The sequence below is a fragment of the Flavobacterium sp. ALD4 genome, assembly GCF_002836475.1.
Taxonomy (GTDB): domain Bacteria; phylum Bacteroidota; class Bacteroidia; order Flavobacteriales; family Flavobacteriaceae; genus Flavobacterium.
The window spans coordinates 230,685-276,039 of the sequence record NZ_PJBJ01000028.1; the positions used below are offsets into that span (position 1 = coordinate 230,685).

At 35.1% G+C, this 45,355-nt stretch carries 43 protein-coding genes and 1 tRNA gene; 12 read left to right on the forward strand and 32 right to left on the reverse strand.

The window, feature by feature from the left end:
• Nucleotides 1–584: 584 nt before the first annotated feature.
• On the reverse strand, nucleotides 585–713 hold the full coding sequence (locus CXF59_RS15560) for a hypothetical protein (protein WP_255416304.1): 129 nt from the start codon (nucleotides 711–713) through the stop codon (nucleotides 585–587).
• Nucleotides 714–1,026: 313 nt separating this feature from the next.
• Here CXF59_RS15560 and CXF59_RS14935 point away from each other — a divergent pair, with 313 nt between their 5' ends.
• The gene (locus CXF59_RS14935) at nucleotides 1,027–1,170 is read left to right on the forward strand and encodes a hypothetical protein (RefSeq protein WP_157824547.1); all 144 of its coding nucleotides are present in this window, start codon (nucleotides 1,027–1,029) and stop codon (nucleotides 1,168–1,170) included.
• Between the two features lie 168 nt (nucleotides 1,171–1,338).
• Here the strand turns inward: CXF59_RS14935 and rluF are convergent, their stop codons facing one another.
• The 4 genes from rluF to CXF59_RS07525 form a co-directional block, all read right to left on the reverse strand.
• Entirely contained in the window at nucleotides 1,339–2,151 is an 813-nt protein-coding gene (rluF, locus tag CXF59_RS07510; protein ID WP_101137198.1) for a 23S rRNA pseudouridine(2604) synthase RluF, read from the reverse strand.
• A gap of 125 nt (nucleotides 2,152–2,276) precedes the next feature.
• The gene (locus CXF59_RS07515) at nucleotides 2,277–3,119 is read right to left on the reverse strand and encodes an alpha/beta hydrolase (protein ID WP_101137199.1); all 843 of its coding nucleotides are present in this window, start codon (nucleotides 3,117–3,119) and stop codon (nucleotides 2,277–2,279) included.
• A 40-nt stretch (nucleotides 3,120–3,159) separates the two neighbouring features.
• On the reverse strand, nucleotides 3,160–3,939 hold the full coding sequence (locus CXF59_RS07520; protein ID WP_101137200.1) for a zinc ribbon domain-containing protein: 780 nt from the start codon (nucleotides 3,937–3,939) through the stop codon (nucleotides 3,160–3,162).
• Between the two features lie 3 nt (nucleotides 3,940–3,942).
• Nucleotides 3,943–5,037 (reverse strand): Nif3-like dinuclear metal center hexameric protein, encoded by a 1,095-nt coding sequence (locus tag CXF59_RS07525; RefSeq protein ID WP_101137201.1) that lies wholly within the window; start codon nucleotides 5,035–5,037, stop codon nucleotides 3,943–3,945.
• 104 nt (nucleotides 5,038–5,141) lie between these two features.
• Here CXF59_RS07525 and lpxK point away from each other — a divergent pair, with 104 nt between their 5' ends.
• Nucleotides 5,142–6,176, forward strand: coding sequence for a tetraacyldisaccharide 4'-kinase (gene lpxK / locus CXF59_RS07530; RefSeq protein ID WP_101137202.1), 1,035 nt, complete (start codon nucleotides 5,142–5,144; stop codon nucleotides 6,174–6,176).
• The gene (locus CXF59_RS07535) at nucleotides 6,139–6,951 is read left to right on the forward strand and encodes a purine-nucleoside phosphorylase (RefSeq protein WP_101137252.1); all 813 of its coding nucleotides are present in this window, start codon (nucleotides 6,139–6,141) and stop codon (nucleotides 6,949–6,951) included. The genes lpxK and CXF59_RS07535 overlap by 38 nt, the downstream gene beginning before the upstream one ends.
• Here CXF59_RS07535 and CXF59_RS07540 read toward each other — a convergent pair.
• The 14 genes from CXF59_RS07540 to CXF59_RS07600 form a co-directional block, all read right to left on the reverse strand.
• The gene (locus CXF59_RS07540; RefSeq protein WP_101137203.1) at nucleotides 6,926–9,121 is read right to left on the reverse strand and encodes an ATP-binding protein; all 2,196 of its coding nucleotides are present in this window, start codon (nucleotides 9,119–9,121) and stop codon (nucleotides 6,926–6,928) included. The two genes, CXF59_RS07535 and CXF59_RS07540, sit on opposite strands and share 26 nt — an antisense overlap.
• 25 nt (nucleotides 9,122–9,146) lie before the next feature.
• Nucleotides 9,147–10,142: a type I glyceraldehyde-3-phosphate dehydrogenase gene (gap, locus tag CXF59_RS07545; RefSeq protein ID WP_101137204.1), complete on the reverse strand. Its 996-nt coding sequence runs from the start codon at nucleotides 10,140–10,142 to the stop codon at nucleotides 9,147–9,149.
• A 68-nt stretch (nucleotides 10,143–10,210) separates the two neighbouring features.
• On the reverse strand, nucleotides 10,211–11,080 hold the full coding sequence (gene lipA, locus CXF59_RS07550; protein WP_101137205.1) for a lipoyl synthase: 870 nt from the start codon (nucleotides 11,078–11,080) through the stop codon (nucleotides 10,211–10,213).
• A 343-nt stretch (nucleotides 11,081–11,423) separates the two neighbouring features.
• On the reverse strand, nucleotides 11,424–12,251 hold the full coding sequence (locus tag CXF59_RS07555) for an energy transducer TonB (protein WP_101137206.1): 828 nt from the start codon (nucleotides 12,249–12,251) through the stop codon (nucleotides 11,424–11,426).
• A gap of 184 nt (nucleotides 12,252–12,435) precedes the next feature.
• On the reverse strand, nucleotides 12,436–12,987 hold the full coding sequence (locus tag CXF59_RS07560) for an RNA polymerase sigma factor (RefSeq protein ID WP_101137207.1): 552 nt from the start codon (nucleotides 12,985–12,987) through the stop codon (nucleotides 12,436–12,438).
• Entirely contained in the window at nucleotides 12,978–14,084 is a 1,107-nt protein-coding gene (locus CXF59_RS07565) for a glycosyltransferase (protein WP_101137208.1), read from the reverse strand. Before CXF59_RS07565 ends, CXF59_RS07560 begins: the two co-directional genes overlap by 10 nt.
• Nucleotides 14,085–14,169: 85 nt before the next feature.
• The gene (locus CXF59_RS15320; protein WP_232758738.1) at nucleotides 14,170–14,373 is read right to left on the reverse strand and encodes a hypothetical protein; all 204 of its coding nucleotides are present in this window, start codon (nucleotides 14,371–14,373) and stop codon (nucleotides 14,170–14,172) included.
• Nucleotides 14,374–14,435: 62 nt separating this feature from the next.
• Complete coding sequence (locus CXF59_RS15325; RefSeq protein WP_232758740.1) at nucleotides 14,436–14,783, reverse strand: FMN-binding negative transcriptional regulator; 348 nt, start codon at nucleotides 14,781–14,783, stop codon at nucleotides 14,436–14,438.
• 204 nt (nucleotides 14,784–14,987) lie between these two features.
• A complete protein-coding gene (murB, locus tag CXF59_RS07575) occupies nucleotides 14,988–16,001 on the reverse strand; it encodes a UDP-N-acetylmuramate dehydrogenase (protein ID WP_101137209.1) in 1,014 nt (337 codons plus the stop codon).
• 47 nt (nucleotides 16,002–16,048) lie between these two features.
• Nucleotides 16,049–17,896, reverse strand: a complete 1,848-nt coding sequence (gene asnB, locus CXF59_RS07580) for an asparagine synthase (glutamine-hydrolyzing) (protein ID WP_101137210.1) — start codon at nucleotides 17,894–17,896, stop codon at nucleotides 16,049–16,051.
• Between the two features lie 2 nt (nucleotides 17,897–17,898).
• Complete coding sequence (locus tag CXF59_RS07585) at nucleotides 17,899–18,966, reverse strand: glycosyltransferase (RefSeq protein ID WP_101137211.1); 1,068 nt, start codon at nucleotides 18,964–18,966, stop codon at nucleotides 17,899–17,901.
• A gap of 9 nt (nucleotides 18,967–18,975) precedes the next feature.
• Entirely contained in the window at nucleotides 18,976–19,653 is a 678-nt protein-coding gene (locus CXF59_RS07590) for a DUF2461 domain-containing protein (RefSeq protein WP_101137212.1), read from the reverse strand.
• 310 nt (nucleotides 19,654–19,963) lie between these two features.
• Nucleotides 19,964–20,278, reverse strand: a complete 315-nt coding sequence (locus tag CXF59_RS07595) for a rhodanese-like domain-containing protein (RefSeq protein WP_232758742.1) — start codon at nucleotides 20,276–20,278, stop codon at nucleotides 19,964–19,966.
• 163 nt (nucleotides 20,279–20,441) lie between these two features.
• On the reverse strand, nucleotides 20,442–21,521 hold the full coding sequence (locus CXF59_RS07600; RefSeq protein WP_101137214.1) for a DNA replication/repair protein RecF: 1,080 nt from the start codon (nucleotides 21,519–21,521) through the stop codon (nucleotides 20,442–20,444).
• Between the two features lie 244 nt (nucleotides 21,522–21,765).
• Here CXF59_RS07600 and CXF59_RS07605 point away from each other — a divergent pair, with 244 nt between their 5' ends.
• The 6 genes from CXF59_RS07605 (at nucleotide 21,766) to CXF59_RS07630 (ending at nucleotide 28,024) form a co-directional block, all read left to right on the forward strand.
• Nucleotides 21,766–22,539 (forward strand): tetratricopeptide repeat protein, encoded by a 774-nt coding sequence (locus CXF59_RS07605; RefSeq protein WP_101137215.1) that lies wholly within the window; start codon nucleotides 21,766–21,768, stop codon nucleotides 22,537–22,539.
• 103 nt (nucleotides 22,540–22,642) lie between these two features.
• Nucleotides 22,643–23,218: a 6,7-dimethyl-8-ribityllumazine synthase gene (ribH, locus tag CXF59_RS07610; protein ID WP_101137216.1), complete on the forward strand. Its 576-nt coding sequence runs from the start codon at nucleotides 22,643–22,645 to the stop codon at nucleotides 23,216–23,218.
• 161 nt (nucleotides 23,219–23,379) lie between these two features.
• On the forward strand, nucleotides 23,380–25,236 hold the full coding sequence (mutL, locus tag CXF59_RS07615) for a DNA mismatch repair endonuclease MutL (protein WP_101137217.1): 1,857 nt from the start codon (nucleotides 23,380–23,382) through the stop codon (nucleotides 25,234–25,236).
• Nucleotides 25,233–25,979, forward strand: coding sequence for a rhomboid family intramembrane serine protease (locus CXF59_RS07620; protein WP_101137218.1), 747 nt, complete (start codon nucleotides 25,233–25,235; stop codon nucleotides 25,977–25,979). The genes mutL and CXF59_RS07620 overlap by 4 nt, the downstream gene beginning before the upstream one ends.
• Before the next feature lie 51 nt (nucleotides 25,980–26,030).
• Entirely contained in the window at nucleotides 26,031–26,894 is an 864-nt protein-coding gene (locus CXF59_RS07625; RefSeq protein WP_101137219.1) for a rhomboid family intramembrane serine protease, read from the forward strand.
• A gap of 83 nt (nucleotides 26,895–26,977) precedes the next feature.
• Complete coding sequence (locus tag CXF59_RS07630; RefSeq protein ID WP_101137220.1) at nucleotides 26,978–28,024, forward strand: endonuclease/exonuclease/phosphatase family protein; 1,047 nt, start codon at nucleotides 26,978–26,980, stop codon at nucleotides 28,022–28,024.
• 14 nt (nucleotides 28,025–28,038) lie between these two features.
• On the opposite strand, the gene CXF59_RS07635 is transcribed toward CXF59_RS07630, so the two are convergent.
• The 6 genes from CXF59_RS07635 to CXF59_RS07660 all read right to left on the reverse strand — a co-directional run bounded on the left by CXF59_RS07635 (nucleotide 28,039) and on the right by CXF59_RS07660 (nucleotide 33,360).
• Entirely contained in the window at nucleotides 28,039–28,665 is a 627-nt protein-coding gene (locus CXF59_RS07635) for a WbqC family protein (RefSeq protein WP_101137221.1), read from the reverse strand.
• A 61-nt stretch (nucleotides 28,666–28,726) separates the two neighbouring features.
• Complete coding sequence (gene lepB, locus CXF59_RS07640; RefSeq protein ID WP_101137222.1) at nucleotides 28,727–30,301, reverse strand: signal peptidase I; 1,575 nt, start codon at nucleotides 30,299–30,301, stop codon at nucleotides 28,727–28,729.
• A gap of 64 nt (nucleotides 30,302–30,365) precedes the next feature.
• A complete protein-coding gene (gene dapB / locus CXF59_RS07645; RefSeq protein WP_101137223.1) occupies nucleotides 30,366–31,067 on the reverse strand; it encodes a 4-hydroxy-tetrahydrodipicolinate reductase in 702 nt (233 codons plus the stop codon).
• Nucleotides 31,068–31,125: 58 nt separating this feature from the next.
• On the reverse strand, nucleotides 31,126–31,686 hold the full coding sequence (locus tag CXF59_RS07650) for a DUF5683 domain-containing protein (protein ID WP_232758753.1): 561 nt from the start codon (nucleotides 31,684–31,686) through the stop codon (nucleotides 31,126–31,128).
• Complete coding sequence (locus CXF59_RS07655) at nucleotides 31,686–32,588, reverse strand: ParB/RepB/Spo0J family partition protein (protein ID WP_101137225.1); 903 nt, start codon at nucleotides 32,586–32,588, stop codon at nucleotides 31,686–31,688. The genes CXF59_RS07650 and CXF59_RS07655 overlap by 1 nt, the downstream gene beginning before the upstream one ends.
• A gap of 4 nt (nucleotides 32,589–32,592) precedes the next feature.
• Nucleotides 32,593–33,360, reverse strand: a complete 768-nt coding sequence (locus CXF59_RS07660) for a ParA family protein (protein ID WP_101137226.1) — start codon at nucleotides 33,358–33,360, stop codon at nucleotides 32,593–32,595.
• A 443-nt stretch (nucleotides 33,361–33,803) separates the two neighbouring features.
• On the opposite strand from CXF59_RS07660, the gene CXF59_RS07665 reads away from it, so the two are divergent.
• Both CXF59_RS07665 and trxB read left to right on the forward strand, forming a co-directional pair.
• Nucleotides 33,804–33,878: transfer RNA gene (locus CXF59_RS07665), tRNA-Pro, on the forward strand.
• 131 nt (nucleotides 33,879–34,009) lie between these two features.
• Nucleotides 34,010–34,957 (forward strand): thioredoxin-disulfide reductase, encoded by a 948-nt coding sequence (gene trxB, locus CXF59_RS07670; protein WP_101137227.1) that lies wholly within the window; start codon nucleotides 34,010–34,012, stop codon nucleotides 34,955–34,957.
• Between the two features lie 76 nt (nucleotides 34,958–35,033).
• On the opposite strand, the gene CXF59_RS07675 is transcribed toward trxB, so the two are convergent.
• The 5 genes from CXF59_RS07675 to CXF59_RS07695 form a co-directional block, all read right to left on the reverse strand.
• Nucleotides 35,034–35,867, reverse strand: a complete 834-nt coding sequence (locus CXF59_RS07675; protein WP_232758755.1) for a GIN domain-containing protein — start codon at nucleotides 35,865–35,867, stop codon at nucleotides 35,034–35,036.
• Between the two features lie 85 nt (nucleotides 35,868–35,952).
• Nucleotides 35,953–36,693, reverse strand: a complete 741-nt coding sequence (locus CXF59_RS07680) for a head GIN domain-containing protein (protein WP_101137229.1) — start codon at nucleotides 36,691–36,693, stop codon at nucleotides 35,953–35,955.
• Nucleotides 36,694–36,695: 2 nt separating this feature from the next.
• Nucleotides 36,696–38,345, reverse strand: a complete 1,650-nt coding sequence (locus tag CXF59_RS07685) for a PspC domain-containing protein (RefSeq protein WP_101137230.1) — start codon at nucleotides 38,343–38,345, stop codon at nucleotides 36,696–36,698.
• Nucleotides 38,346–38,350: 5 nt separating this feature from the next.
• Nucleotides 38,351–38,680: a PadR family transcriptional regulator gene (locus CXF59_RS07690; protein ID WP_101137231.1), complete on the reverse strand. Its 330-nt coding sequence runs from the start codon at nucleotides 38,678–38,680 to the stop codon at nucleotides 38,351–38,353.
• 207 nt (nucleotides 38,681–38,887) lie between these two features.
• Nucleotides 38,888–39,343 (reverse strand): DUF4870 domain-containing protein, encoded by a 456-nt coding sequence (locus tag CXF59_RS07695; RefSeq protein WP_198554651.1) that lies wholly within the window; start codon nucleotides 39,341–39,343, stop codon nucleotides 38,888–38,890.
• Nucleotides 39,344–39,539: 196 nt separating this feature from the next.
• On the opposite strand from CXF59_RS07695, the gene CXF59_RS07700 reads away from it, so the two are divergent.
• Nucleotides 39,540–39,995: a DUF4442 domain-containing protein gene (locus tag CXF59_RS07700; protein ID WP_101137233.1), complete on the forward strand. Its 456-nt coding sequence runs from the start codon at nucleotides 39,540–39,542 to the stop codon at nucleotides 39,993–39,995.
• 84 nt (nucleotides 39,996–40,079) lie between these two features.
• On the opposite strand, the gene CXF59_RS07705 is transcribed toward CXF59_RS07700, so the two are convergent.
• A complete protein-coding gene (locus CXF59_RS07705; RefSeq protein WP_101137234.1) occupies nucleotides 40,080–40,316 on the reverse strand; it encodes a hypothetical protein in 237 nt (78 codons plus the stop codon).
• A 112-nt stretch (nucleotides 40,317–40,428) separates the two neighbouring features.
• Nucleotides 40,429–45,355: LamG-like jellyroll fold domain-containing protein (locus CXF59_RS07710; RefSeq protein WP_157824548.1), on the reverse strand; the 4,927-nt coding region annotated here is incomplete at its 5' end.

Below are 45,355 nucleotides of genomic sequence, written 5' to 3' on the forward strand. Positions count from 1 at the left end.
TTGCAGTACTTATTTATTCTTCCAATTTTCCTGTTTAAATAATCTGTTAAATTGATCAAACGAATGACGTTGGGTTATCAAATACTTTAGATTGACTATCTGCAATTTCTCTTTAAGATATTTTTTTAAAAATAAGTTAATACCGTAAATAGCTTATCTCATGACTAAGAATCGGTCGCTTGTGTCATTATATATTTCATAGTTTTTATAATAAGTTAGTTTTGGGATATATTACAAATATAGATTTCCGTAAACTTTAATATGGGAGAATGAAATAGAGTTTTGAAAGATAAAAAGTATGATTGATTGAATGTTACTAACTAGTTCAAATGTCGGTCTGTCTAATCTTTTCTACTAACATATTATCAGATATAAAGAGGACTCGACCCGAAGGCAATAAACGAAGTAGGGCTTTAATTTTTTTTATTTAAATACTTATTGGAGTAACAGAAGTCTATAAAAATAACTAATAATATGAAAAATAATAGACTACCCTTAATTTTAGTCGCCATTTGCAGCATTTTTGTTTTTCTTTGCTTTTCATGTAAACAAGATAGGTATATTAATTCTGTACAAATCACTCCTCAGGCATTTCCAAGTCCAGCAACAACAGGAAGGCAATTTCGAAAACGCACCAAAGGAGTAAAGATCCCTATTCCTGTAGATTCTTCGATAGAGGAAGACACCACAATAATAAGTAATGGCATCGACAATCTTAGCGGGTTTACTGATTTTAAGGTTTACTGACTCTGCTATGGTTAATTATCTTAGTACATAGTAAGGGAGTGGTGTCGCCTAGTTGGTTGATACAGCTGTTTTTAAAAGGGTTATATTTGGTAGTGAAAGTGATGTGTTATTAAAGTTGTAAAAGCAGTTTGATAATTAAACATTGGCTCCGTTGTTTTGTTAAAAAAGACTGTAAAAACAGAAAAAGTACTTTTATGACATGTTTTTAGCGTCCTATGACATGTTTTTTATCAGAGTGATTATTCCAATGTAATTTTAAAATATTAAAATCACTTTGAAATGAAAAAATTAACCATGAGTTGGAATATCATCTATAAATCATTAGGAGAAATTAGTGTTTTCAGAAAGTTTGGTGTTTTAAGTCTTGTTATTTTACTTCTAACTTATTTTATTTTATCGATTCAGTTTATCTTTTTTTATTAAAATTTAAATTCACTGTTTTTCAGTATAAAATATCCAAGACATAAGTCAGTTTAATGAAATTAAAAGATAAAATATTGTTGATTGATATAAAAAAAAACACTATATCTTATTGACTAAGAGGTTGTTGTTGGTTTTTTTTTAAAACCAAAGAAAGGAGAGTTTTGTGTTTTAATACTCCCCTTTTTTCTTAAATCGCGGATCATCTTTTTTGATGAATTCCGTTCTTCTTTTAGGAGTTTCTGTTCTTGGCAAGCTCGCTTCTTCCGTTTTACTGGAAGGCTCGATTAATTCGTTCAATTCTTTGATTTCGGCATCAGTCAAATCACGGTATCTTCCCATAGGGATATCAAGTGAAATGTTGATAATTCGAATTCGTTTTAAAGCAATAACGTCGTACCCTAAATACTCGCACATTCTACGAATTTGACGATTCAAACCTTGTGTCAGGACAATTTTAAAGATGTCTTTACTTATTTGCTCTACTTTACATTTTCTAGTCACAGTATCCAAAATAGGAATTCCATTTCCCATTCTTTCAATGAAACGATCTGTAATTGGTTTGTTGACCGTTACCGTATATTCTTTTTCGTGATTGTTTCTGGCGCGCAATATTTTATTGACGATGTCACCGTCATTAGTCATGAATATTAGGCCTTCGCTGGCTTTATCCAGTCTTCCAATTGGGAAAATACGTTTAGGGTAATTGATGTAATCTATGATGTTATTGCGAACATCTAAGTTAGTGGTACATTCAATTCCTACTGGCTTATAAAAAGCGAGGTAAACAGGCTTCTCATTTTTTTCACGGATCAATTGACCGTCAATACGCACTTCATCATCTGGCGAAACCTTTGTCCCTAACTCTGGAACCACTCCATTCAGTGTCACGCGTCCTTCATCGATTAGTTTATCAGCTTCTCGACGGGAGCAATACCCAGTTTCTCCTATGAATTTATTGAGGCGTTTTAGATTTTCTTCCATACTGCAAAAGTAATCAATTTGGTAATTAGATTATGTGAAAATTAGATAATTTGGCAATTAGAAAATTAGGACGTTATAAAATTTGAAAAGAAGTTAGTGAGGAGCTATTTAAAAATTGATATAAATTAATCAAATAAAAATTGGAAGATTTTCTTGTATAGTTCGTCACTGTGCATGCTATGACCCAGGCCGCTAGTTTCTATGAAAATGGCGTCTTTCCAGGTACTTGCGATTTTTTTTCCTTCTTCAAATAAAACAATAGTGTCGTCTCTATCGTGAGCGATTAATCCTTTTGTCTGAATAGCTGCGGCAAATAGTTGCCCTGAAAAATTTTCTAATTTTATGTTAAAATTCTTTAGGTAGTGGGCTTCTAAACCTCCTGAAATTATTGAATTTAAACTAAGCATTTCAATATAATTATTAAGGATAATCTTGAAATCGCTCGGAGAGCCTAATACGACCGTTTTTTCAATGCTGTTATCCAGATAGGTAGATTGATAGTACAAACATGTTTTAGCTCCTAAAGAATGTCCTATAAGGTACTGCGGTTTGAATTTTTGAACGATAACGTCAATAAATTCAGCATATTGTGGAATGTTGAATTCCTTGCCGCCCGAAAGGCCATGAGCAGGGGCGTCAATAGCTATAATGGTGCTTCCAGACTTTCTTAAATAAGGTAAGATGTTTTTCCAACGCGAGGCGTTACTCTCCCAACCATGTGCTAAAAGAATAATAGTATCATTTCCTTTCCAAGTGTACGTTTGAAAATGTGAGTCCTTGTGATGGTATGTTTCCTTCTCTGTTTCCTGTAGGACTGCAGGAAGCTTTTCTTTATATAGCTTGCCATCTCTGGGCTCACTAAATAAGGTGTACGCAAGTTGCGTGGCTTTTTCAGGGACTAAAAAACTCAGAAAATTTATGTATAATCCGACAGATTTGGTAAAGAGGAAATAAATTGTTTTTTTCATAAAAAAAAAAGTCCCGATGTGTATCGGGACTTCAATAGATTTAAAATTTAGCAAATAATTTTTCCATTTTTTCTTTTTCTTCTTCAGCCAGAACGCTGTCAACTAATATTCTTCCTGAATGTTCGTCGATTATAATTTTCTTTCTGGAAGCAATCTCAACCTGCGTTTGAGGAGGAATTGTGAAGAATGATCCTGCTGAGGCACCTCTTTCGATAGAAACAACAGCTAAACCATTACGAACGCTTGTTCTGATTCTGGTATAAGCAGCCATTAACCTAGTGTCAATTTGAGTTTGGTATTCAGCAGATTTTTCTGTTAAAAATTCCTCTTCCTTAGCAGTTTCAGACATAATTGCGTCCAATTCTGATTTTTTATGTTTCAAGTGATTCGATTTCACTTCTAATCTTTCTTTTGATTGAGAAATGACATCTTTCTTATGCTCAATAGAAGCTTTCATTTCTTTCATTTGCTTCTCAGCTAATTGAATTTCAAGCTCTTGAAACTCAACTTCTTTAGTTAAAGAGTTGAATTCTCTATTGTTACGAACAGTTTCCTGTTGTTTTGTATACTTTTTGATAGCCTCTTTGTGCTCGTCAATTGCATTCTTTTTTCCTTTGATAAGGTCTTCGATAACTTCGAGTTCACTTTTCAATTTCTCAGAACGTGTGCTTAGACCTGCAACTTCATCCTCTAGATCTTCCACTTCAAGAGGAAGTTCACCTCTTACATTTCTGATTTCGTCAATCCTAGAGTCAATAAGTTGTAAATCGTAAATCGCTCTTAACTTGTCCTCAACACTTAATTCTTTCGTATTCGCCATATTCTATAAGTACTTAACTGGATTTGTATTTTCTTCTGATAAAATGATTGCAAAATTAAGGATTTTTTTCCGAAGATAATCAACAATATAATTTTTTGTATGGCGTTCGCTTTCAAAATGTCCGATATCGGCCAAAAGCAGCATATTTTCGGCCTCATAAAACTGATGATATTTCAAATCAGCGGTTAAAAAGGCATCGGCTCCAGCCAAAAGCGCATTTTTTATGGCATAACTACCAGACCCACCCAAAACGGCCACCTTTTTTATCGGTTTTCCCAGAAATGCCGAATGGCGAATTCCATCAGATTGCATTTTTTCTTTTACAAGCAATAAAAAATCTTTTTCTTCCATAGGAGTTTTAAATTCTCCAATCATTCCTAATCCTATATTTTGATGCGTGTTTTGCAATTCATAAATTTCGTAGGCCACCTCTTCATAGGCGTGATGACTGAAAAGAGTTTTGAGTATATTAGATTCTAAATGCTTTTCGAATGTCACTTCGATTTTTATTTCAGTAGTTTCCACAAATTCAAATCGCTCGCCTAATTGTGGATCGCTGTTTTCGTTACCCATATAAGTACCAATACCCTTAGAGTTAAAACTGCAATCTTCATAATTACCGATATTTCCTGCCCCGGCGTCAAATAATGCGTTTCGCACTTTTTCGGCATTTTCGGGTATAGTATAGGTAACCAGTTTTCGAATGAAATTTTGTTTTGGTATTAAAATAGAAGTATTGACCAGGCCAAGTGAGTCACAAAATATTTTATTGACTCCGTCGCGATGGTTGTCCAGTGCCGTATGAACGGCGTAAATCGCAATATCATTTTTTATGGCTTTGATTAGGGAGCGTTCTACATAGTTTTTGCCTGTTATTTTCTTTATGCCTGAGAATAAAATGGGGTGGAAGCAAACGATTAGGTTGCATTTTTTTGTAATCGCCTCATCAATTACATTTTCTAATGCATCATGACATACCAGAACGCCTGTAGCTTCCTTATTCTGGTCTCCAACCAGTAATCCTACATTATCAAAATCTTCCGCGTAAGCAAGCGGTGCCATTTCTTCTAGTACTGAAAGTATTTCTTTTATTTTCATGATCTTGGATTATTTAGCGGCTTGATTTTAGAATTAAGGAATGTCCAAGCTAACAAATACACTTTTGATTTCAATTCAAAGATAATTTATTATACTTTCGTATAATGATTTTACTGCGAAAAATACTCTTCCCGTTTGCTGTTTTATATGGTTTGATAACGGATATTCGGAATTTTCTGTTTGATCGCGGAATTTTAAAATCCTATACTTTTGAGTTGCCTATTATTGCTGTGGGGAACCTTAGTGTTGGCGGTACCGGTAAAACGCCACAAATTGAATATTTAATTCGGCTGCTGTCTGAGAACTATAATGTGGCTACATTAAGTCGGGGATATAAGCGGAAGTCTGAAGGTTTTCTATTGGCTGATGCTACTTCAAATGCTGAAGTGCTGGGGGACGAACCGTTTCAATTTTATACGAAATTCAAGAACATTCAGGTGGCTGTTGACGCTAAGCGGAAGAACGGGATTGAAGAATTGCTTTCGCAAAAGCAAAAGCCGGAGGTTATCTTACTGGATGATGCGTACCAACATCGGAAAGTAAAAGCGGGTTTTTATGTTTTACTTACTTCATATGGAGAATTGTATTGTGATGATTTTATGCTGCCTAGAGGGAACTTAAGAGAAAGTAGAAGCGGCGCAAAAAGAGCCAATGTTGTTATCGTAACAAAATGCCCGTCAAACCTACCATTGGCGGAACAAAATAGTATAAAAAACAGATTGAGAATTGCTGGAAATCAAGAGTTGTATTTTACAAATATTGATTATGATGAATTTATTTATTCGGAAAAAGAAGCAAGGAAAGTAAAGGATATTGGAAGTACTGATAAATTACTTTTAGCGGGTATAGCAAAACCAGCATCTTTTTTCGCATATTTACAGGCTGCAAATGATGTATGTATGGAGTTTCCGGACCATCATCATTTTAGTGAAAAAGATATTTTAGACATTAAAAATAAATCTCTAAACAAAATCATTATTACCACTGAGAAGGATTATGTACGATTGTTGGGAAGAATACCTGCCGATCAGCTTTTTTATTTACCAATAAAAAGTCAGTTTCTCATAGGAGATGAGCAATTTAGAAAAACAATTATCAATTATGTGGGAACAAGTACAAGAGACGGTAAATTACATTAATAAAGTAAATAATTTTAATCCTGAATATGGGGTGATTTTAGGTTCAGGACTGGGTAGTTTTACTGAAGATATTAAAATAGAATTGACGCTGCCGTATAACGAAATACCTAATTTTCCTGTTTCTACGGTTCAGGGTCATAAAGGGGCTTTGGTTTTTGGTACTATTGGTGATAAAAAGGTAGTGGCCATGCAAGGACGATTTCATTTCTATGAAGGGTATTCCATGAAAGAAGTGACTTTTCCGGTAAGGGTGATGAAGTATTTAGGAATTACTAAACTAATTGTTTCTAATGCTTCGGGAGGAGTGAACCCAAATTACAAAATAGGAGAGATTGTCATTATAAAGGATCACATTAACTTCACGCCTGAGCATCCGTTGCGTGGTTTGAATGACGAGCGTTTTGGTCCGCGATTTGTAAATATGAGCGAGCCTTACTCTAGAAAAATGATTGCTAAAGCTAAATTATTAGCAACAGAGTTAAAAATTGAAGTGAAAGACGGAATATATTTAGGACTTCAAGGACCTAGTTTTGAAACTTTAGCAGAATATAAAATGGTAAAAATTCTAGGTGCTGATTGTGTAGGCATGTCTACTGTGCCGGAAGTTATTGTTGCGCGTCACATGGATTTAGAAACTTTTGGAATTTCTGTAATCACGGACATAGGAGACGAAGATAATATTGATACAATCTCTCATGATGAAGTCTTGGAAGCAGCCCAAAAAGCGGAGCCGAATGTTAGGAGTTTAATTAAAGAGTTGATTTTGAAGTATTAGTGTTCTGGAGATTTTGGGCGATAATAGCATAAAAATCTTCAGGAGCAAACGGTTTTGTTATGACATCATTCATCCCAAAGGATAGCAACAAGTCTCTGTTTTCATCTAATGAAATGGCTGTCAGTGCTATGATAGGAGTATTGATGTCAAACTCTCTTATTTGTTGTGTGGCAATTGTTCCGTTTATTCCGGGTAAATGAACATCCATTAGGATTAAGTCGAAACTTTGATTTTTAGCAATTTCAATTGCATCTTCACCGTTATCTATTACTTCACAGGATACTCCTTTATTCTCGAGCATTTTTTTAGTGATCATTTGGTTTATTTTATTATCCTCAACCAGTAATACCTTTTTGTCTTTTAAAATAGATTTATTATAAATTTCAGTTTTTTTCTCAACTGGAATTTCATGTTCATTTACTTTAAATTCTAATTCGAATGAAAATTTAGAACCTTTCCCTACAGTACTTTCAAGTCTTATTTGCCCCCCTAGAATCTTAATTAATTTTTTTACAATAGTCAGGCCTAGTCCGGTTCCGCCGTATTTGCGGTTTATTTCCACGGAACCTTGTGAAAAACTTTCAAAAACGGTTTCTAGTTTGTCTTTAGGAATACCTATGCCCGTGTCGATTATTTCAAAAGACAAGTTTGCATTCCCGTTTTTTAGTGATATTAATTTGGTGATTGTAGTGACATTCCCATTCTTGGTAAATTTTAATGCATTGTTAACCAAATTCATGAAAATTTGCGACAATTTTGTCGGATCGCCCATCAAATTGTCAGGTATGTTTTGGTCAATTTCCAATACAAAACTATTGCTATTTTTTGTGGCTATTTCTTTCAAAGAGTTTTGAATGCTTTCTAATAACTGTTTGAGATTGAAATTAATATTTTCGACTTCTACCTTGTTTGATTCTATTTTATTTATTTCTAGAATTTCATTAATAAAAGTGGTTAGATAATTTCCTGAAAATTTTAGTGAAGATAGATAATGCAGCTGTGATTTTTTCGGCTTTTCTTCCAGTAACAAATGGGTAATCCCATTAATGGCATTCAAAGGTGTTCTCAGTTCATGACTCACGGTTGATAAAAAGTCAGCTCTTGCCTGTGAAGCTTTTTCTGCTTTCTCTTTTGCGATAATCAACTCGTTGTTTTTCTCATGTAATAATAAATTGGATTTATTTCTATTGATGTTGTTTTTATATAATGACAAACTCAATAGGGATAAAATTGAAATTAATGCAAGTGCCAGAATATTAATTAGCTTGGAGAATTTGTTGTTTTTCTCTTTCTCAATATTTTGTAAATTAGATTTTTCTATTTTTTTTAATCGTTGAGTTTCCTTGAAATTATCATAATCATCAATACCAAGTTTTTCATTGTTAGCAATCTCAATACTTTGTTTTAGATTCAAATGCTGCTGTAAAAAGGAGTAAGCAGTGCTTTTATCTAAGATGCTATCGTAAACGGAACTCAGCGCCATCAAAATATTCGATTTTTGCTTTAGGTTTTTATTTTTAGCATTCAAGACCAAGGCCTTGTTGTAATAGTTTAATGCTAAATTATTTCTTTTATTTATTTCTTCAATAAGTCCAATTTGATATAATGCCTCTGCTTTTGCATCGAGGTTAGTTGGGCTGTTCGGCTTCGATATAACCGAATTAAAACAGTATGATGCCGAATTATAATTTCCGTTAGCTTTGTAAATAATACCTTTTTGAAGATTGATTAAATCATCATCGGGAGCTATATTTAATTCGTTATAAGTGGATAATGCTTTGTTAAGAGAAACTTCAGCAGCTTTGTAATTCTTTTTGCCAATATTGGAAAGGCTTAGGTAATAATAGCTATTAGCAGATTGGGCTGTAGGTGTTAAACCTTCGAATAAAGAAATACTTTCGGTAAAACTCTCCCTTGCATCATTGTATTTATTGAGATCATAATAAATTTTACCTAAATTATAATTTTGGATGGCTTGGTCTTCAGTTTTACCATTGTTGTCGCAATAGTTTATTGCTTTCTGGGTAAAATAAAGTGCGTTTTTATATTTGTTTTCTTTGATATTAGAGTTTGCAAGATTGGTATAATATATAATGCTATCTGCACTCTTTTTTGTTTGAGAGTAGAGAAATGAATTAATAAAAAACATAAAAACCAAAAGGTATCTCATTTGTTGTTTATTTTCTAAGCAGTTTTTATTTTACTGTCAGTAGAATTAAATCTATTAGTCTTGACGAATATCCTATTTCATTGTCGTACCATCCCACTACTTTTACCATTTTATCGATTACGGATGTCAATTGTGCATCAAATACACATGAATTTCTGTTTCCAATGATGTCTACTGAAACTATTGGGTCTTCGGTATAATCTAAAACACCTTTTAAATCATGCTCTGCAGCGTATCTAAAGGCTTCATTGATTTCGTTTATTGTAACGGCACGCTTTACGTTGAATGTAATGTCTGTTAACGATCCATCAGGAACGGGTACACGAATACCACAACCACCTATTTTGCCATCCAATGTTGGGAAAATTTTCGTCAATGCCTTAGCTGCCCCGGTAGTAGTTGGAACAATAGACTGACTAGCCCCTCGTGCCCTACGCAAATCTTTGTGCGGTTGATCGTGCAGGCTTTGATCTGTCGTGTACGAATGTATGGTAGTGATGTAGGCTTGTTGGATACCGCATAGCTCGTCAATCACCTTCATCATGGGTGCTGCATTATTCGTCGTGCAGCTGGCGTTGGAAATGATAGTTTCTGTACCGTCCAGAATATGGTCGTTTACACCTATAACAACAGTCTTTATACTGTCCACTTCAGAAGGAGCTGATAGGATCACTTTCTTAGCTCCTGCGACTATATGCGCATTTAGCTCTTCAAACGTTTTGTATTTCCCAGTAGCCTCGATTACATAATCAATGCTAAAGCTTTTCCAAGGTAAATTTGAAATGTCTTTCTCATGAAAAAATAGAAAGTGGTCTTGTTCTACAAGAATTCCTTTCTCATCTGCGCTTACCTTGTAAGGTAAAACACCGTGAATACTATCGTATTTTAATAAATGGGCCATTGTTTTTGTATCGGCAACGTCATTTATGGCAACAACTTCAATAGTAGGGTGGTTTAAAAGCAATCGAAAGAGATTTCGACCAATTCTTCCAAAACCATTTATGGCAATTTTTGTTTTCAATATTTTTGTTTGATCGTTTAGGTGTTTAATCGTTTAAACAAGTAAGCGATTAACTGAATTGACTTTTTTTATAAAATGTGCTTGGCTGCTTTATAGGAGGAACGTACTAATGGACCACTTTCTACATGACGGAATCCTAATTCCAATCCGTATTTTTCATAGATGGCAAATTGATCTGGCGTGATGAATTCTTTAACCGGTAAATGTTTTTTACTGGGTTGTAGGTATTGACCTATTGTCACCACATCGACATTAACATCACGTAAGTCTCTCATAGTTTGGAAAACTTCTTCTTCTTTTTCACCAAGACCTAACATAATTCCAGACTTTGTTCTGTTGATTCCTTTTTCTTTTAGATATCTTAAAACTTCTAAGCTGCGGTCATATTTTGCTTGAATACGCACTTCACGAGTTAGCCTGCGTACTGTTTCCATATTATGGGAAACTACTTCAGGGTTAGCCTCTATGATGCGGTCTATATTTCTTTCTATGCCTTGAAAGTCAGGGATCAAAGTCTCTAGGGTCGTGGTTGGATTCATTCTGCGAATGGCTTTTACGGTTTCTATCCAAATAATAGAACCTCCATCTTTCAAATCATCTCTGTCTACACTGGTAATTACGGCATGTTTGATATTCATAATTTTTATGGAACGGCCTACTTTTTCAGGTTCATCCCAATCTACCGTTTCGGGTCTTCCAGTTTTTACACCGCAAAAACCACAAGAACGAGTACAGGTGTTTCCTAAAATCATAAAAGTAGCAGTACCTTCGCCCCAGCATTCACCCATATTTGGACAGCTTCCTGATGCGCAAATCGTATTCAAACTATATTTGTCAACTAAGGTACGAAGCTCAGTGTATTTTTTTCCTATCGGGAGTTTTACCTTCAGCCATTTCGGTTTTGCAACCGGTAAAGTATTTTCTAAAACAGTTTCCATAAATCAATTTTTAGATTGCAAAGATAAGGAATGTTGATTTAAAATAGGGTGTTTCGGGCATGAAGCTTCAGGATGTATTTGTTAGAAAAATACAGCCGTGCTTTTATAGCGATCCTAAATACTATGAGGTAGCACTGTGCGGGGAGACCAAGTGTTTTGTCGATTTTGTTCTATGAAACCAATGGCGTTTTTTTAATCAATGAAAAATCCACTTTAACACTAAAGATCTTTTAACTCTATGGTGGGACATGGTTTTAGAATTATATTATTTTTATATTTTAAAATTCAGTTTTTATTTATAAAAATAAAGCAGAATCGATAGATTCTGTTTTTCTGTTGAAGTTTAATTCACTTGGACGATAATAGGTAGGTTGTAAGAGGTTCGTACTGCTTTGGATCCGATCATTCCGGGAATCCATTTTGTTTTTAAAGATTTTAATACCCGAATTGCTTCGTTTCCCAGTCCGTAACCAGGATTGTTTTTTACTTGTATGTCTGTCATGCTTCCATCTTTTTCAACCACAAACGAAACGTAAATTCGGATGTTTTTTTCTCCATTTATTTCTTGGCTTTCAAAATTCTTGCCAATGTAGCTGTAGAATTGAGCAATTCCCCCAGGAAATTCAGGAAGGTTGTCTAATAGCGCACCTGTGACAACGATGTTCCCGTAATCAGCGATTACCGGGGTTGTAATTCCTGTGGCTTGTGATGCCAATGGATTTTTGCCAATAGTTGCAGGCCCATCAGCACTATCGCTTATTGCAGTTGTAATTCCAATGTTTTTCGCAATATCCGGAGTAGCTTGTGACGCTTCTACTATTTTCGGATTTGTAAGTTGTTGTTTTTCAATAATGACAGCGGACTTTTGTTGGATTACCTTGGGTAAAACTGGTTTTTCAATTTTTTTGACTTCACTCGGGAAAATTTTAGTCACTTTAATAATTTGATCAATACTTTCAGGAATTAAAGCAGGCATTGCTTTTCCTGGATTAATCAGACTTACAATCCTTGGAATACTTAGGAGGGAAGTGCATAATAGTAAACCCATAAAAAGTGCAAATAAAGAAGTTTTGGCACTTTCTTGGCGCAATTGATATGCCCCGTACTCTTTGTTTTTGTTCTCGGAAACTAGATTAATCCAGTTTGCTTTGTAAAGACTTAGTTTTGACATAATTCATGGCTTTAATGGTTATGTATCAGTTAAATCATAAGCATGCACTATTTTAAGTAACAACGTAAATAACAAGAAATTTAGTATGTGAATTGTAAATTGTTTTTGTGGGAAAATGGGACGAACAGAAAAAGGAGAGATTATGTTTTTTTTTTGGATAATTGAAAGCTAATGAGGAGGTGAATTAGCGTTTATCTCGAATAATTTCGGCCAATAATTTTTTAGCACGAAGGAGTTTAATTTTAACATTGCTTAGAGGCTCGTCAATTTTATTAGCAATTTCCTGATAGCTCATTTCTTGAAAATAGCGCAATTGGATTACCTCTTGGTAATGGGGTTTCAGCTCTTTTATGAATCGCAAGAGCTGGGAAAGATTTTGTTCCGTTATCAGTTCATCTTCCTTAGATGGCGTGGTGTCGGCAATGTTATACGCTTTTTGGTCTTCTTTGTCCGTGACTTCTACAAAGAGACTGGTTTTTTTTTTGCGTAGCAAATCGATATGTACATTTTTGGCAATACTGATTAGCCAGGTGTTAAACTGGAATTCAGGGTTATATGATGCAATCTTGTCAAAAGCCTTTGAAAAAGTTTCTATAGTAATATCTTCTGCGTTGGTTTCGTTTTCGGTACGTTTCAACATGAAGCCATATACTTCATTCCAATAATAATTCAATAGAAAGGTGAAGGCCGCTTGATCGCCATGTTTTGCTTTTTCAATTTGACTATTTATTTCCAATGTACTGGTTTTGAGAAAGTATTTGTTATAAAGATATTGATTTGTGTGAATATAAGCACTAACTCAACAATAGGAAACCAATATTTTAAATCATTCTCCTTTAATTTACCTGCCGAAAAACCAACAACAATCCAAACAACCAGATATCTGGCAACAATTAAACTCAATACCAAGATCCAACGAAATTGAAGGGATAGCAAGATAATAGGGAGTAAAATAAATAATAATTGGGAACAATAAAAAAGTCCTAATTGTAATTTGTCTAATTTAGTATAATAGTTTGCCGTGGCAATATGTCTTCTTTTTTGGGTAAGCCAATCTTTATATTTGGTTTTCGGTTTGGAATACGTGAAACTTTCCGTCGTGTAAGCAATAGTGGTGTTTTTTGCTGTAGCAGCTTCATTTATAAACAAATCATCATCTCCAGATCGTATCTGAATGTGATTTATAAACCCGTTTACGTTAAAAAATTCTTCTTTCTTGTAGGCTAAATTTCTACCCACGCCCATGTAGGGGTGTCCTGCTTTTGCCCATGAAAAATATTGTATTGCAGTGAGTAAAGTCTCAAAACGAATTAATTTGTTAAGAAAAGATTTTGCGATTTTCTCGTACCCCCCATACCCTAATACAATTGTTTTTTGCATCGTAAATTGGGAGCTCATCGCAGTTATCCATTCTTTTGAAGTAGGATAGCAATCCGCATCAGTAAATAATAAATAATCATTTTTGGCGGCTTTTATTCCTAAGGTAAGGGCGTATTTTTTATTTCCCCAAAAAGCTTCGTTATTTTGGACTTTTACCAAGCGAATATTTGAGTATTGTTTTTCAAATCCCTCAAAAATATCCAAAGTAGCATCACTTGAGGCATCATCGATCAGGACAATTTCAAAATCAGGGTAGTTCTGCTCAGCAAGCAGCGGAATGAAATTAGCTACGTTTTCCTCTTCGTTTTTGGCACAGACAATAACTGATATTGAAAGCTTTTTGGGTGTTATTTTTTGTGGTTTAGCGAAAGCAAATTTTCTAAAAACACCCAAATAATAAGAAAGCTGAATGGCAACGACAACAATAAAAAAGTAAAGAATTATTATAAGCATCTGAGTTTTATGTGTTTTTAAATCGAGCGCAAAGGTATGATAGAATAAGTGATTATAAATTATAAATTATTGAATTTTTAAAAAATTACTGAGGGCATTTTTTCATCTCACTTGCGAGTGTAACGGATTTATTCCCTCCTCTTTTTTCTAATTCTGCAATGATATCTTTGTCTTTAAAGTCATCTCGATTTTGAGATGTTTTTTTTGTGGCTTGAACTTCGGTAATTTCAATTTCAAAAGCTACAATTCCACGAGTTTGGATCATGGTTTTTTGGGATAGATCTTCCACTCGAATGGGGTTTTTAGATTTTCCCTCATACTTATCTAATGACTACTTTAGAGACGCTATAACTACGTCCCTTTCGATAATTTTAATTTATCTATACACGTTAGTTTAATATAATTGCAGGTAGGTACATTTTCATGATCGCACCAAGAGGAAGAAATATAGGAATGAGGACCAAAAAAAACAGCCAATATTTGATCGTTCTCGGAGAAATCCTTCCATTGTGGGTTTTCTCTTGAAAGAGGTCCCTTTAAAATAAGGGTTCCTTCATTGTTAGTGTTCAATTCTAGTGGGATGTGGGTTGCCGTTAACTTGCCTTCCATTTGATTAATAAGTAGACCAAAACTATTTGCATACAAAAATGCATGAATGTCTTCTTGTTTTTCGCTTTCGTAAATATCAGGGATGAACATTTGATTTTTAAATTAACCTTTTTATACCAAACGAATTTATGTTTTAGTCCTCCGGATAGCTATCGGAGCGTTCTGGTATAATGCCCATATAATATGAATATAGTACAATGTAACTATATTTAAAAGATAATCGGTATTGGAATTTGGTCACTAAATCGCATTCCTCAGTATTGGAATTTGAAATGTTGGCATTGAAACTTTAGTTTAGATTACATTAACTTCAGCTTCAATGTGGATGCCAAATATTTTAAAAATCGTTTCTTGAATATTTTTTGAAACATTCAGAATTTCTTGTCCTGTTGCATTTCCATAGTTCACTAAAACCAAAGCTTGTTTTTTATGGATGCCCGCGTCTCCAAAGCGCTTTCCTTTAAAACCAGCCTCCTCTATCAGCCATCCTGCAGGTACTTTTACTTCGGTTTCGGATACATCATAATATTTCATTTCAGGAAACTGATGATGTATTTTTTCGAAATCAGTTTTTAAAAGTATTGGGTTTTTAAAAAAACTACCGCTGTTTCCCAGCTCTTTTGGGTCCGGTAATTTACTTTGTCGAATGGTAATAACGGCATTACTTACGTCCTTCAAACTAGGATTTGTAATGTTGTTTTTCGCTAATTCGTTCGTGATGTCTCCGTAGGAAGTATTGATATTGTGGTTTCGTTTTGTTAGTTTGAATACCACTGACGTAATTATGTATTGGTCTTTTACTTCGTTTTTGAAAATGCTTTCCCGGTATCCGAAGTGGCATTCTTGTTTTGTGAATGTTTTTAATTCTTGATTTATAGTGGTTAAAGCTTCGCAGGAAATAAAAGTATCTTTAATTTCGGTTCCGTATGCCCCGATATTTTGTACGGGAGTAGTTCCAACATTACCTGGGATAAGGGACATATTTTCCAGTCCGCCAAAGTCCTGGTCGATAGTCCAAAGTACGAATTCGTGCCAGTTTTCACCGGCTTGGCTTTCGACCCAAACATAATCTTCATTTTCAGCAGTAATTCTTTTTCCTTTCAGATCAATGTGAATTACTAAAGCGTCAACGTCTTTAGTTAAGAGCATGTTGCTACCACCACCAAGGATAAATTTATTCTCTGATTTGTTTTCTTCTAGAACGGTTTTCAATTCGGCGATACTGTGCACAGCTGCAAATTGTTTTGCTTTGGCTTCAATGCCAAAAGTATTATATTTTTTGAGAGAAAAATTAGTTTTTATTTCCATGAAAGAAAGTGCTTTTTATGAATAGTTCGCGGATTCAAAAGTAAGGATTAAAATTTATTTGCATAGCTTTTCATCCAGATATGCATCATAAATAATGGCATAATATAAGGAACCATTCTACTATCTCCTTTTTCTAAATTCTGAATAAGTTGCTTGATGTTTATATTTTCAAAATAGGGCATTTGAAAGAGGTCGCTTTTTGAAAAAGACTCTAATTCATCTTTGAAAGCGGGACTTTTTGTTAAATAATCTCCCCATGGAGCACTTAGTCCAACTTTTTTAAATTTTAGAATTTCTTTGGGCAGTCGGTCTTCCATAGCAGTTTTCAGTATAAATTTCCCTTTTTTTCCTGTAAACATCCATTTGTCATCCAGAGAGCCTAAGCCAATTATTAGTCTCTGGTCTAAAAAAGGTTCGCGGCATTCTATTGAAGCCCCCATTGTGACCCGGTCATTTCTGGACAAAAGTGAGCGTAAATATGTTTGTTGATCAAAATATAGCGCTTGTCTTCTTAAATTATGCGGATACAAAGATTTTGCTTCTGTATATATTTTCTTTCTATATTCATTTTTGGGAGCAGAGTTAATTCCAAGGGTTTTTGAAATATCGCCCGGATAAATATTGGAACCATTATAGAATACTAAATCAGATTTTTTACTGATATGCGAATATCGAATGAGCTTTTCATACCGTGGATTTTTTTCAAAAAGATCCAAATTCCCTATTGTTGAAATCGATTTTAATAAGGCAGGGAATTGCAATGTTTTATATCGAACATAGCCACCCATCAATTCATCTGCGCCTTCGCCAGAAATCAATACTTTTACCAATGGTTTTGCTATTTTAGAAATAGCCAATAGGTGAGGCTCGCTTAAGTGCATTATCGGTTCATCTTGAAGATAGGTTGACTGAATCAGATTGTCATAAAGGTCCATGTCTTCTAATTGCATGGTATGAAAATCGTATCCGAATTTTTCAGCCATCATTTTTGCCAAATGGGACTCATTATGCTTTTGGTCTTTAAAACCAATATTGAAGGTTTGTATATTTTTGTAGTTTTGATGGTTCAAAGAAGCAAGTACTGATGAGGAGTCGAGTCCTCCACTCAATAATACACCAACCGGTACGTCACTAACCATTCTTAATCTGACCGAATCGTCAAAAGTCTCCCTAAACCATTCTATTGGGTTTTTAATTTTGTGTTGGTTTTGAATTTCCTTTTTTAAATTCCACCATTTTTCAACAGTGATTTTTCCTCCTTCATGCATGGTCATACTATGTCCGGGTAGGACTTTATTAACATTGTGAAATAAAGTATTTTGGCCTGCTACAAATCTGTTGAAAATATACTCTTCTATTCCGTCCTGGGCAATTTTAAGGGGGACTCCCGCAGTAAATAATGCTTTTTGTTCAGATGCGAAATAAAATGTTTCGTTATAGAAAGAATAATATAATGGTTTTACGCCCATTCGATCACGAACTACAGCAAGTTTTTTTTCTAGTTTATCCCAAATAGCAAATGCAAACATTCCGTTTAGACGAGAAAGCATTTTTAAACCATAGAGCTCATATAGTTTTATTAAAACTTCCGTGTCAGAACTTGTTTTTATGTTAAATCCGCTACTTTTTAATTCTGGGTAAAAGTCCTTGAAGTTGTAAATTTCTCCATTGTACACCATTACATATCTTCCGTTATCTGAAAGAAAGGGTTGATGTCCGGCAGCTGAAACATCAAGAATTGAAAGTCTTCGATGGCCTAAACCAATATTATTTTCAATAAATAAGCCAGCATCGTCAGGACCGCGATGTTCTAGTGAATCGCGCATCTTGGTCAGAATACGACTGTCCACTTTTTTTTGAGACTGCAAATGCAGGACTCCATTAATTCCGCACATAGCTAGTTAGTTTTGATACTGTTAATTAATTCGTGGTATTTGTTGGCAATTATTTTCATGTTGATTTTGTAATCGGCATTATCCTCGATAAATTGTCGGTTATTCAAAATAGATTCCTTTCTATAGGTACTGTTCTCTAAAGCCCATAGTAGTTCTTCAGCAAGCATTTTAGGATCATCTACGGTGATTAATTGTCCATTATTGCGATGGGTAATCCAACTTTGGTTTCCGGCTATGTTAGAAACAATAGGATAACAGTTGCAGGCCATCGCTTCAAATAATGATGCCGATACGCCTTCAGTTGTTGGCATACTGATATAAAAGTTAGACTGTTTTAATAACGTAGGTAATTCTGTATTTTGAATTCTTCCAGTGAAAAAAACCTTCTTTTCAATATTTAATTTTTTCGCTAAGTATTTCAAGTTAGGAAGTTGTTTTCCATCACCAATGATAGTAAGGGTGAAGTCAACGCCTTTTTTATTTAAAAGGCCAAATGATTTTAAAATGACATCATGACGGTATTCAGGCAATAAAGAACGGGTGACAATCGCACATACTTTTTCAGGATTTGCGGTATTCTTGTTGTCAAATTTCACTAAGTCAATCCCTTTTGGTAGCACCAAAACTTTGTTCATGTCCACGTCGGCTTCCCCCATAGAGATCGTCATTACTGGTCCCCAAGCATGAATCAGGGTTGCTTTTTTGAAGGCGTAATTTTGAATTATTTTTTTGAACGGTAGTAAAATAGAATTTTCGGGCCATAAATCAGTTATGCCCTGTTGTGCAATAGCTACCGGTTTTACACCAGATAGAGCGGCAAGAAAACCATAGCTTGTCGTTCTTTCGGCAATGACCATATCAGGTTGGTACCGCTTTATAATTTTCTTAATTTTAAACAACGCAAATGCGAACTCCAAAATTCGTAGGGTTCTATTGAAAAAAGTATCGCTTGGTGTTTTTAATTCCCAACTTATTATTTCAAAATCGCCAAATTCTTTTAGCCCATTCGTCCAAGTTAGGACGTCAGCTCTGTAAGATTCACCGAGAAAAAGTATTTTTCTTTTTTTCATCGAAATAAATTAAAATTCGTCAGAGTTAAGTGCTCGGTTGATAAATTCATTCAAAGGTTTTAAAAGGATGAGTTTTTTACTCATTTTTGGAACAAAATCTCTTTGCAGGATTTCTGAAATATCAAATTTTACACTAGCTTCAAAACTTTTTAGTTTTAATAGTTCAATTGCGGGGTGCTCTTTGTCATATCCTCGGGGCGGGTTTTTAAGGGTGCTTTTTTCATTTCGATCAAAATCCCCAAATTCTTTTTTGAAGTCTTTTTCATTTAGAATTACTTCTAAATCATTATGAAAAAAGGCGATTTCTTTGCGGACTTTTTTCAAATCATCTGCTAAGGGTCCATATAATCCGCCAGCGATAAAACTGGCTCCTTTTTCGATGTGAATATAATAGCCGGCGCGACTTTGTCCTTTTGTCCCTGATGAAAGCCAAACCCCTATATGTGATTTGTAGGGTGATTTATCTTTGGAAAACCTAATGTCCCGATTGATCCTGAAAGTACAGTTTTTTACTTCAAGCAGTTCTAGTGTGGGATCCAAAGGTTTCATGATATCAAGAAAGTCAGCAACCAATTGATGGTAGTCCTTTTTGAAAAGCTCGTATCTTTTTTTATGGTCTAAAAACCAATCCCGATTGTTGTTCGCTTGTAAATCTTCTAGGAATTGCAGTGAATTTTTTGAAAGCATGTTTTGGCTATTGTAATTATTTTCTTAAATCTACATCATTTATGAAACCGGTATATTTCCATTTTAGTTCTATGTTTTAGTGTAATAGAAGAGTAGGAACTTCGTCAATTTTCATTTCTGACAGTAAGGTGTTGTTTTTATTGGTATTGGCACGAATAAGAACAACAATTTTAGTTAATTAGGCTTGCGTTTGTGTCAGGTGAAAATTCATTTTTTTTAACAAAAGGTACGCCATTCTTCGTTGAAATCAATTAATACTTTTATCTGTATTTAGTAATTCAATATATTCCTGGCTGCTCATAAGAATAATTTATTCCGTTGGTTTATTAAGACCTGCGGCGCTCCATTTCATAAAGCCACCTTTCAATTCATAGATATTTTTGAAACCTAACTCCTGAAGCTTTTCGGTTGCTTTTTTGCTTCGACGACCACTTTTGCAATAAACAAAAACGGGTTTTGTCTTGTCAAATTTTTCTGCGTCAGCAACAAAACGGTCTCCAAGCCAATTTACATTTGCAGCATTGTCAATGTGTCCTTGTGTAAATTCCTCAGGAGTACGTACATCAAGGATTTGTGGGTTTTTGGTTGTATTCATTGTTTCAGCAAAATCTTTTGCTTCAATCATTTTTATGTTTTCTGCGGCTTGACCGTTACATGATAGTATAACGAAGGAAACTAGTAAGAAGAATATGGAACGAAAATGCATTAGAATTTGATTTAAAAATTGATTAAGCTAAAATAAGTAATTTATCAGGATAGGAGGGTTTTATATCATAAAATAAACACCGCTATAAGTTAAATATTTTATAGGATTGGTGGGTCGACTTTACAATTGCTTCGGTACGTTCTGGGTGTGTGTCTGAAATAAAAAGTTGTCCAAAAGTGTCGCTATTGACCATCTCTATTATTTTTGCCACACGACTTTCATCTAGCTTATCGAATATGTCATCAAACAGTAAAATGGGTTTTACACCGCTTTGTTTTTTTAGAAATTCAAATTGCGCCAGCTTTAAAGCAATCAGGAAAGACTTTTGTTGTCCCTGGGAACCAAATTTTTTAATGGGGTGGCTGTCGATTTCAAATGACAGGTCGTCTTTGTGTGTCCCGACACTGGTGTAATGTAACGCTCTGTCTTTGTTTATGTTTTCTTGTAATAAGGTCAGTAAATTATTTTCGAATAAATTACTTTCATAAACCAATTGAACCGTTTCTTGCGATCCAGTTATGGCATGGTGATGGCTGTTAAAAATAGGAATGAATTGGGATATGAATTCTTTTCTTTTTTCGAAAATGTGTTTTCCGTAACCATCAAGTTGTTCATTATATATGGAAAGGGTGTCGTTTTCAAAAACGCGGTTCAAAGCAAAATATTTCAGTAAAGCATTGCGTTGATTCAGTACTTTTTGGTACTGAATCAGGTGTTGTAAATATTGAGAATCCAGCTGAGAGATGACGCTATCCATAAATTTCCTTCTGGTTTCACTGCCTTCTACAATCAAATCCCTGTCTGCTGGCGATATGATGACCAAGGGAATAAAGCCGACATGGTCGGAAAATTTGTCGTAAGCTTTGCCGTTGCGTTTTAATACTTTTTTTTGACCTTTCTTCAAACTGCAGACCACCTGTTCATTCCTTTCATTTTTTATAAACTCGGCGTCAATGACAAAAAATTCTTCGCCGTGTTTGATATTTTGAACTGCCAAGGGATTGAAATAACTTTTCCCGTAGGATAAATGATAGATCGCATCAAGAACATTTGTTTTTCCGATACCGTTTTTACCTACAAAACAAATTATTTTTCCGTCAAACTCGAAATTTGCTTCTGAAAAATTCTTGTAATTGAATAGTGAAATCTTTTTTAAATACATCTTTAAGGCTTGCTGGTATTGAGGAGGTTGTTATTACGGAAAGGCTTTTTAAAAGTGGGTGCAAATTATTGAAAATTATTGATATAAAGAGCTTTTGAGTGTTTTCTATGCTAAATATTTTATCATGGCGTAGAGTGAGAGACGTCTAAATAAAATATTTTTTGTATTTCAATATAAAATTCTATTTTTTTTGCGTCTGTTTGAATAAAAATTTTATTTTTGCGGTTCACTAAATTAAATTTAAATGGCTACTTACAGTAAAAGAGGATATAAAACACCAAAAGAAAGAGCAGAAAAAGATACAGTTGAAGGCGTAAACATCGATGAAAAAGACAGCACAACTGCTGGTGTTTTTACAACTTTGGACGAAACTGCTTCAAAAACCGAAGCTTTTGTTGCTAAAAATCAGAATTACATCATTGGTTTTGTAGGAGCTGTTGCTTTAGTAACTATTGCTTATTTAGCGTATCAAAAATTTATTGCTGAGCCAAAACAATTGGAAGCTGCAGACGAAATGTTTGTTGCACAACAAAACTTTCAACAAGCTACAGATGGTGTTGCAAGCGATTCACTATATAAATTATCTTTAAACGGTTCCGAAGGTAAATTTGGATTTATTAAAATTGCAGAGGAGTACTCAGGTACTGATGCTGGAAATTTAGCTAATTATTATGCTGGAATGGCATATCTGAACACAGGTAAGTATACCGAAGCAATTGATTATTTAAGCGAATTTAAGTCGGAAGATATTGTTTTAAGTGGTTTGGCAAAAGGGGCAATTGGAGATGCATATGCAGAGAACAATCAACCAGATGAGGCTTTGAAAAATTATGTTAAAGCTGCTGAAACAAATAAAAATGATTTCACTACGCCACGTTTCTTGTTAAAGGCAGGGAAAACAGCTTTGGCTTTAGGTAAAAAAGAAGATGCATTAAAATATTTCACTGATATTAAGGACAATTATGACGCGTCTCCAGAGGCTGCCTCAGTTGATGTCTTGATCGGTTTAGCTCAATAGTACAAAAGGTTTTAAGTTTCTTGTTTAAGACTAGAGTTTTTTGATTTCAAAATTCTATCTTTAGCTTGTAAAGTCGAAAAATCAATTATAAAAACTATATCAAATGGCAACCGTAAATAAAAACTTATCCGTTTATGATAAAAACAGTGTTCCGAAAGCAAAAAATTTCCGCTTTGGGGTAGTTGTTGCTGAATGGAACGAAGCTATAACTGAAGGGTTATATAATGGGGCAGAAGAAGCATTTTTGGAAAACAAGGTTCCCGCTGAACATATTATACGTTGGAATGTTCCTGGAAGTTTCGAGCTTGTCTATGGATGTAAAAAAATGCTGCAAACTCAAAACGTAGATGCTGTAATAGCTATAGGTTGTGTGATTCAAGGCGAAACCAAACATTTTGATTTTGTTTGTGAGGGTGTTGCTCAAGGTATAAAAGATTTGAATGTTCAAACCGATATTCCTGTTATTTTTTGTGTTCTTACAGATAATACCATGCAACAATCAATCGATCGTAGCGGAGGCATTCACGGCAATAAAGGGACAGAAGCTGCAATAGCGGCTATTAAAATGGCTTTTATTCGTCAACAGGCTTCATTGACACATCAAAAAGGAAATCAAAATTTATTGCCTACCGGCCCTTTGAGAATAGATAAAGGAACACCTTTAGAACTAACGGAGTAAAACACTAAATAATTATTATAAGACCTATACTGTTTAGTTAATAGTATAGGTTTTTTTGTTTTATTTATGACTGAGTATGTCATAAAACCCAACATAAATTCATTAAATTTGTGCACTTTGGTTTTTAAAAAAAAACGTAAATTTTAAATAAATATTTTTTAATGACGAGTATCATTCAATTGCTTCCTGATCATGTTGCCAACCAAATTGCTGCTGGAGAAGTTGTACAAAGACCCGCTTCAGTTGTTAAAGAATTACTTGAAAATGCGGTTGATGCAAAGGCAAGTGATATTAAATTGATTATAAAAGATGCAGGAAAAGCACTAGTTCAGGTTATTGATAATGGTCTGGGAATGGGTGTTACCGATGCGCGATTGTGTTTTGAGCGCCATGCGACATCAAAAATACGTCAGGCTGAGGATTTGTTTTCTTTGAACACTAAAGGGTTTCGTGGTGAGGCATTAGCTTCAATTGCTGCGATCGCACATGTGGAGATGAAAACCAAACCAGACCAGGAGGAGTTAGGTACTCAAATTGTTGTCGAAGGCAGTAAGTTTGTTTCCCAAGATGTGGCTGTGCTGCCGAAAGGGACTTCATTTGCGGTCAAAAATCTGTTTTTCAATATTCCTGCACGCCGTAATTTTTTAAAGTCGGATACGGTTGAATACCGTCATATTATTGATGAGTTTCAACGTGTCGCTTTGGCACACCCAAATATCTATTTTACTTTTTTTCATAACGGAAGTGAGATGTTCAATTTACCTCCTTCAACCATAAGGCAGCGAATTGTTAATGTTTTTTCTGGCAAAACCAATGAAAAGTTGGTTCCAGTTCAAGAGGAGACTGAAATCGTGACCATTCAAGGTTTTGTCAGTAAGCCTGAATTTGCCAAAAAAAACCGAGGAGAACAGTTTTTCTTTGTCAATGATAGATTCATTAAAAGCGGTTATTTGCATCATGCGATAATGGCTGCCTATGATGGTCTTTTGAGAGATGGAGCGCAACCTAGTTATTTTTTATATTTAACGGTGCCGCCTAATACGATTGATATCAATATACACCCTACTAAAACGGAGATTAAGTTTGATGATGAGCATGCATTGTATGCGATTTTAAGAGCTTCTATTAAGCACAGTCTAGGTCAGTTTAATGTGGCTCCAGTCTTGGATTTCGATAGAGATTCTAATTTGGATACGCCCTACCATTACAAGGACTTAGAGGGTGCTACACCTACGATTCAGGTGGATGGCAGTTTCAATCCTTTTTCGGATGATAAAGTAAACAAGCATTATTCGGGGTCGGGGTACAAAAAACCTGAGACGACAGCAAGTTGGGAAAGTCTGTATGTGGGATTAAAACAAGAAGGGGAGTTTATTTCTGGTAGTACTGATTTTTCATTTGAAAGTGAAGAAGTTACAGGTTCCTTGTTTAATGAGGAAGAAGTGGAACAAACTGTTAATAATGCCTATCAAATTCATAAAAAATACATCGTTTCTCCCATCAAATCAGGGATGGTTATTGTGGATCAGCAGCGGGCACATCAAAGAGTGTTGTACGAGCAGTTTTTGACTAATATGACTGTTCAGCAGGCATCAAGTCAGCAATTGTTATTTCCTTTAGATTTGTTTTTTTCGGCTACCGAAATGGAACTTATCCAAGATTTAAAACTTTCATTGGTGAATACCGGTTTTGTTTTTGAAGAGACCAGTGGTGATCATGTTGTCATTTCCGGGATTCCAGTAAATGTAACTGAAAGCGAGGTTTCTTTGGTTTTAGAACAATTACTAAGTGATTTGCACGACGGTATTCCTGACAGTAGTTTTAGTCAAAACGATACGATCGCAAAATCCATGGCCAAAAGCTTAGCTGTAAAAACGGGGACGACTTTAACGATAAAAGAACAAGAGAATTTGGTGAACGGTCTTTTTGCCTGTAAAGACCCCAATGTTTCCCCTTTTCAAAAACCAACTTTCATCACGATGCGTGTGGAAGACTTAGACAAAAAATTTGCACTATGAGAAATGTAACCGAAACGGTAAAACAATTAATTATAATTAATGTTCTTTTTTTTATTGGAACTTTAATCGTCGGAGATCCTGCTTACAAAATGTTAGCTATGTTTTTTCCCGAAAATAGTGGCTTTCAATTATGGCAGCCTATCTCTCATATGTTTATGCACGGTGGATATATGCATATCTTCTTCAATATGTTCGCTTTGTATTCCTTTGGGTCTGCTTTGGAAAGTTTTTGGGGAAGTAAAAAGTTTTTATTCTTCTATATTTCTTGTGGTTTAGGCGCGGCATTGCTTCATACAGGAATCAATTACTACTATTTTAATGATGCTATAAATACGCTGGTCGCTAATGGTTTTCCTAAAGTTGAGATTCTTCAGATTTTAAATGAAGGAAAAATAAATACACAGTGGAAAGAACTGTTGACCGCTTCGGAATATCAAAATTTTATTAGTGCCTATATGGGAACTGTTGTAGGAGCTTCTGGCGCCATTTATGGCGTGATTGTCGCCTTTGCATTTATGTTCCCCAATGCTGAGTTGGCTTTGATGTTTATTCCTGTGCCTATAAAAGCAAAATATTTCGTACCCGGTTTAGTTTTAGTAGATTTGTATTTAGGAGTTTCCGGACAATCTATTTTCGGTGGGGGTGGTATCGCACATTTTGCTCATGTGGGAGGTGCTTTATTTGGCTTTCTGATTATGTGGTATTGGAAGAAGAATCAGTTTAATGATAACAGATGGGACTAAATAGTTTCTTCTCGTAAGGAGATTATTTTATAAAAACGCTAAATACAAAGAATGAATATTTTAGATGACTTAAAAATGCAGTATAAGTTAGGCGGTGTAGCCCATAGATTGATCTATTGGAATGTTGCCTGCTTTCTCGTTTCATTGGTCTTTTTCTATGATTTTACGGTGGGATCATTTTATTTTCCCAATTGGGTCGCTTTGTCAACAGAACCTACTGGTTTTGGATTAAAACCATGGACATTCGTAACGTATTCGTTTTTTCATGATGGTTTTTGGCATTTGCTTTTTAATATGATGGTCTTGAATTTTGCCAGTTCTCTGTTTTTGACATTTTTCACACAAAAACAACTATTGGGCTTGTATATTTTCAGTGCTATTTTTGCTGGGTTTTCGTTCGTGACGGGCTATTATATTTTAAATTTAAGCGCTTCTATTGTTGGTGCATCTGCTGCGATTATGGGAGTTTTAGTTGCTGTTACGACTTATCAGCCCTTAATGAATGTTCGTTTGTTGTTGATAGGGAATATTAAATTATGGCACATTACAGCGGTGATTTTAATATTGGATTTAATGCAATTTCGTTTAGATAACACAGGCGGACATATCTCTCACATAGCGGGAGCCTTTTTTGGTTTTCTTTTTATTCAATTATTGCAAAAGGGAATTGATTTGAGTGAAATAGTAACGGGGGTAATTACTTTCTTTACTGATTTATTTAAAAAATCACCATCGACACCATTCAAAAAAGTTCATAAGAACTATGCAAAACCTGTAGAAAAAAGGGGGGGCAAAATTATTACAAAAGACAAAACTCAACAGCAAATTGATGAAATCTTGGATAAAATTAGTCAATCGGGATATGATAGTCTGACAAAGGAAGAAAAAGAATTTTTGTTTAAAACCGGAAAATAATAATTTCACTGCACATTGCGGAAATATAGTAAGGAGATACGCATTAGTAGCGTAAGGTCATAATTAACTGAAAGAGTAAAAAAATGAAAAACCTTTCCTGGTTCAATAAAGCAATGTATAGTTTAAACGTTGTCCTTATTATTGTCACTTTTATCGCTTATATTTTGCCTTTTCTGGCTCCAAAAATATTTCCTATTTTATCTGTTTTGACCCTTTTCATGCCGGTTTTTTTTATACTTAATGGCTTGTTTTTTGTGTATTGGGGGTTTCAATTTAAAAAGCGCATGATTTTATCGGGTTTGGTGCTTTTAATGGGGATTACATTTATTAATAAATTTTATAAGTTTTCTGCAAAAGAATATCCACCAGATGAGAAGAATTTTACCGTCATGAGTTATAATGTCCGCTTGTTTAATCTGTTTAAGTGGTTAGATAAGGCAGATGTACCAGGGGATATTCTGGAGTTTATTAACGACAAAAACCCTGACATTTTATGTATCCAGGAGTTTTCTTCTTCCGCTGTCATTGACCTGAAAGTGTACCGCTATAAATACATTTTAATGCAGGGGAACAAAATAAAAACGGGACAAGCTATCTTTTCTAAATTTCCCATAATAAATCAAGGAGATATTATATTTCCCAATTCTAATAACAATGTTATTTATGCTGACATAAAAAAAGGAAAAGATATCATCAGGGTTTATAATATGCATTTACAGTCCATTAAAATTTCGCCCGATGTCAACGAAATTTCTGAAAATATTGATGTCATTAATAAGGATAAGTCGCAAATGTTACTCATCAGAATCAGTAAGGCTTTTAAGCAACAACAACAGCAAGCAGAGATATTCAAAAAGCATGAAAAGCAATGTGAGTACCCTATCATCATATGTGGTGATATGAATAACAGTGCGTTCTCCTATGTTTACAGAAATATAAAAGGAACACTAAAAGATAGTTTTGAAGAAGCAGGGACTGGGTTTGGAGCAACTTATAAATTCAAGTATTATCCCACCAGAATCGATTATATTTTTGCTGATGAAAAAATGACCGTTAAAATGTTCGAAAGTTTTCCTGAATTCGAAAATTCCGATCATTATCCCATTATGGCACAGATGTCATTAGAATAATAGAATAGGGGCTTTTATCTGTTGATCAATTTTTGGTCTTTCAGATAATCTAAAGTAAATTTTCCTTCATTGAAAAGTAAGTCAAGAACGCTTAGGTTGTTGATGAATCCATGTTTATCATCAAATACTTGAGTGTATTTTTCAAAAGAGGAAGGGTCTTTTTTTCCATCTGCGAGATACCTGCAGTCTAAAATTAGACCAGAATCAACTTTTGGTAAATATTCTGTAGTGTTGGTGAAGTCAAACTTCACACGTAGACATTTAGAGATAAGTTCTAAAGTCTCCAAGTTTAAATCCAATAAAAACTTGTGCTTTTTCTCAAAGAAAGGATGAATGTCGTCTTCAAAAAACTCAAAAAACGGTGAGCCTCTATACGCTGTCTCCAGTGATTTGTAGTGTTGTTTCTGCCAATCAAAATCAGTGTCAACCTCAATATCTTTGGTTCGTTGATGGTTGGCTTTGGAGTGCTTGACAGGAATGTTCAGTAGCTGAATTCCATTAGGGCTGTAGATATAGGTGCGGTTGCGGTTTGTTTGTTTTTGGAAATTATCCTCGACTTCAAATTTAATACCATCTGCTTGCGACATAGCAACAAAATGGCTTATTGATGGGAAGTAGGTAGGATGGAGGAGTGCATTCATAATTTTGATTTTTATTTCAGGTTTAAAGTTTTGTACACAACTTTAAACCTGAAATTTTAAACTAGATATTTTTTTTATCTTTTCTTTTTTTCCAAAAATACTCACCAACAAAAAATACCGCTAATGCAATTAAAAAATATTGAAAGTAGGACTGTGGTTGTCCTTCACCGCTAACGGTAGTGAAAACTCTATCCCATCGTATTTTATTGAATCCTTTTCCATTAGTGTCCCAGCTCAGCCAGATGAAAACTGGTTTTCCTACAATGTGATTTTCTGGTACAAATCCCCAGTAACGGCTGTCTTCAGAATTGTGACGGTTGTCACCCATCATCCAATAGTAATTTTGTTTGAATGTATAATCTTTAACTACTTCGCCGTTTAATCTGATTTCGTTTCCGGTGACTTTAAGATCATTTTTTTCTCCGGTATCATTTAACTCATAGTCAGTGATGATTCTTTGATAAAACGGTAAAGTTTCCGTTGTAAGTGCCACTGTTTTTCCTTGTTGTGGAATATAGATTGGACCGAAATTATCGCGGTTCCATTCGTTAATTTGGGGGAAAATCCCTTGTTCTGCGCCTTTTGTAATTTCTTGAATCACAGCAGTTATACCTGGGACATTTCGCAGTCTTGCAGCTCCTTTAGCGGTTAGTGCTCTGAACAATAAAGTGTCTTTTAAGTTGCTTTTGTAACCAATGCGGTCAGTTACGTCCATGTCTCTTAATAGATATTCAAAATCAATAGGTGTTTTACCGTCTAATACCACTGCGTAGGAAAACTGAGGTTTTGCTCTTTCTGGTAATTGCAGTACTTTTCCATCAATATAAACAATTCCGTCTTTTATAGATAAATTGTCGCCGGGAACTCCTACACATCTTTTTACATAGTTCGATTTTTTGTCGATTGGTTTTATTACACCTGGTCTTCCTTTTGCTTCGAAAAAGAAATGTACTGTGTCTACAGGCCAATTGAAAACGATAATGTCAGTCCGTTTTATGTCTTCTATACCAGGTAATCTTAAGTACGGTATTTGCGGCCATTTTAGGTAAGATTTCGTTTTAACGAAAGGTATCGAGTCATGAACCATTGGTAATGCGACAGCAGTCGTCGGAACTCTGGCACCATAGTTGAGTTTACTGACAAACAAAAAATCGCCAACTAGTAATGATTTTTCTAAGGAGGATGTGGGGATAGTGTAAGGCTGCACGAAATAAGTATGCACTAGAGTTGCTACAATAATGGCAAATAATAAGGAACTTACGGTATCAGCAGTTTTATTTTGAGGGTGGATACTTCTGTCAACAACGTAATCTAATTTTTGAGTATAATTGACGTAAGAGATATAAAGACCAAAGGTAATTATCCCTAAAAAAGTATCTAAGCTAGATTTTTTTCCAAAACTCCTCAATGTTTCTATCCAGATGACAGGAAACATAATGAGGTTTATAATCGGAATAAAAAGTAGCAAAGTCCACCAAGTAGGGCGGCCGATGATTTTCATTAATACAATAGCATTGTAAATTGGAATTCCTGCCTCCCAACGTTTTCTACCGGCAGCTTCATATAATTTCCAAGTTCCTAAAAAGTGTACTATTTGTACAAATAGGAAAAACACAAACCATTGATATATCGACATAGCTTAATTTTTTAGTTTTATAGTAGGGGAATTTTAGCAACTAATTCCCGAAAGTTTATTTGATTTATTTTAATTCTAAGACATCTTTCATTGTGAAAACTCCATGTTGACCAACGATCCATTCGGCTGCAATTACGGCGCCAAGAGCGAACCCTTCCCGATTGTGTGCGGTATGTTTGATCTCGATGCTATCAACAGCTGAATTGTAAGTTACCGTGTGTGTTCCAGGAACAGTTCCAATTCTTTTTGCTTCAATATGAATTTGATTTTTTGTTGGTGTATCCAAAGTCCAATTCGTGTAATTGCTATTCTCAATTACTCCCTTGGCCAGGGAAATGGCAGTGCCACTGGGAGCATCCAGTTTTTGAGTATGGTGAATTTCCTCCATTTCAATACTGTAATTATCCAGTTTAGCCATCATCTTAGCTAGGTATTCATTAATTTCAAAGAAGATATTAACTCCTAAACTAAAGTTTGAACTGGATATGAAAGCGCCATTTTTTGCTATGCAAAGCGCTACCATCTCATCATAGTGTTCCAGCCAACCCGTTGTTCCCGAAATTACAGGCACATTAGCAAGAAAACAATTCGAAATATTAGGCACTGCTGCAGTAGGTACGCTGAAATCTATGGCAACATCAGCAGTTGAAAGTCCCTCGTAAGAGTTGTTTTCGTCTTTTTTCAAAACAATTTCATGACCTCTTTGTTGTGCAATTCTTTCGATTACCTGACCCATTTTTCCGTATCCTAAAAGCGCAATTTTCATTTGGTGTTTATTTATAAATTAAAAAGTCAGATGCTAAACGAGTATTCTCATTTAAGATCTAAAAAATATAATTAAAGGTTAGACCTACATTTGTCTTTAATGTTACATTATTCGGATAAAGTACAGGTCGTACTGACAAGTTTTCGTCAACGTTAAACTGCAGAAGCGCAGCATCTACGTTAGCGTCAATTATATTTAAGGCATAAAAGGCCACAACAAATAAAGCCGATAAATCGCGATTTCGTTGATAGAATTTCTGTCCGGCAATTAATCGTGAGTTATCAAGGTAGGTGTAATCGTCATCACTATATCCTTCGAGCCTACGTTTATATGCATCCCTATATTCTTGGTATTTTTTATTGTTGTCTAAGTAGAAATAAAGACTGGTCCCAATAGCACCATATACAATAGGGATTTTCCAATACTTTTTATTATATGCCTGCCCTAAGCCTGGTAAAATGGCAGAGTAGAAAGCCGCTTTTGCAGGGGTGAGCGGATCTATTTCGTTTGTCTTTACCGTGTCTTTAGCTACCAGAACAGCTTCTGTTTTTACTTGACCAAAAAGACTTGTGTGTCCTATGATAAAAAAGAACATTCCTATGTAAAGAATTTTATTCACTATCCTTTTATTAGTTCCATGATTCTATTGAAGTCTTCCTCTGATTGAAATGGAATTGTGATCTTCCCTTTTCCGTTTCCGGCTACTTTTACATCTACTTTGCTTCCAAAATAATTAGTAAAGACCTTTTTCTGGGTTTCTTCAATTTCAAATGCTGAGGATGATTTTGCTTTGGTTACAGGTTTTGGTTTTAGACTTTCTTGATAGTTTTTTACCAAGGCTTCCGTATCACGAACAGAAAGGTTTTGACTCACTATCTTTTGGTAAATATCTGTTTGAATGTCTAAATCTTCTATGTTAATGATGGCACGACCATGGCCCATGCTGATAAAACCATCACGGATTCCTGTTTGGATGATTGGATCCAGTTTTAAAAGACGCAAGTAATTGGCAATAGTAGAGCGTTTTTTACCTACTCGCTCACTCATCTGTTCCTGAGTCAATTGAATTTCATCAATCAATCTTTGGTAGGAAAGCGCAATTTCTATGGGATCTAAATCATGACGCTGGATGTTTTCGACCAGAGCCATAGTCAAAGATTCATTGTCATTTGCAATACGTATGTATGCTGGAACGGTTGTTAGCCCTATTATAGTAGAAGCACGTAAACGGCGCTCCCCTGAAATCAACTGGTATTTATTGAAATCTAATTTTCTAACGGTAATCGGTTGTATTACTCCTAATTCTTTTATGGAAGTGGCAAGTTCTTTTAATGATTCTTCATTAAAATTACTTCTGGGCTGAAACGGGTTGATCTCTATAGCATCTATCTCAAGCTCAATAATATTACCAACAACTTTGTCAGCATTTTTATCGTTTACGGATTTAATATCGTTTTCCGGGTCTTTTAATAATGCAGATAATCCTCTTCCTAGCGCTTGTTTTTTTATTGCTTTTGCCATAAAACTATTTGCTGTTTTTCTTTATAACTTCCTGAGCTAAATGTAAATAATTTGCTGCCCCTTTACTAGTTGCATCATAGTTGATGATGCTTTCACCAAAACTAGGCGCTTCACTCAACTTTACATTTCTTTGAATAATAGTATCAAAAACCATATCATTAAAATGCTTTTGTACCTCTTCAACAACTTGATTCGATAATCGCAGTCGGGAGTCAAACATGGTTAATAATAATCCTTCAATATCTAAATCTGGATTGTGAATCTTTTGAATGCTTTTAATCGTATTCAGTAGTTTACCCAAACCCTCCAACGCGAAATACTCACATTGAATAGGGATTATTACTGAATCAGCTGCTGTCAGTGCATTCAAAGTAAGCAGTCCAAGTGAAGGAGCGCAATCAATAATAATAAAATCATAGTCGTCTTTTACACTCTGTAATGCTGTCTTGAGCATGTACTCCCTGTTTTCCTTGTCGACCAATTCGATTTCGATGGCAACAAGGTCAATATGTGATGGAATTACATCGACATTTGGTGCTGAGCATTTTATGATTGCCTCTCTAGGGGTGTTGCTATGTTCCAAGATTTGGTAGGTTCCAATTTCAACATTGTCCACGTCGATTCCTAATCCTGAACTCGCATTAGCTTGTGGATCAGCGTCTATAAGTAAGACTTTCTTTTCTAGAACACCTAACGAAGCGGCAAGGTTTACAGATGTTGTAGTCTTTCCAACTCCTCCTTTTTGATTAGCAATTGCAATGATTTTGCCCATTTACTTTATAAATTTTGAACCGTAAAAATACAATTTATTATGGTTTCTAAAAATCTATTTTGTTAACATTTGTTAAACCCTGATTAGGTTGGTATTGCTGTTTTTTTATGGTGGATGCCGTATTTTACTCTGAGTAATTTTTAGATTACCGGTATAGCTTTGTTTCTGTTTGCATTTCATAGCTGAAATACCGAAGTTTCAGCTGTTTTATAAGTTCGTTTTTGGGTGTGCTTTGTTCGTTTTTTGTATATTTAAAAATGGCATTCACGAGAGAGTCATTTTATTTTGTGATGATTTATTGGGGGTAGGAGCCTAAGTGGCGTAAGATGAAGTCAATGTGGGAAATAGTGTTACAGTGGTTTTTTTGCGAATATTTTTTATCTCTTAATTATTCGAAATAGTGTTGTTTAAGCAAAAAATAGTTTTATATTTGCACTCGCTTTCGGGGTGTAGCGTAGCTCGGTTATCGCGCCTGCTTTGGGAGCAGGAGGCCGCAGGTTCGAATCCTGCCACCCCGACAAAAAATCCTTTCTGTTTTTACAGAAGGGATTTTTTTATTGGAGGATAACAAAAACTGATTGCTGTTTTTCTGTATTCCACTAAATATCACTTATTTTTGTACTGTTTAAAATAATTATAAAATTTTATTATGTCTGATACAATCGAAAAAATTAAATGTCTTATTATAGGTTCTGGACCGGCAGGATATACTGCTGCGATATATGCAGCCAGAGCAAATATGTACCCAGTGTTATACCAGGGGATGCAGCCTGGAGGTCAACTAACAACAACTAACGAAGTGGAAAACTGGCCTGGTAATCCTGAAGGAATAACTGGTCCGGAAATGATGGTGCAATTACAAGCTCAAGCACAACGTTTTGGTACTGATGTACGCGATGGTTGGGCTACCAAGGTAGATTTCTCTGGAGGTGTTCATAAAGTTTGGATTAATGGGACTAAAGAATTGCATTGTGAAACGGTTATTATTTCTACCGGAGCATCAGCTAAATATTTAGGTTTGCCTTCTGAACAGCACTATTTAAAAATGGGTGGTGGTGTTTCTGCTTGTGCAATTTGTGATGGTTTTTTCTATAGAAATCAAGAGGTCGTTATCGTGGGAGCTGGAGATTCAGCTTGTGAGGAAGCACATTACTTGTCAAAACTTTGTAAAAAAGTAACGATGTTAGTACGAGGTGAAAAATTCAGGGCCTCAAAAATAATGGAAGCTCGTGTACGTAAAACAGAAAACATTACGATTCTTATGAATCATGATACGGTTGAAGTTTTAGGAGATGAGCAAGTAGTAACCGGCGTAAAAGCGTTGAACAAAACTACAAATGAAGAATTTGAGATTCCAGTTACAGGTTTCTTCGTAGCCATTGGGCACAAACCAAATACTGATATTTTTAAAGACTTTCTCTCTTTAGATGAAACAGGTTATATCATCAACGTTGTAGGAACTGCAAAAACAAATGTAGAAGGTGTTTTTGTCTCTGGAGATGCTGCAGACCATGTCTATCGTCAAGCAATTACCGCTGCAGGTACGGGTTGTATGGCAGCACTTGATGCAGAAAGATATTTAGCTGCTAAAGAGTAGTTTTCGCAACGATAAATTTGCAATAAAAAAGTCCCATTTACATAAGTAGATGGGACTTTTCATTTGGATTTGTTTGTTATTTGACCTTTTTAAGTAGTTTGGCTTCGTTAGCAAATTTTTGAATTTCAATTTTCGGATTTCCATAAAGTTCAATTTCAGAGTTCTCCCCAGCACTTATGCTAATAGAGGTTTCAGCGTTTACACTAGCATTGGAGTAGCTTTCAGTAATTAATTGTAAATCTTTAATCGTCAATTTGTTTCCTGTAAATTCGGAATTGTTATCCAGACGAATGACGGCAATGCTTGCACTGCCTTCAATGTTTGCTTCTGCTTTTTGATACAAGTCACAACCTAGTTCAGTGGCCGTAATTAAGGATTTCAAAGCGGCATCTTTACTCAATACAATTTTTACTTTTTCAGACCGTGCATTCAATTCAATTTCGGACTTATCATCAGCCTTTAGAACAAAATTCTTCGTGTTTATATTCAAAAATAGTTTAGAGTAGTCGATACTTTTAAAAAGAATCGAGTCAAGTTGTACTTCTTGTATTGCGTTTACAACAGTCTCGTTTTTTGAAACAACACTTTTTAGATCCTTTGTGTAGGTGACCTTGACAATTAGTTTTTTATATTTTATGACTTCCTTAGAAGTGTATATGCGGAGTATATGATCCCTTAAGTCCATCGAGATAATATCATGGAGATTGTCGTCTGCTTCAATCTTTATTCCTGGTTTTTCTCCTTTTTCCAGATAGACTTCAAGGTTATCTTCCACTTCAAGTGCTTCAAAGTTTCCGATTTCCCTTAGCTCAATAGTTACTGTTTTTGAACCTTTTATTTTGTCTTTTTTCTGTGCGAAAGCAACGGTAGTTGATAATGCGAGTAGAATGATAACGGTATATTTTTTCATTTTATTTTTCATTATGATTTTTACAAATATAAAAAAACCATCCACTTTTGATGAATGATTCAATTATTAATTGTCAAATAATAAATTAGACTTTATCGATACTTGCACCCGAACTTGATTTTTTTTCTATTAATTTTGGGGTCGTGTTATAGTCGATATTGCTGCCGCTAGAAGCTTTCGCTTTTAAACGTACAATGGGGTGAACGGTAATAGTAGATCCGCTTGATGCTCTTGCACTTACTTCATTAGCAAGTAAGTCACTTGCATCAATAGCACTTGCGCTGGAAGCTGTAGTCTCTAGATTAAGCGCCATTCCTTCAATAGTTATTGAACTCCCGCTGCTCGCTTTACATTCAATATTATCTGATTCAATAGTCAAATTCATATTTGAGGCAGAAGAAGTCCTGAGGTTAATACTCTCACCTTTAAGCGTATTTAAACTCGTAATCGAGGAAGCACTAGAAGCAAGCAATGATTCAATAATTGGCATTTTAACGGTAACTTTTTTTGATTCTATATTTATAAAAGAATTATAATCACAAGCTACGATAAGTACTCCATTTTCTACTGAAGTAGTAATGCTTTTTTGTAAATTATCATCAGCTTCAACAATAATCTCCGTTTTGTCTGATTGTTCAATTATTAAATCAATAGCATTACTGACTTCAATACTTTTAAAATCTCGTTGTACAATCCTTTTCTCGGATGTGACGTTGCCACTTCCCGTTATGGATTTGATTTTTATCGAATCGTTACAGGATGTAAATAATAAAGCCGTTAATGCTACCAGAATGAACTTAGTTATTATGGTTATAATTTTCAACATGATTATTTGGTTTTAATTATGATACCGTTTTCATCTTTTGACAATGATCCTAAATCTTTTGTTTCTGACACTTCTAAGTTTTCAACTTCATCAGCAGTGCAGTTTATACATGTCACTTTATTATCCTCTACTCTGTAGATGTCACTACTTGAGTTTGGGCTCCATAAAAAGTAATCCGCATCTGTACGGTCATAGTTTTTCATGGAATCGTCTGGTTTGAACAATGTCCCTTTAGGCAAGTATAATGTAATTTCTATTTCCTGATCGCGAAATTTATTTTTTAAATCAGTTATTAGATAGTTGTCTAAAATCAATTGATTCCCTTCAATTTTATAGCTGTATTTTATTTGTTCCGCTCTTTGTCTAGCTGTAGATAATGATTCGCCTTTTGCCTCTTTATCAATTTGGATATAAGGTAATTTTTCATCTGTTTTTGTTATTCTCAAACTAACATCGTTAGAGTATAGTACTTCATTACCAGCAGGATCTTGCGCTATTTTAAAACCATCGTGATCATCAATGTTCTTTGCATAATAATCATTGTGTTTGAATTTAATGTGTAGCGTATCAGTTGGCAGCAGCATAATATTTTCTTTACGAATCACCCTTCCGTCTGCGGCAAAAGCAGAAGCTTGTTTTACGCCTATAGAAATGGCTAATGCAACTGAAATCAACCATAGCGCAAGCAAGGTGTATTTAGCAATGTTTCCGATAGACTTCATGTTTGGAGCCAATAGTTTGAAGCCTAATACTGTCAAGAAAAAGAAAGGAATACCAACGGCAAGGAACATCAATAGTCCAAAAGCCCATATAGGATAGTCAGTAAAGTTTCCTGCTTCTATAAAACCTTGCCATGGGAAGTCAATAAAGGAGGAAGACCCTAAAGTAAACATGCCTATAAATAATGCCATTAAAGTGGCTAAGCCAGTCATAATTAAGATAACCCCAAGAAACTTTGCGAAAATTTTGAAAATCGTCATAATGAAATTACCAAAAGAACTTCCTATTTTCCCGGCACCTGTTTTTATCTGGTTACCATATTTATCGTAGTCAACATTTTTAAATTTGTCAGAAACATTTTCAAATTCTTCCCTTACTTTTTTTTCGATGTTCGAAATGTTAACTGGTTCTCCAGTCATTTCCAGTTTCTCTGACGTTGTAATTGCGGCAGGTACAACGATCCATAAGATAATATAGGCAAGAACTCCTGTTCCTGCTCCCCATACTAATAGGATGAAAATTAGTCTAACCCATACGGTATCAATCCCAAAATAGTGACCCAATCCAGCAGAAACGCCACTTATCATACCTTTTTCAGTGTCTCGGTATAATTTTTTTTGCCTTCTGGGCGCAGCATCGCCATAGCTTTGAGAATTGTGATTGTCTTCTTCTATAATATAGTCTTCCGGTTGGCCCATGACAGCAATCACTTGGTCTACCTCTTTTAAACCTACAACTTGTTTGTCTGTTTTTTGATTTTCCGTTAAAAGTTCCGCGACACGCATTTCGATATCTTTTATAATTTCCTCCTGTCCGGATGATTTAGATAACGATCGTTTTATGGCGTCAAAGTAGCGCGTTAGTTTTAGGTATGCATCTTCGTCTATATGAAAGAATATTCCGCCTAAGTTTATGTTTACAGTCTTGTTCATGGCTATTATTTTTGGTTTGTGATTAGATTTACGGCGTCGGACAACTCGGTCCAAGTGCTGTTAAGTTCGTTTAGAAATGTTTGTCCTATCTCGGTAAGACCATAGTACTTTCTGGGTGGTCCCGAAGTTGATTCTTCCCAACGGTAGCTTAACAATCCGTCATTTTTTAGTCTGGTAAGTAAGGGGTAAATAGTTCCCTCCACCACTAATAATTTTGCGTTTTTCAAAGTGTCTAATATTTCCGATGTGTAGGCATCTTTTTCTTTTAATACAGATAAGATGCAAAACTCGAGAACACCTTTGCGCATCTGGGCTTTTGTGTTTTCAATATTCATAATTCGTTTTTTTGATTTTTTTGTTGATTAAACTATTCATTTTTTGATTGCTGGTATAGTTCGCCATTCTGGCTCGTGTGATGATTGATTCCGGAATCTATTTGCTTCGCTAATTCGCTTCGTGCGGTTCCTGCTCTTCGCTACATCCAAGTCAAAAAGCGCGAGATACCTCTCAATCCTCTCAGTCCTTCAGGGGTTATTTATTACTTACTTAATAAAAGGTATTGTTATAGGGTATTTGTATTTTTCTCCATTTGATGTTTTTATGGAAGCATAAATGATTAAAAAGAATTCGGCTGCTTTTAAACAAATAAAAATAAATACAGTGGTTAAGCCTAGAGTGATTAATCCCAAGTTGTCTCCAAAATTAAAATTATCGATTACAAAACTGTCTTCGTGAATTATTGTACTCAAAGGAACGTTATTAAAAATGGTAAAAATTAAAATGGGGATGGCGATAAGGGCAAGTGCTATTGTATACAACAAAAGACTTAATTGGAAATTGAGTATTTGTTTTCCACTGTAATCTACAAATTCAGACTTGTCTTTTTTTGAAGTCCAAAGGACTATTGGAAAAATGAAATTCCCAAAAGGAATAAAATATTGTGTTAATGCACTCAGATGAGTAAAAGTGGCAATGTTTTTTTCGGTAGTTGTTTCCATTTTTTTTGATTTTTGATTGATGATTGAAACCTTTGTGAATTTTCGAATAGGACTACATAGTAATTTCTTATACAAATATATGGCTAAAAGACAGTATCTTGTATCGCATAGTAGTAAAGCTTAACATAGTTTTAACAAAATGACATTATATGTACGCATAGTATTTTTTTGTATATTAGCAAAAAAACCAGCAATAATGAATATCACAGCATCTAAACTTAATAAATTTCTATTTTTCAAATTGCCCTCCGCATTTTTATGTGGTGTTAGGGTAAAGGAGATAGATAAAAATAAATGTGTAGTGTCGGTAAAGCACCATTGGATTAATAAAAACCCATTCAACTCTATGTATTTTGCCGTTCAGGCAATGGCAGCCGAACTCTCAACCGGTGCGATGGTCATAAATCAAATCCAAAAAAGCGGTAAAAAAATCTCTATGTTAGTTGCCAATAATAAAGGAAACTTCACAAAAAAGGCAACGGGAAGAATTACTTTTGTTTGTAAAGATGGGCAGCTAATAGAAAAAGCGATTCAGGAAACTATTGCCACCGGAGAGGGACAGACGTTCTGGATGAAAGCCGTTGGAACTGACGAAAAAGGAGATCAGGTTTCCGAAATGGATTTTGAATGGAGTGTTAGAGTAAAACGATAAATCAGTTTGATATAATGAGTTTTAAACTCAGTAGAAAATAAAAAAGCCTCCTAATGGAGGCGTTTTTAATATGTCAAAATTAAATTATGCTTTTTTAGCGCAACACTTTTTTTCTTCTGTTGCTGCCATTGTAGCATCACATTTTTTTTCTTCTGCTTTACATTTAGAAATTTCTGCAGCAGTCATTGCTTTGTCATTTGAAGCTTTTGCAGTAAGGCAAGATTCTTTTTCAGCTTTTTCTAGTGTAGCGGGTTTTACCTCTTGTGCAGCTGCATTTAGTGTAAATAAACTTATTGCCAATAGAGTAATTATCTTTTTCATCTTTTTTGTTGCTTAATATTCTTTATCTAATATAAATAAAAATCGATTGCCTACTCCTGAAATTAATGTTACTCTTTGAGTTAAGAGTCTTTTTTAGAGTCAGCTATGTTTTTTAAGGAATAATTATTTTTTCACTGAAGTCTCCTTTAGACGTATTGACCTTCACAAGATACACTCCCGAGCTCACATTTCTAATTGGAATCTGAATATTATTTTGCTTAATGTCTTCAATGTCCCAATTGGTTAACTTTTGTCCTAAAATATTAAAAAGGGACACTTTGTCGACTGTTGCATCGGTAAAACGGTTTTTGATGTTTAACATTTCATTATTATTGGTGAAATACACAAATATTCCTTCAGCTAAAGGTGTTTTGTCAATATCATATAATTTATTCACAAATTGCAATGAGAATCTATTGTTATACTCACCAATTGGGAGTGAAAGAGGATAATCATTGTTTTTTATGTCGTGATAAATTCCAGTTACATTGTCAAATAAATAAATTTCGAGATTATTTGGTATGTTTTCTAATTTGTCTATTTTGATGGTCGAATCACCTTCTTTAGCCACTGTAAATCCAATAGGGATTATTTGGTCATCATTGAAGTTTTGAACGGCTTGAATCACAAGCTGTAGAGTGCCTAATTCCCAGTACATATCATTTTCGTTCGTGTCAAACATCTGGGCATCATATCCGATATCAAATTTATTCGTGCTGTTATTATCAGCGCCAAGTAGTAATTGGCGGTGCGCGCCTACCGTTGAATCAAAACCTAGCCTAATCTTTGGTCTAGTATCTATTTTAGATCCCTGATCTTCTGGCACACTACTTTTTGCATTATTTTTTTTCATGAAAATTGAGTTTCCCTCGTCTCCTGTCTCTCTAACAAAGATTCGCTGACTATTTTTAAAATTAACCCATCCTCCCTTAACTGTTGTTGGTATGTCAGTTCCTCTTATTGCAGGATCTTGAGCCGCGTCTATAAAGAACCCTTGTCCCACTGGAATATAGGGTGTAGGTATTTTTGAACCAGACTCGTAAGTAAGAGCACCTAGCGGAACATTGGCTATAGCTGGGACAGCGCCCATTATTGTATAAGTTGCATATCCAGCTTCATATTCTGCAAGGATATGACTATTAGACAAACCAAAGTGATCCCAAAAATAGAGTGCACCGCCAAAGGTATTTTCGCTACCTCTACAATCAGAGCAATCTCTGATGTTATCTTTTATAAATTCATCGGCATCAATAGCGGACGGATAAGGATTACCAACTAAATAAGTTTGATCTATAGCTAAAAATAAGGATATTGTTCCCGAGTTAGGTTTGCCAGTAAACACATAATTTTGCAGGACATCAATTTCTGCTTTACCACCACTTCCTTTCATGATATATCCTTCCGCAACTCGCATTGTTCCCGTACTAGCTTTGTAATTCCATAAATAATAATTTTGCCAATCAGAATTTGAATCTGGAGTTACCGAGCTATAGGACCAAATCCATCTATTGGCAGTCTTTATTGGGATTGTCAAATCTCCATCTGCAAAATACGATCCATTACCAAAATTTATTGTTAGTGGATTTCTTGAATTTTTTCCATCCCTTAAAACGTCAGAGAGGGTGTAACCGGAGTTGTTTTCTTCTCCTTGTTTACTTACAGGGGAGGACCATAAATTATAATTGTAACTGTTTTGTTTTCCTTGTTGGTCACGTTCTATATATCCAGTACTTGAATTTTCAAAAACACTTTCACTAAATTGAGAAGTGATAAAGTTACGATCATCAGTACCATCAGAATTAGTAGTAGTATCATAATACCCATATCTTTTTTCCAGGAGTTGTGACTCACCTATTAAATCTATCTGTCCATCTAGTCTCAAATAGTGCGTTAACCATAGTAAATGGCCAGAATTATTTTCATCTAATACTTCGTTAGGATTTGCCATAGTTAGTTCTCCTGATTCAGAGATTAATCCTAATAAGGTGATGTCTTTGTCTCCAGAGTTGATATTGTTTGATATCTTGACAATATTCCAGTCAATCTTGGTGCCAAATACGGTGCTGTTTGGAGTGTACCAAACAACGGGCTGTTCCCAGGTATTATTATTACTCCATAGGCCGTCATTCTTAGATATATATGGTAATGGTGCTGACTGTGTTTGGCTTGAAAAAATATTTATTAATCTACCATTAAGACTTCCTTGATAGGGTGTTAGATATCCGCAGTTTAAAACCATACGGTAATACCCATCTAAATCTGACCATCGCAAAGGCGCATCATCGGTACCATTTTGTGCAGAATCTGGGCCATGAATTCGTAGAGGGATGACCTCTCCCATCACATCATCACTACCTGGGAAGGGTGGTTTTATTTGTTGATTCATCATTTGACGAATATGCACAACATTTAGTGCTTTCTTCCAAATTCTTAATTCTTCTATCCAGCCATGGTAATAATTAACTGGGGCTTTTGTAAGTTTTCCCGCAGCATCTAGATTCCCAACTTGATACATTGCCCCTAATAGGCATTGCATGCTGTTATCAGTAGGGGCACTTCCATTTTGACTGGCTTTTTCAACACCATCCATATATAATTTATACATAGTACCGTTAAAAGTCACGGCAATATGATGCCATGTGTCTGCGTCTATGGAATTTGAGCTAATAGAATTAGAAGTTCCCCAGTTAAAGGTCACATTATTACCGTTCAAGCTTAAGTCATAACCCGTACTTAAATTATTAGCATTACGTTTAGATAATAAACTTTGAGTACCTGATAGGTCTCCAGCTTTTACCCACATTTCTATACTAAACGGCCCTGTTTTATCATAATTATCTTTAAAAGTAATATAATCGTTTATACCATCAAAATCAATTTGGTCACAGCTGTTAATTGTTACAAGTACATTGCTGGCGCATCCATTAACCGTCCAAGTTAGGGTATATGTGCCGGGTTCTCCTGTAAATATTGCATTAGGATCATTTTTATCAGAAAGTGTATATACGGCGAAGTCTGGTGCGTTGCATAAAGATACAAGTGGCTCTACTGTCCATTCCCCAATCTCACCTGTGCCTGGGTAATTTGGTGATGCTGGAGTAGCATTAGGGACTTTATATTTACCATCCCATGTGCCTTTTTCGAAATTCTCTTGAGCACCAATAGTATTATCATATGCTTTAAGTCTGACTGTATCTTCACCACATTCATTGACAATAGGTACAATATTTTCACCAGCATACGAAAGGGTTGCTTTTATATTAATAAATTCAGTACCTTTCGTGTCATCACTTCTACACCCATTAATTAAGGATGTTGCACCATAATTTTGTATACCTGGTGTTACAGGTGTTATGTTTACTGTCGATCCGGTAGTAACTACAACACCAAAATCATCAGTCCATTGAATAACTTCATTAATTGGGTTGTTTGGGATCTGAATATTATCTATGGCCCAAGAACTATTACCAGAATTATCACCAGTATTGCCTGCGTAATAAGTAAACTTAATTCTTAAATTTGTTAAGCCAATATATGGTTGCAGATCTATGCTAACATGGTCGTCAAGATAAGTTGAGGCTGAAGCATCTTTACATTGTCCACCAGGTAAAATATCGTTAAAATTAGTTGAACTTGGACCAGTGTAATCATAAGCCGCTCCTGGGTCTAATTCAATATCATAAGTAGCACCACCATCTGTAGAGATTTCTATTTTAGCCCAAGCACCAGCTTGAAGATAATAAGCCTGGTCAAATTCTAATTGCATAGTTGTTAAGCCTAATGCGCTGAAAACAGGGGTTTCTAAAGTAGAATATGGTGTAATGAGGTGTTTGGTATTTGTTTGGTTTATATATGGAGGAACCCCACTTACAATCGCAAATTTTGTATTATCTCTTACGTCATAGCATCGTCCATTAAACGTTTTAGGTCCATTGGTTTCTTTCCAATACGTATCATTAGTGTTATTTCCTCCAGCAGACATTTCCTGCTCTTCATCAACTATCCATCCTAAATTGTTGAGGTTGGCCTGATTAAAAAGACCTCCGTTGTTTATTCCTGAACCAACGCCATAGGCACTTTCTACTATCACTGTAACTGCATCACCCAAACAAATGGTGTTATTTGCAGTCCCGTTGGTAATGGTAGGTGGTATATCGGGAGGTATTACAGATATAATTGCAACTGGTGAAAAACCTAAACAGTTTCCTACGTCAATAACAGTTCTTACAAGTGTGGTAACCTTTACATCTACAAGTGTATATGTGTTTGTAGTGTTAGTTGTGCCAGCTAATGTCGACCAATTGACGCCACCATTTGTCGAGAATTCCCAACGGTTAATATTATCAGTTAATGATGGATCTATACCTTTTAAATTTAGTTCTACATTTTGTGCTATGGTTTTTCCACTACTATCGACAGGACATGCCGTTAATTCAATAACATTAGATGCCTTGTCAGGTGTTTGTCCATTCATCATATTCCAACCTGTAAGTGTTCCACTATCAATAGCTGGCGCATTTACTGTGATGATAGTTGAGCATGAACGTTTATTACCTTGGCTATCAGTAACCGTTAATATAACTGTCTTTTCACCAACATCATTACAACCAAAAGTATAGTTATCTAAGCTCAGTGCTGGATTTGCATCACAATTATCTGTTGATCCGTTATTAATTTGGTTAGCTAATATAGAAGCTTCTCCAGTCACACCATCCAAAGTGATTGTAAGGGCGTAAGGAGCAATACATATAGCTACAGGCAGTTCTGCATCATTAACCGTTATGGTTTGTGAAACATTGATTGTGTTTCCTGCGTTATCAGTTACACTATAAACTCTAGTTACTTTTACCGGACAAGAGCCAGAAGCTGTATCGCTAACAAAGGCAACCAATGGGCTGCGAGTACAATTATCTGCTTTATCGATAACCAATGTAATGTCTGGCTCTGGTGCAGATCCTTTTGCTACGATTGGGTCAGGGTTAGACGCTGTTGGGTTTTCTTTATCGGTTACAATTACGGTAAAACTACAAGAAGTTTGT

What these genes read in the sequence shown, in the direction of transcription:
- CXF59_RS07660 (WP_101137226.1), bottom strand. Translation starts at nt 33,360, where the DNA reads ATGGGCAAAATCATTGCAATTGCTAATCAAAAAGGAGGAGTTGGAAAG.
- CXF59_RS07705 (WP_101137234.1), bottom strand. Translation starts at nt 40,316, where the DNA reads ATGAAAAAGATAATTACTCTATTGGCAATAAGTTTATTTACACTAAAT.
- rluF (WP_101137198.1), bottom strand. Translation starts at nt 2,151, where the DNA reads ATGGAAGAAAATCTAAAACGCCTCAATAAATTCATAGGAGAAACTGGG.
- CXF59_RS07525 (WP_101137201.1), bottom strand. Translation starts at nt 5,037, where the DNA reads ATGAAAATAAAAGAAATACTTTCAGTACTAGAAGAAATGGCACCGCTT.
- CXF59_RS14935 (WP_157824547.1), top strand. Translation starts at nt 1,027, where the DNA reads ATGAAAAAATTAACCATGAGTTGGAATATCATCTATAAATCATTAGGA.
- CXF59_RS07555 (WP_101137206.1), bottom strand. Translation starts at nt 12,251, where the DNA reads ATGTCAAAACTAAGTCTTTACAAAGCAAACTGGATTAATCTAGTTTCC.
- trxB (WP_101137227.1), top strand. Translation starts at nt 34,010, where the DNA reads ATGTCTGATACAATCGAAAAAATTAAATGTCTTATTATAGGTTCTGGA.
- CXF59_RS07700 (WP_101137233.1), top strand. Translation starts at nt 39,540, where the DNA reads ATGAATATCACAGCATCTAAACTTAATAAATTTCTATTTTTCAAATTG.
- CXF59_RS07680 (WP_101137229.1), bottom strand. Translation starts at nt 36,693, where the DNA reads ATGTTGAAAATTATAACCATAATAACTAAGTTCATTCTGGTAGCATTA.
- CXF59_RS07565 (WP_101137208.1), bottom strand. Translation starts at nt 14,084, where the DNA reads ATGCTTATAATAATTCTTTACTTTTTTATTGTTGTCGTTGCCATTCAG.
- lepB (WP_101137222.1), bottom strand. Translation starts at nt 30,301, where the DNA reads ATGTCGATATATCAATGGTTTGTGTTTTTCCTATTTGTACAAATAGTA.
- murB (WP_101137209.1), bottom strand. Translation starts at nt 16,001, where the DNA reads ATGGAAATAAAAACTAATTTTTCTCTCAAAAAATATAATACTTTTGGC.
- CXF59_RS07535 (WP_101137252.1), top strand. Translation starts at nt 6,139, where the DNA reads ATGTGGGAACAAGTACAAGAGACGGTAAATTACATTAATAAAGTAAAT.
- CXF59_RS07690 (WP_101137231.1), bottom strand. Translation starts at nt 38,680, where the DNA reads ATGAATATTGAAAACACAAAAGCCCAGATGCGCAAAGGTGTTCTCGAG.
- CXF59_RS07635 (WP_101137221.1), bottom strand. Translation starts at nt 28,665, where the DNA reads ATGAATGCACTCCTCCATCCTACCTACTTCCCATCAATAAGCCATTTT.
- CXF59_RS07675 (WP_232758755.1), bottom strand. Translation starts at nt 35,867, where the DNA reads ATGAAAAAATATACCGTTATCATTCTACTCGCATTATCAACTACCGTT.
- lipA (WP_101137205.1), bottom strand. Translation starts at nt 11,080, where the DNA reads ATGGAAACTGTTTTAGAAAATACTTTACCGGTTGCAAAACCGAAATGG.
- CXF59_RS07540 (WP_101137203.1), bottom strand. Translation starts at nt 9,121, where the DNA reads ATGAGATACCTTTTGGTTTTTATGTTTTTTATTAATTCATTTCTCTAC.
- lpxK (WP_101137202.1), top strand. Translation starts at nt 5,142, where the DNA reads ATGATTTTACTGCGAAAAATACTCTTCCCGTTTGCTGTTTTATATGGT.
- CXF59_RS07590 (WP_101137212.1), bottom strand. Translation starts at nt 19,653, where the DNA reads ATGCTTTCAAAAAATTCACTGCAATTCCTAGAAGATTTACAAGCGAAC.
- CXF59_RS07620 (WP_101137218.1), top strand. Translation starts at nt 25,233, where the DNA reads ATGAGAAATGTAACCGAAACGGTAAAACAATTAATTATAATTAATGTT.
- CXF59_RS07685 (WP_101137230.1), bottom strand. Translation starts at nt 38,345, where the DNA reads ATGAACAAGACTGTAAACATAAACTTAGGCGGAATATTCTTTCATATA.
- asnB (WP_101137210.1), bottom strand. Translation starts at nt 17,896, where the DNA reads ATGTGCGGAATTAATGGAGTCCTGCATTTGCAGTCTCAAAAAAAAGTG.
- CXF59_RS07600 (WP_101137214.1), bottom strand. Translation starts at nt 21,521, where the DNA reads ATGTATTTAAAAAAGATTTCACTATTCAATTACAAGAATTTTTCAGAA.
- dapB (WP_101137223.1), bottom strand. Translation starts at nt 31,067, where the DNA reads ATGAAAATTGCGCTTTTAGGATACGGAAAAATGGGTCAGGTAATCGAA.
- CXF59_RS07630 (WP_101137220.1), top strand. Translation starts at nt 26,978, where the DNA reads ATGAAAAACCTTTCCTGGTTCAATAAAGCAATGTATAGTTTAAACGTT.
- CXF59_RS07605 (WP_101137215.1), top strand. Translation starts at nt 21,766, where the DNA reads ATGGCTACTTACAGTAAAAGAGGATATAAAACACCAAAAGAAAGAGCA.
- CXF59_RS15325 (WP_232758740.1), bottom strand. Translation starts at nt 14,783, where the DNA reads ATGTTCATCCCTGATATTTACGAAAGCGAAAAACAAGAAGACATTCAT.
- CXF59_RS07595 (WP_232758742.1), bottom strand. Translation starts at nt 20,278, where the DNA reads ATGATTGAAGCAAAAGATTTTGCTGAAACAATGAATACAACCAAAAAC.
- CXF59_RS07585 (WP_101137211.1), bottom strand. Translation starts at nt 18,966, where the DNA reads ATGAAAAAAAGAAAAATACTTTTTCTCGGTGAATCTTACAGAGCTGAC.
- ribH (WP_101137216.1), top strand. Translation starts at nt 22,643, where the DNA reads ATGGCAACCGTAAATAAAAACTTATCCGTTTATGATAAAAACAGTGTT.
- mutL (WP_101137217.1), top strand. Translation starts at nt 23,380, where the DNA reads ATGACGAGTATCATTCAATTGCTTCCTGATCATGTTGCCAACCAAATT.
- CXF59_RS07625 (WP_101137219.1), top strand. Translation starts at nt 26,031, where the DNA reads ATGAATATTTTAGATGACTTAAAAATGCAGTATAAGTTAGGCGGTGTA.
- CXF59_RS07695 (WP_198554651.1), bottom strand. Translation starts at nt 39,343, where the DNA reads ATGGAAACAACTACCGAAAAAAACATTGCCACTTTTACTCATCTGAGT.
- CXF59_RS07655 (WP_101137225.1), bottom strand. Translation starts at nt 32,588, where the DNA reads ATGGCAAAAGCAATAAAAAAACAAGCGCTAGGAAGAGGATTATCTGCA.
- CXF59_RS07520 (WP_101137200.1), bottom strand. Translation starts at nt 3,939, where the DNA reads ATGGCGAATACGAAAGAATTAAGTGTTGAGGACAAGTTAAGAGCGATT.
- CXF59_RS07515 (WP_101137199.1), bottom strand. Translation starts at nt 3,119, where the DNA reads ATGAAAAAAACAATTTATTTCCTCTTTACCAAATCTGTCGGATTATAC.